At 72.3% G+C, this 42392-nt stretch carries 29 protein-coding genes and 12 pseudogenes (1 of these 41 only partly in view); 9 read left to right on the forward strand and 32 right to left on the reverse strand.

The features are described 5' to 3' along the window. On the reverse strand, window positions 1-280 hold the start of the coding sequence (locus tag UK82_RS23715) for a helix-turn-helix domain-containing protein (protein ID WP_044887202.1). The gene continues 821 nt to the left of window position 1, outside the view; the window shows 280 of its 1101 coding nt (coding positions 1-280); its start codon is at window positions 278-280; the stop codon falls past the left edge of the window. 148 nt (window positions 281-428) lie between these two features. Between UK82_RS23715 and UK82_RS23720 the strand changes: the two genes are divergently transcribed. After that, window positions 429-1406, forward strand: coding sequence for an alpha/beta hydrolase (locus tag UK82_RS23720; protein WP_044887203.1), 978 nt, complete (start codon window positions 429-431; stop codon window positions 1404-1406). An 81-nt stretch (window positions 1407-1487) separates the two neighbouring features. Here the strand turns inward: UK82_RS23720 and UK82_RS23725 are convergent, their stop codons facing one another. The 3 genes from UK82_RS23725 to UK82_RS23735 form a co-directional block, all read right to left on the reverse strand. After that, entirely contained in the window at window positions 1488-2225 is a 738-nt protein-coding gene (locus tag UK82_RS23725; RefSeq protein WP_052681352.1) for a glycosyltransferase family 2 protein, read from the reverse strand. Window positions 2226-2268: 43 nt separating this feature from the next. Further along, window positions 2269-2868, reverse strand: coding sequence for a class I SAM-dependent methyltransferase (locus UK82_RS23730; protein ID WP_055409419.1), 600 nt, complete (start codon window positions 2866-2868; stop codon window positions 2269-2271). A gap of 159 nt (window positions 2869-3027) precedes the next feature. Continuing rightward, on the reverse strand, window positions 3028-3999 hold the full coding sequence (locus tag UK82_RS23735; protein ID WP_044887227.1) for an acyl-CoA dehydrogenase family protein: 972 nt from the start codon (window positions 3997-3999) through the stop codon (window positions 3028-3030). A gap of 110 nt (window positions 4000-4109) precedes the next feature. On the opposite strand from UK82_RS23735, the gene UK82_RS23740 reads away from it, so the two are divergent. Together UK82_RS23740 and UK82_RS23745 are read left to right on the forward strand one after the other, a co-directional pair. Continuing rightward, window positions 4110-4928: an Fpg/Nei family DNA glycosylase gene (locus tag UK82_RS23740; RefSeq protein WP_044887205.1), complete on the forward strand. Its 819-nt coding sequence runs from the start codon at window positions 4110-4112 to the stop codon at window positions 4926-4928. A gap of 32 nt (window positions 4929-4960) precedes the next feature. Beyond that, window positions 4961-5779 carry a DUF1684 domain-containing protein gene (locus UK82_RS23745; RefSeq protein WP_044887206.1) on the forward strand — a complete coding sequence of 273 codons (819 nt, stop codon included), beginning with the start codon at window positions 4961-4963 and terminating at the stop codon, window positions 5777-5779. Between the two features lie 46 nt (window positions 5780-5825). On the opposite strand, the gene UK82_RS23750 is transcribed toward UK82_RS23745, so the two are convergent. After that, entirely contained in the window at window positions 5826-6275 is a 450-nt protein-coding gene (locus tag UK82_RS23750) for an Rrf2 family transcriptional regulator (RefSeq protein ID WP_044887207.1), read from the reverse strand. A gap of 139 nt (window positions 6276-6414) precedes the next feature. Between UK82_RS23750 and UK82_RS23755 the strand changes: the two genes are divergently transcribed. Further along, window positions 6415-7641 (forward strand): acyl-CoA dehydrogenase family protein, encoded by a 1227-nt coding sequence (locus UK82_RS23755; RefSeq protein WP_044887208.1) that lies wholly within the window; start codon window positions 6415-6417, stop codon window positions 7639-7641. A 46-nt stretch (window positions 7642-7687) separates the two neighbouring features. Here UK82_RS23755 and UK82_RS23760 read toward each other — a convergent pair whose 3' ends face one another. The 8 genes and pseudogenes from UK82_RS23760 to UK82_RS42095 form a co-directional block, all read right to left on the reverse strand. Continuing rightward, complete coding sequence (locus UK82_RS23760) at window positions 7688-9004, reverse strand: NtaA/DmoA family FMN-dependent monooxygenase (RefSeq protein ID WP_044887209.1); 1317 nt, start codon at window positions 9002-9004, stop codon at window positions 7688-7690. Then, window positions 9001-10770 carry a rhodanese-like domain-containing protein gene (locus UK82_RS23765; protein WP_161849162.1) on the reverse strand — a complete coding sequence of 590 codons (1770 nt, stop codon included), beginning with the start codon at window positions 10768-10770 and terminating at the stop codon, window positions 9001-9003. Before UK82_RS23765 ends, UK82_RS23760 begins: the two co-directional genes overlap by 4 nt. Further along, window positions 10767-11336, reverse strand: a pseudogene (locus UK82_RS39815) (LLM class flavin-dependent oxidoreductase); the annotation flags it as partial. The gene UK82_RS23765 and the pseudogene UK82_RS39815, both read right to left, overlap by 4 nt. Before the next feature lies 1 nt (window position 11337). Further along, window positions 11338-11849, reverse strand: a pseudogene (locus tag UK82_RS39820) (LLM class flavin-dependent oxidoreductase); the annotation flags it as partial. A gap of 559 nt (window positions 11850-12408) precedes the next feature. Continuing rightward, window positions 12409-12912, reverse strand: a pseudogene (locus tag UK82_RS43230) (ABC transporter substrate-binding protein); the annotation flags it as partial. A 195-nt stretch (window positions 12913-13107) separates the two neighbouring features. Next, a complete protein-coding gene (locus UK82_RS23780; protein ID WP_044887212.1) occupies window positions 13108-13854 on the reverse strand; it encodes an ABC transporter ATP-binding protein in 747 nt (248 codons plus the stop codon). 2 nt (window positions 13855-13856) lie between these two features. After that, window positions 13857-14005 (reverse strand): annotated as a pseudogene (locus UK82_RS39825) (ABC transporter permease); the annotation flags it as partial. Between the two features lie 39 nt (window positions 14006-14044). Next, a pseudogene (locus tag UK82_RS42095) lies at window positions 14045-14834 on the reverse strand (ABC transporter permease); the annotation flags it as partial. Window positions 14835-15123: 289 nt separating this feature from the next. Between UK82_RS42095 and UK82_RS23790 the strand changes: the two are divergent. Further along, window positions 15124-15783 (forward strand): peroxiredoxin, encoded by a 660-nt coding sequence (locus tag UK82_RS23790; RefSeq protein WP_044887214.1) that lies wholly within the window; start codon window positions 15124-15126, stop codon window positions 15781-15783. Window positions 15784-16110: 327 nt separating this feature from the next. Here UK82_RS23790 and UK82_RS23795 read toward each other — a convergent pair whose 3' ends face one another. Further along, on the reverse strand, window positions 16111-18087 hold the full coding sequence (locus tag UK82_RS23795; protein WP_044887215.1) for a BTAD domain-containing putative transcriptional regulator: 1977 nt from the start codon (window positions 18085-18087) through the stop codon (window positions 16111-16113). Window positions 18088-18493: 406 nt separating this feature from the next. On the opposite strand from UK82_RS23795, the gene UK82_RS23800 reads away from it, so the two are divergent. Next, window positions 18494-19297, forward strand: coding sequence for a methyltransferase domain-containing protein (locus tag UK82_RS23800; RefSeq protein ID WP_044887216.1), 804 nt, complete (start codon window positions 18494-18496; stop codon window positions 19295-19297). Beyond that, entirely contained in the window at window positions 19290-20636 is a 1347-nt protein-coding gene (locus UK82_RS23805) for an ATP-grasp domain-containing protein (RefSeq protein ID WP_055409428.1), read from the forward strand. Before UK82_RS23800 ends, UK82_RS23805 begins: the two co-directional genes overlap by 8 nt. Here UK82_RS23805 and UK82_RS39840 read toward each other — a convergent pair. From UK82_RS39840 to UK82_RS23825, 5 genes and pseudogenes are all read right to left on the reverse strand, one after another. Further along, on the reverse strand, window positions 20630-21515 hold an 886-nt coding region (locus UK82_RS39840; protein ID WP_255354345.1), incomplete at its 5' end, for a radical SAM protein. The genes UK82_RS23805 and UK82_RS39840 overlap by 7 nt on opposite strands. Before the next feature lies 1 nt (window position 21516). Next, window positions 21517-22174: pseudogene (locus tag UK82_RS39845) on the reverse strand (cobalamin-dependent protein); the annotation flags it as partial. After that, entirely contained in the window at window positions 22171-23007 is an 837-nt protein-coding gene (locus UK82_RS23815) for a phytanoyl-CoA dioxygenase family protein (protein WP_055409430.1), read from the reverse strand. The gene UK82_RS23815 and the pseudogene UK82_RS39845, both read right to left, overlap by 4 nt. Continuing rightward, window positions 23004-24161 carry an amidohydrolase family protein gene (locus tag UK82_RS23820; RefSeq protein ID WP_044887219.1) on the reverse strand — a complete coding sequence of 386 codons (1158 nt, stop codon included), beginning with the start codon at window positions 24159-24161 and terminating at the stop codon, window positions 23004-23006. The genes UK82_RS23815 and UK82_RS23820 overlap by 4 nt, the downstream gene beginning before the upstream one ends. Then, the gene (locus tag UK82_RS23825; RefSeq protein ID WP_055409450.1) at window positions 24158-25480 is read right to left on the reverse strand and encodes a radical SAM/SPASM domain-containing protein; all 1323 of its coding nucleotides are present in this window, start codon (window positions 25478-25480) and stop codon (window positions 24158-24160) included. Before UK82_RS23825 ends, UK82_RS23820 begins: the two co-directional genes overlap by 4 nt. Window positions 25481-26407: 927 nt before the next feature. On the opposite strand from UK82_RS23825, the gene thrS reads away from it, so the two are divergent. Further along, window positions 26408-28456 carry a threonine--tRNA ligase gene (thrS, locus tag UK82_RS23830; RefSeq protein ID WP_055409432.1) on the forward strand — a complete coding sequence of 683 codons (2049 nt, stop codon included), beginning with the start codon at window positions 26408-26410 and terminating at the stop codon, window positions 28454-28456. A 214-nt stretch (window positions 28457-28670) separates the two neighbouring features. Here thrS and UK82_RS43235 read toward each other — a convergent pair whose 3' ends face one another. The 8 genes and pseudogenes from UK82_RS43235 to UK82_RS39860 all read right to left on the reverse strand — a co-directional run. Beyond that, complete coding sequence (locus tag UK82_RS43235) at window positions 28671-29171, reverse strand: hypothetical protein (protein WP_396230629.1); 501 nt, start codon at window positions 29169-29171, stop codon at window positions 28671-28673. A gap of 353 nt (window positions 29172-29524) precedes the next feature. Continuing rightward, window positions 29525-30230 (reverse strand): annotated as a pseudogene (locus UK82_RS39850) (polynucleotide kinase-phosphatase); the annotation flags it as partial. 1 nt (window position 30231) lies between these two features. Next, window positions 30232-32170: pseudogene (locus tag UK82_RS23840) on the reverse strand (polynucleotide kinase-phosphatase); the annotation flags it as partial. Next, the coding region (locus tag UK82_RS23845; RefSeq protein WP_236706359.1) for a 3' terminal RNA ribose 2'-O-methyltransferase Hen1 at window positions 32167-33368 on the reverse strand (1202 nt) is incomplete at its 5' end. The gene UK82_RS23845 and the pseudogene UK82_RS23840, both read right to left, overlap by 4 nt. Before the next feature lies 1 nt (window position 33369). Next, a pseudogene (locus tag UK82_RS39855) lies at window positions 33370-33585 on the reverse strand (3' terminal RNA ribose 2'-O-methyltransferase Hen1); the annotation flags it as partial. An 88-nt stretch (window positions 33586-33673) separates the two neighbouring features. Next, the gene (locus tag UK82_RS23850) at window positions 33674-36145 is read right to left on the reverse strand and encodes a hypothetical protein (RefSeq protein ID WP_055409440.1); all 2472 of its coding nucleotides are present in this window, start codon (window positions 36143-36145) and stop codon (window positions 33674-33676) included. Between the two features lie 126 nt (window positions 36146-36271). Then, window positions 36272-36969: 5'/3'-nucleotidase SurE (gene surE, locus UK82_RS23855; RefSeq protein WP_236706360.1), on the reverse strand; the 698-nt coding region annotated here is incomplete at its 5' end. Between the two features lies 1 nt (window position 36970). Continuing rightward, window positions 36971-37249: pseudogene (locus UK82_RS39860) on the reverse strand (5'/3'-nucleotidase SurE); the annotation flags it as partial. Between the two features lie 132 nt (window positions 37250-37381). On the opposite strand from UK82_RS39860, the gene UK82_RS23860 reads away from it, so the two are divergent. Next, window positions 37382-37933, forward strand: coding sequence for a hypothetical protein (locus tag UK82_RS23860; RefSeq protein ID WP_044885297.1), 552 nt, complete (start codon window positions 37382-37384; stop codon window positions 37931-37933). Between the two features lie 153 nt (window positions 37934-38086). On the opposite strand, the gene UK82_RS31850 is transcribed toward UK82_RS23860, so the two are convergent. The 5 genes and pseudogenes from UK82_RS31850 to UK82_RS23875 all read right to left on the reverse strand — a co-directional run. Beyond that, complete coding sequence (locus UK82_RS31850) at window positions 38087-38266, reverse strand: keywimysin-related RiPP (RefSeq protein WP_082121885.1); 180 nt, start codon at window positions 38264-38266, stop codon at window positions 38087-38089. Window positions 38267-38484: 218 nt separating this feature from the next. Further along, window positions 38485-41082: an FtsX-like permease family protein gene (locus UK82_RS23865; protein ID WP_055409452.1), complete on the reverse strand. Its 2598-nt coding sequence runs from the start codon at window positions 41080-41082 to the stop codon at window positions 38485-38487. After that, the coding region (locus tag UK82_RS39865) for an ABC transporter ATP-binding protein (RefSeq protein WP_236706361.1) at window positions 41076-41519 on the reverse strand (444 nt) is incomplete at its 5' end. The genes UK82_RS23865 and UK82_RS39865, both read right to left, overlap by 7 nt. 1 nt (window position 41520) lies before the next feature. Further along, a pseudogene (locus UK82_RS41685) lies at window positions 41521-41819 on the reverse strand (ATP-binding cassette domain-containing protein); the annotation flags it as partial. 236 nt (window positions 41820-42055) lie between these two features. Continuing rightward, window positions 42056-42392 (reverse strand): annotated as a pseudogene (locus UK82_RS23875) (IS701 family transposase); the annotation flags it as partial.

Here is a 42392-nt window from a genome sequence, read left to right on the forward strand (position 1 = left end):
GCCGCGCGAGCCACACCCACCGGTCATCGCCAACCGGCGCCCGGGCCACACCGTCGGGCGGGTCGCCGGCGGACGGGACTCCCCCACCAGCCCGCACCGCCAACGGCGGCACCGAACCACCGGCGAGGCCGACCTCGCACCCGGCGAACTGGGCGGTGGCCGACAGCACGGCCTCCAGGCTGGCCCGGTGCTCGACGAAGCCGTCGAAGAAGGCGATGATCCGCACCGCGCCCAGCGCGCCCTCATCCAGGTCCGCCAGCCGCAGGATCAGCCCCTCCATGCCAGGAGACTACGACCGTGGGCAGGCGCGCGGGCGCCGGCAAGGCGCGCGGGCGAGCGATCGCCGCTGGACACGAAACAAGCCCGCGCTCAACGATGACCCGAGGCCCCAGCCCCCGGGTGCCAGCTCACGGACGGGAGGATCGCCGGTGCGCTACGCCATCGACCCGGAAATCGCGCCGTGGATTGCGCTTCTGGTCGACGTGCCGATCGCCGACGTCGCACAGGCCCGCGCGCTGATACGGGAGCTCACCGCGGCAGCGCCGCAGCCCGATTCCGGCGGTATGGTCTCGATCAGCGAGCGGACGATCCCGGGACCGGCGGGGGCGCCGGACGTCCGGGTGCGGATCTACCGTCCCGTCGCGGCGCCGGCCGACTGTCCGGCGGTGCTCTTCCTGCACGGCGGCGGTTTCATTCTCGGCGATCTCGACATGGCGCACTCCGAGGCACTCCGGTTCGCGGAGCTGGGTTGTGTGGTGGTCAGCGTCGACTACCGGCTCGCGCCCGAGCATCCCTACCCGGCCGCGGTCGACGACTGTTACGCCGCGCTCACCTGGCTGGCCCGCGAGGCCCGGCCGAGCCTGGGCGTGGATCCGGCGCGCATCGCCGTCGCCGGCGGCAGCGCGGGTGCGTGCCTCGCCGCCGCGCTGACCCTGCTCAGCCGCGATCGCGGGGGCCCCGCCCTCTGCTTCCAGTTTCTCACCGCTCCCAAACTCGACGACCGTCTCGACACCGTGTCGATGCGCACGCTCACGGACACCCCGATGTGGGACAGCGGAAAGGTCGCGCTCACCTGGCGCTACTACCTCGCCGACCGCGCCGGCGCCCCCGACGCGGTCGTGCCGCCCTACGCGGCGCCGGCGCGCGCGGCGGACCTGTCGGGCCTGCCGCCCGCGTTCGTCTCGGTCTGCGAGTTCGACCCGCTGCGCGACGAGGGCCTCGCCTACGCGCAACGGCTCGTCCAGGCCGGGGTGCCCACCGAGCTGCACCTCTACCCGGGCACCTTCCACGGCTCGCGGCTCATCCACAACGCCAAGATCACCCGGCAGATGATCGCCGACGAGGATCGCGCGATCGTCCACCGCCTCGGCCTCGAGCCTCGTCTCCTCCCGAGCCGAGAATCCTAGGACCGCTCCCGAGCTGGGAATCCTGGGACCGTAGTGCTGGGACCGCGAGTGCTGGGACCGCGAGTGCTAGGACCGCGAGTGCTAGGACCGCGGGCGGGCGGAAACCTGCCGGCGCGGGTCCCCCGGCTGCTCGAAGCCGCTCAGGACGTGGGCGAATCCGCCGTCGACACGGGAGTCGCGGCGCGCGCTGGTGGTGACCCGCACCGCGGTCGTATGCAGGACGCGCAGGTCGAGATGGCGGTGCAGGTTCGCGGCCAGGGCGTTGTCCTCGCCGACGGAAAGCGGGGGGATGCCGCCGACCCGGTTGTAGGCATCCAGGCGGATGCCCAGGTTGGCGCCGTGCGCATGCCGGTGCCGACTCGAGTCTGCAGGTTCCATCCCACGGTAATGCCGCAGGAAACGTCGCTGAGCGGGGGCGGGAAAGCCGTCCCAGTCGTCGATGTCGACCACGCCGAACACCGCATCCGCGCCGTCGCGCGCGAACTCCACCTGAGTCGTGATCCAGTCGGGGGAGACCTGGCTGTCCGCGTCGGTGGTCGCGAGCCACACCGCGCGTGGATGGATTGCCGGCATGCCCGCCGCCACCCGGGAGATCAGGTGCGCGAACCCGCGCGACCGGGCCCTGCCCACGTTCCGCTCGCGCACGGCGAGGGTCGGCACGGCGCGCGTCCGGCAGTGCCGGGCGGACTCGTCGCCGCAGTCGTCGAGCACGACCAGCACCGCGACGTCGACGCCACGCAGACCCGGATGGTGGACCGCCTCGCCCAACGCGTCCAGGCAGGCCCCGATCAGATCCTGCTCGTCATGGGCCGGGACCACGACGCCAACCCTGCTGATTCGGTTCACAGCAGGCTGACCCGCTTCACCGCAGGCCCGTCCGCGCGGCGACCGAGCGGGCGTCGCGCGCCCAGACGTCCGCCACCAGATCGTCTTCGAGATGGTGCACGAGGCGCGTCAGTCCCGCACCGGCGGCGGCCTCCCCGAGCAGCGCATGCACCTCGTCGCCCCCGCACGGGTAGTCCTCGACGGGATGCCGCCAGTGGACGGCGACGAGCGTGCCCGCCGAGGCGGTGGCACGGGCGGCAACGAGGCGGGCGTCGGCCCGGTCGAAGTAGTAACCCACCTCGGAGAGCACCACGAGCTCGAAGGTCCGCGTGGGCCAGTCCCCCGGCAGCCGCGCCACCTCGACGCGCACGTTCGGCAGGTCGGCGGTCTGGCGGGTGGCGGCCGACACCGCGGCGGGCGCCACATCGGTCGCCAGCAGCCGCCCGCAGCGGCCGGCGAGATCGCGGGTCAGCAGGCCGATTGAGCAGCCCGGCTCATAGCCGGTCGCATAGCGGTCGTCGGGGAGCAGGGCGACGGTGAGCGCCCGCTTCCGCCGCTCGTACCAGCGGTCGGCGAAGCCCCACGGGTCGCCGTCGCCCGCGTACATCTCGTCGAAGTACTGCGGCGGCAGCGTCATCGAACCCTCCGTGAACCCTCGCGGCCCGGCTTCCCGCTGTGTACCCGGGTTCCGGTCGGCAACGACAGCAAGGACGACAGCAGGGACGGCAGCGGGGACGGCAGCGGGGACGGCAGCGGGGACGGCAGCGGGGACGGCAGCGGGGACGCCGCTCGCGAGTCACAGCGACCAGCCGGGCTCGGCCGCGGCAACGACGGCGGCGCCGAGATCGGCCAGGTCCCGTTCGGCGTGCTCCTGAAGGAGGTAGACCTCCAGGTCGGCGACGCGAGCGGCATGCCGGCGGTCGCGGGCGCGCGGCCCCGGCCCGAGCGCCCGATCGACCCGGCGGATCACCTCGGCCGCCGCCCCCGCCACCGTCGCCCGTGCCCGCCGGGCGAGACGCGCGTGATCCGCGTCGGGACGGCCGTCGACCGCGACCGCCGCCGCCCGCAGCACATCGCGGGCGCCACCGAGCGCGACGTCGACGGCGCCGAGATGGGCCGCCGCGTGCGGGTCGTCCCCGCGGCCGCCGACCCGCTCCCGCAACGGCGCGGCCACGGCGGCAGCACCCCCGTACCAGCAGGCCGCGACGCCGATCCCGCCGATCCAGAACCCGGGACGGCGCAGGTATTCGTCCGGCCCGCCGACGGCGCGGGCGGGAACCCGGTCGAAGCGGACCCGCCGGGTGTCGGCCGCCTTCATGCCGGGGGCGGCCCAGTCGTCGGCGGCGACGGTGATCCCCGGGGCGTTCAGCGCGACCGCGAGGAGCTGGCGAGACTGTCCGTGGCGGGCAGTGACCAGGGCGTGGGTCAGCAGGGTCGCGCCCGAACACCAGACCTTGGCCCCGTCGAGCAGCCAGCCCGTCCCCTGCTCCTCGAGCGGGACGGCGGTCAGTACACCGGTGGGATCCTCCGCCGCCCAGACCCCCCAGCGGGACCCCGGCGGCAGCGGTTCTCCCGCGAGCTCGGCGACGATGGCCACCGCGTCGGCGTGCGCCTCGGCGAGCCGCGCGAGCACCAGATCGTCCGCCGCGAGCGCCGCCAGCGCCGTCCAGCGTTCGAGCGTCCGGCCGCCCCCCGGCAGCGGCAGGTCCCCCGCGGCCACGCACGCCTCGGCCAACGCGTCAGCCCGTACCCGACTAGGTGCTCGCATGGTCCCCTCGCAACCGGCATCCGGTTCACGGCGGGCGGCCACCCGAGGGTCCGCCGGGCCGCTCGTCGGAGTATGGGGTACCCCCTCCGCGGCAGTACGATCGCCCGACTATGCCCGAAGGTCACACTGTGCACAGGTTGGCCGCGGTTCACCAGCGGATGTTCGCCGGCCGGCCGGTGGCCGTGGCAAGCCCCCAGGGCCGTTTCGCCGAGGGAGCGCGCCGGCTGGACGGCCGGCTGCTCACCGACGCCGAGGCACACGGCAAGCATCTGCTCCTGCGGTTCGACCACGACCAGATCCTGCATGTGCACCTCGGCATCTACGGCACCTACGCCTTCGGCCCCCTGCCCGCTCCCGTGCCGACCGGTGCCGTCCGGCTGCGGCTCACCGCGGACGCCGGATACGCCGACCTGCGCGGTCCCAACGCCTGCGAGCTGCTGGAACCCGGCGGGGTGAAGACGCTGCGCGACCGGCTCGGCCCCGATCCGCTGCGCGGCGACGCCGACCCGGACCTGGCCTGGCGACGGATCGAACGCAGCCGCACCCCGATCGCCATCCTCCTGCTCGACCAGACGGTCGTGGCCGGCCCGGGCAACATCTACCGGGCCGAGGTGCTGTTCCGGGCCGGCCTCGACCCACTGCTGCCCGGACGGGACCTGGCCCGGCGGCAGTGGACGGCCATCTGGGCCGACCTGGTCACGCTGATGGCCGACGGGGTGCGGACGGGCCGGATCGACACCGTGCGCCCCGAGCACACCCCCGAGGCGATGGGCCGCCCCCCTCGGGTCGACGACCACGGCGGCGAGGTCTACGTCTACCGCCGCGCCGGCCAGCCCTGCCTGATCTGCGCCACCACGGTGCTGACCACCCGCCTGGCCGGCCGCAACCTGTTCTGGTGCCCCGGCTGCCAGCCACCTCACATAGGCTGAACTGTACCGATGCGACGAGGGCGAGACCGGTCATGGGATTCACCGAAGAGTGGGAACGCTGGCATGCCCGGCGAGTGGAGGCACTCACCGCCCCGTTTGGCCCGCTTTCCAGCCTGTGTCGCGGTCGGGCGTACCGTTCGGCCACCTCGTCCGATGTCGCCGGTCTTTCGTGGGTCAACCCGCTCGATGCGTGGGCCAACCCGCTCGGCGCGCTGACCGGGACCGGCAGCCGGTCGGCGCCGGGCGCGCTGCGTCGGGTGGTTCTCGACACCCCGCTGCGCGGCCTGGGTTCCTATGCCGGTCTCACCGACCAGCAGAAGACGCTGCTCGGCCAGGAGGGCACGTACGGCCTGGGCCTCAGCCAGGTCGAGGAGGGCGCGATCCGGGTCTCGCACGGTGCGATGGAGGTCTTCGAGCCGCATCCGGACTGGGTGGTTCCCGCCGTCTTCCAGCCCTGGCCCGATGGTTCCAGCGTCCCGGTCGAGGTGCCCAGCACCAAGTCCGGCACGATGACGCTCACCCTGGTCGGCCGGGTCGAGTTCAGCCTGCCGGACGGCGGCACGACGGGGCTCGCGGTGAGTCCGCTGCTGCAGGGCGAGCTACACGCCGTGTTCGTCGACCTGTCGCGACGGAACCGTTTCCCGTTCCGCTTTCTGCGGATTCCCGCGCCCGACGACGACAACACGACGGTGCTCGACTTCAACCGCGCCGTGCTGCCGCTGGCCGCGTTCAACGACCGCATCCCGGCTCCCGCCCCGCCGCCGGGAAACGTCCTGGAAGTCCACGTGACCGCCGGCGAAAGCCATCCGCAGCCCGACGTCTCCGACATTCTCGAATATCTCGACAGCTAGGCCCGGGGACGGCCTCGGCTTCGGCTTCGGCCTCGGCTTCGGGGCGCTACCGCCAGGCCGACCGGCTCGCGGCGGTGTCGATCACCTCGGCGGGAAGCTGGTCCCGGGCAACGTCAGCGACCGTCACCGACTCCAGCAGTCTGGTGAGGCCGGCGCGCATGGCGATCCAGACCTTCTGCAGGGGCACCGCCGTCCCCTCGTAGGCGAGATCCTGCGGAAGCTCGCCGCGCACGGTGGTCACCGGCCCGTCCGCCGCCTGGATGACATCGGCCAGGGTGATCTCATCCCCGGGCCGGCACAGCCAGAACCCGCCCCCGACCCCGCGCTGGCTCGCCACGAGGCCGGCTCGGCGCAGGTCGCCGAGCACGCTGTCGAGGAACTGGCGGGGGATCTGCTGTTGCTCGGCGATCTCCGGCGCCGAGCGACGTTGTGGGTGGGCGGCCGCGAGCTCGATGACCGCTCGCAGCGCGTAGTCGGTTCGCGCCGAAATCTTCATGCCGCCTGCATCGGGTCGGGATCATGCGACGCACCTGCGGCCCGTCGTCGACATTCTAGGAGTTCGACGCCACTTCGGCGATAATCGCTAAAACCGATCGGCATAGTAGGATTTACGCTGGGCAGACGGGAGACATGCGATGAGTCCTGGTCCAGCAGCACCGACCGCGGCGGCGCCGGCCGCCGGGGCGCCGCTTGCGGGTCTCGAGAACCTGCTGGCCGAGATTGCCACCGGGGCGGCCGAGCGGGAGACCCATGACCGGCCGCCCTTCGCGGAGATGGACCTGCTGCGCCGGTGGGGAGTTGGCACGCTGCGGGTGCCGGTCGCCGCCGGTGGGCGGGGGCTCGGCCTGGCCGCCTTCTTCGATGTCGTGCGCCGGCTCGGCACGGCCGACCCCAACCTGGCCCAGGCACTGCGTAACCACTTCGGCTTTGTGGAGTCACTCCTGCGCCAGCCGCCCGGTAAGACGCGCGACAGCTGGCTCGACCGGGTCGTCGCCGGTGAGCTGTTCGGGTCGGCGGCAAGCGAGTTGTCCACCCCTCGGGCGGGCGTCATCGGCACCTCGACGAAGCTGGTCCGGGACGGGGACGGCTACCTGCTCGCGGGAAGCAAGTACTACAGCACCGGCAACATCTACGCGGACCGGATCGTGGTGATCGCCGTAGCCGAGGACGACGCGCTGGTCAGCGCGATCGTTCCCGCCCACCGCGAGGGTGTCGTGCACCTCGACGACTGGGATGGCATGGGCCAGCGTTTCACCGGTTCGGGCACCACGGAGTTCCACGATGTCCGCGTCCACGCGACCGAGCTCCTCTCGTTCGGCGACGCGACCGACCCGGGACGGGCGTTGAGCCCGACCTTCTCCCAGCTCTACCTGACGACCATCATCGCCGGCATCGTCGAGAACGTGCGGCTCGACGTCCTCGAGCTCGTCTCGCGGCGCTCCCGCAACTTCCGCCACGGCCTGGTCGAGGAACCCCGGCACGAGCCGACGGTGCAGGAGACAGTCGGGGAGATCGCGGCGAACAGCTTCGCCGCGACATCGATCGTGGCCACCGCCGCCGTCGCACTCGCGGCCGCGCACGAGGCGCTCGGCCACGGCGACGGTCACGCCGACGACGCCCGGACACGGGCGATGTTCGCCGCGGCGAAGGCGAAGACGATCGTCGACCGGATCGGCACCGACACCGCGTCGCTGCTGTTCGACGCCGGCAGCGCCACCAGCGTGCGCCGCGGACCGCAGCTCGACCGGCACTGGCGCAACATCCGCACCCTCGCCTCGCACAATCCTCGTTCCTACAAACTGCGCCTGATCGGCGACCATGAACTGAACGGAACACTGCCGCCCCCGGGCGCCTTCTTCTAGACCGGGCCTTCCGCCAGGCCGGCCTTCCACTAAGCCGGGCCTTCCACTAAGCCGGGCCCGGCGCGCCGACACCGAGGATGTCGCGCAGGGTCCGGCCGGGATACTCGTGGCGGAAGATCCCGCGCCGACGCAGGATCGGCACAACGTGGTCGACGAACAGTTCCAGGCCCTCGGGCGCGGTGTCGACGAAGATGTTGAAGCCGTCGGCGCCCCGTTCGACGAACCACGTCTGAAGGTGGTCGGCGATCTGCTCCGGGCTGCCCACGATCGACAGGTGGCCGCCGGGGTTGTCCGCGATCAGTTCCCGCACCGTCAGGTTCCGCACGCGGGCGTGCGCGAGGACCTGGTCGCGAAACGGCCTGGCCCGCGACGGCGGGGTGAACGACTCGACCTGCTCGTACGGCAGCGGGGCATCCGGCTTCAGCAGGTCCGGCGGGACGAACAACCGCTCGGCGAGCTTTTCCACCAGGTGCTCCATGCCGTACAACTCGTTGAGCCCGTCCCGGCGGGCACGGGCCTCCTGTTCGGTGGAGCCCACAGTGACCTCGAGCCCGGGCAGCACCAGCACGTCCTCGGGACGCCGGCCGTGGCCGGCGGCGAGCGCCTTCACGTCGGCGTAGAAGCTGCGCGCGCCGACGAGCGTGCGCTGGACCGTGAACAGCCCGTCCGCCCAGCGCGCGGCGTACTGCCGGTGCCGCGGGGACGCGCCGGCCTGGAACAGCACGGGCCTGCCCTGGGGCGTGCGGGGCGAGCCGAGGGTGGCCCGCACGGGGAAGTACCGGCCGCGGACGTCGACCTCGTGGACCTTCGCCTCGTCGAGGAACCGTCCGGTCGCCAGGTCGGCGACCACCGCGTCCGGCTCGAGGCTCTCCCACAGGCGCAGGACCGCCTCGACGAACTCGCCCGCCCACCGGTAGCGCTCCTCCTCGGCGGGCTCCGCGCCCACCCCGAAGGCCGTGGCGGTCTCGGGCGCCCAGCTCGTGACGATGTTCCAGCCCGCCCGGCCGGCGGTGATGTGGTCGAGGGAGGCGAACTGGCGGGCGACCTCGAACGGCGTGCCGAAGATCGCCGAACGGGTACCGATCAGCCCGATGCGCTCGGTGCGCTGGCTGATCGCGGCGAGCAGCGAGACCGGTTCGAGCGCGTGCCAGTTGCGCCGGCCGTGCTCGCTGTGGATGGCGCCGTGGTTGTCGCCGCGGAACAGCGCGTCGAACGTGCCGCGCTCGGCGATCCGCGCCAGCTCGACGAAGTGGTCGATGTCGGTGAACGAGTCGGGGCTGTTGTTGTACCGCCAGCCGGCGACATGCGCGCCGTCCGCGAGCAGCACGAGATTGAGGTGAAGCTGGCGCGGTGCGTCGGTCATCGCGCCACCTCCTTTCCGAGAGCGCGGGCCCCGGCGTCGACCGCCGCGACGCCGACCGGGAACGACACGATGCCGTCGCGACGCAGTTGCTCCTCCAGGGCGGCGCACCAGACGATGTAGTCCTCGTGCAGGCGGGCGCGCTGCTGGCGGGTGGGGGGCGGCGGGAGCACGAGCGGCTTGCCTGGATCAGCGGGCTGCTGGGCCGAGTCGGTGGCGGTCGGCAGGCCCGCCTCGCGCCACGCCCGGGTGCCGCCGTCGAGCGCCGCGGCGCTCCCTCGGCCCGCGGCGCGCAGATCGGCGGTCGCCCAGCGGGCCAGCGTGCCGTCGCCGGAGGTGACCACGAGGAATGGTTCGCCCGCGGGGAGGCCAGGCCACGCCGCCAGCGCCGAGCGCGTCGTCACCCACGATCCCGGGATGTAGGGCCGCGCGAGCAGCCACCCGGCCGCCGACGGCGGCTCGACGTCGACGACGACCGCGGCGCCGCCGTCGAGCAGCTCCCGCAACGCCGGGGCGCTCACCGTCGGGACCTCGGGCAGGGGGACGGTCTCGGGACCGCACACGAGTACGTCGGATCCGACGACATCCTGGCGCAGAAGGTCGAAGTACCGGACATCGGGACGCGGCAGGTCGGGACGCCGGACGTCGGGACGCGGCAGGTCCGGGGACCGGCGATCGAGGTCGAGGAGATGCACCGCAACGTCGGGCAGGCCCATCCTGGCCAGCCACACGCCGGTCGTGAATCCCCGCGTGCCGTAGCCGTCATCGACGAGGACCACTCGGGCACCGCGGCTGGCCACGTACTCGTCCGTCGCCTGGATGAGCTGGCCGCCCGGCGCCCACCGGCTTCCCCGCAGGTGACCGGCGACGAACTCGGCCTGCGTACGGACGTCAAGCAGATACAGCGTCCGATCGGCCGCCGCCGCGACGAACCCGCTCAGCTCGGCGGCGGAGATCTCCAACACCCCGGTGCGGGCGGCGAGCGCCCGCGCCGACTCCCCCGCCCGGGCCTCCTGCGCCGGCTCGGGCACGGGCAGCGGGGCGGTCGAGCCGGCCACCGACGGGTAGCCGGCGAGGCTCCACGCGGCCAGGCCGCCGTCCAGGACGGCGACCGGGTTGGGGAACCCGGCGTCGATCAGGGTCTGCGCGCCGATGATCCCACGGGTCCGGCCGGCGCAGGTCACCACGACCCGGGTGTGTGGCGACCGGACCGCCGCGTACGCCCGGCGTACCAGCTCGACCCCCGGCGTGTTGCGGGCGGTCGGGATGGCCGTGTACTCGAACTCCTCGGCCGTGCGGGTGTCGAGAAGGACCACGTCCTCCCCCGCGCTGTCCTCCCCCGCGTCGAGGCCGGCGCGCAGTTCGGTCGCGGAGACCCTCGGCGTGCCGAGCCGGCGCAACGCGACCTCGCCCAGGGCCCGGCTGACCGTGTTGTATCCGGTGAACAGCTCGCCGCCCGCCGCCCGCCAGCCGGCGAGGCCGCCGTCGAGCACGCTGACATCGGTGTATCCCAGCGCGGCCATCCGGGGTACGGCCCGCATGACCGTCTCCTCGCGCGTTCCGACGACCACCACGGGCACCGTCGGCCGGGGCGCCAGCAGGGGCAGCCGAGGTTCGAGGTGGTCGAGGGGAACGTGCGTGGCGACCGAGAGATGACCCGCGGCGAACTCGTCGCGGGTACCCACGTCCACCACCACGAGGTCCTGGCGGGCCCGCAGCCGGGCATGGAGCTCGCGCGGGGCGACGACCCCGGCCGACGAGCCCGTCACCGGGCCACGGCGGCGGGGCGGTGGGGTCGCCAACCCAGCGCGGGCGCCACCTGCGTCGCGATCAGCCGCAGCGCCTCCAGGGCGGCGTCCAGCGACGGCCGGCCGGGTTCGAACTGCACCAGCAGATCCGTCGCCACGCCCAGCACCGGCTCGGCCGCCAGCCCTTCGATCACCTCGTCCGGATGCCCGCAGAAGATGTGCAGGGTCGACAGGACGTTGTCGATCGTGTCCTCGCCGACGTCCGGGAACGCGCCGGAGGCCTTGATGTTGGCGAAGGCCGGGAACAGCCCGTCCGACAGGTGCGCCAGCGCGGTGGCCCGGTCCGCGGCGGGGAAGACCGCCCGGCACACGGCCACCCGCCGCCCGACACCCGCAGACCCGACACCCGCGGACCCGACACCCGCGGACCCGACACCCGCGGGCAGGGCGGCGCGGTACCGGTCCGCCCAGCCCCGGTGCACCGTGCCGGGACGGTCCGGGAAACCGATGGCGGTCTGGTCGAGCAGGAGGTTCAGGCCCTCCCGGCCCACCTGCTCGGCGGTCTCGCCACTGTGCGCCCCCTGCCANATCCGGGCCTCGGCCACCTCGGGCGCGCACGGCGTCAGCACCGCGCCGTCCTCGGTCAACGGCCGGCCGCTCAACGCCCGGCGCAGGAGCTCGCGATGCTGCGCGTGGATCTCCCGCTTGCGGCCGAAGTCGCGCCCGAGGGCCCGGTAGGCACGCTGGTCCGAGCCGCTGCCCAGGCCGAGCTCGACCCGCCCGCCGGACAGGATGTCCACGACGGCGACGTCCTCGGCCAGTCGCACCGGGTCCTCCAGCGGCAGCACGTTGACCGCCGTCCCGAGCCGGATGTGCCGGGTCGAGGCCGCCACGTTCGCGAGGAACGTCCACGGCGAGGGCAGCCCGCCGAGGGGATGGGTCGACGTCGGCAGGTGGTGCTGCGCGACCCAGCCCGAGTCGAAACCCAGCTCGTCGGCGGCGACGAACAGTTCGTGGGCATCCGCGTAGGCCTGGCGCGCGTCGGAGCGGATCGCCGCCCGGGTGAAGAAGCCCAGCCTGAAGGCGCTCGTGTCGGTCATCGGCCCTTCTCGTTCGTCATCCGGGACACGGGAATGCACCCGGGGATGGGTTCCAGGCGGTCGGCCGGGGGTGGTCGCGGCGGGCGCCGCGCGGTCAGGGACGGGCCGCCGCGACGGCCGCGTCGACCTTCGCCGTGACGTCCAGTTCCTTGAGCTTCTGCGCGACCGTGTCGTTGAAGCCGGTGTAGTAGTGGTCGCGGATGTTGACCGCCCGCTTGATCAGGCCGCCGGAGTAGGCGACGTCGGCGGTGTTGTGCTGGATGCGGTCGAGCAGCGCGGCGTCGAGGACGTGCGGAACCTGCCGGTTGGCGATGGCGGTGGACCTGGCCTTGGCCGGGGTGAGCTTCGCCGCGTCGACCCAGACCTGCGCCGACTGGTCCGGCTGGGTGATGTTCCACAGCTCGTAGGCCACGGAGCGGCCCACGAAGTCCCGGATCGCCGCGTTCTTCCGCTGGTCCTTCAGCGCGCCCCGCGACGCGACGAGCACGCCCAGCCCGAGGGCGCCGGTCTGCTTGGTGGTGGTCAGGACCTGCGCGCCCGCGTCCAGCGCGGCGCCGGNGCGGGCCGGCGACCCGGCCCACGCGTCGACGTCACCCTGGGCCAGCGCGGTGGCGCCCACCGTCGAGTCGAGCTGGACGGGCTTGACGTCCGCGGGCGTGAGCCCGGCCTGCTTCAGGGTCAGCAGGTACTGCAGCTCGGAGGTCGCGCCCGGGGAGTAGGCGAACTTCTTCCCGCGGAGGTCGGCGAGGCGCTCGATTCCCGAGTTCTTGCCGCGCAGGGTCACGATCGGCGGGTAGTTGGTGTCGTCGGCGGGCTGGGTCGCCAGGACCCCCTGGATCGGGGGGTCGTTCGCCGGCCACGCGGGCTGGGCGTTGGCCTGGGCCAGGATGAGGGCGAAGTCGCTGAGCTGACCGATGTCGACCTTCCCGGTCGTCAGCGCGGTCGTGACCGTCGCGGCGTTGAACTGCGCGAACTGGACCTTGTACGGGGCGCCCTGGAGCACGCCGGACTTCGCGAAAGCCGCCTTCACGTACGGCGACTGGGTCGCGAAGGTCAGGGTCACGCCGCTGAGGTCGTTCTGCGCTGCCGCTTTGCTGCCGCTGCTGCTACCGCTGCCGCTGCTGCCGCCGTCCGATCCGCAGGCGGCGGCGNCCACGNCCAGCGCGAGCAGCGGGGCGGCCAGGCGGAGCCGACCGAATCTTCCGATCTTCATGGATGCGTTCCCGAGGTGTTGGTGGGGTGGCCGAGCCGGTGGGCTTCAGGCCGGGGATGACGGGCGTGCGACGCCCAGCTCGGCAAGTAGCTGTGAGCGCAGGTCACCGAAGCGCGACCCGGTGCCCTCGCGCGGTCGAGGCAGGTCGACGCGCAGGTCCAGACCGACCTTGCCGTCGGTGAGGACGACGACGCGGTCGGCCAGCCGCAACGCCTCGTCGACGTCGTGGGTGACCAGCAGGACGGCCGGCCGGTGCCGGTGCCACAGCTCGTGCACCAGGGCCTGCGTGCGCAGGCGGGTCAGCGCGTCGAGCGCGGCGAACGGCTCGTCGAGCAGGAGCAGGTCCGGACGGTGCACCAGGGCGCGCGCCAGGGCGACCCGCTGCGCCTCGCCCCCCGACAGCGTGTGCGGCCAGGCCCTGGCATGGTCGGCGAGGTTCACCTCGGCGAGGGCCTCCTGCGCCCTGGCGAGGGTCGATTCCCGGCGGGGAAGCCCGAGCAGCACGTTGCGCCAGACCCGCTCCGACGGGATCAGCCGGGGCTCCTGGAAGACCACCGAGCGGTTGCGGGGCGCCAGGACCGTTCCCTCGTCGACGGTGTCGAGCTCGGCGAGGATCCGCAGCAGGGTCGTCTTACCACTGCCGGAGCGGCCGAGCAGCGCGACGAACTCGCCCCTGGCGATCGTGAGGGCGAAGTCGTCCAGGATCCGCCGGGCCGCGAACGCCTTGCCGACGTCGCGCATGACGACGGCCGGCTGCGCCGGTGCGGGGGTCGTGCCGGCGGGGGTCGTCATGGTCAGGACTTCACGATCGTCGGTCGCCAGGGCAGGAGCAGCCGCTCGAGGAGCCGGACGACGAGGTCGACGAGCAGACCGAGCAGCGCGTACACGACGACCCCGACGATCACGATGTCCGTCCGGATCTGGTTGGACGCGTTCATCACCANTGCGCCCAGCCCGGAGGAGGCGTTGATCTGCTCCGCCNCCACCAGCGCGAGCAGCGAGATCCCCATGGCGTACCTGATGCCGACCAGCACCGACGGGAGCGCGTTCGGTAGGACGAGGCGGGTGATCATCCTCGTTCTGCTCAGCCCGAAGACCCGGCCGACCTCGATCAGCCGGCGGTCCACCCCGCGCACTCCGGCGAAGGTGTTGAGGTAGACGGGGAAGACGCAGGCAACCGCGATCAGCACGATCTTCGGGGTGTCGCCGATGCCGAACCAGACGACGAACAGCGGAATCAGCGCGATGAACGGGACCGTCCGCAGCATCTGCAGCGTCGAGTCCACGAGCTCCTCGCCCAGCTTCCACAGCCCGGCGACGAGGCCCGCCGCGACCCCGATGCCGGCGCCGATGACCAGCCCGGCCAGGGCCCGCCCGGTCGACACCCGCAGGGCCGTCTGCAGCTCACCGTCGGCGATGAGGTCGCGGGCGGCCTCGAACACGCTCTTCGGGCTCGCCAGCGTCGTCGGCGGGACGAGCCCGGCGGAGGTGCTCCACTGCCAGGCGATCAGGAGGGCGGCCGGCACCAGGCCGCGCAACAGCCAACGAACCCGGCGCAGTCCGGCGCGCCGTCCGGGGGCGTTGCGCCGACGACTCAGATCGGTGAGCTCGAACGGCGTGGCGAGAGCCGCCCGGTCCGCGACCGCCGGGTCACCACTCACCGCCAGGTTCTCGTTCGCCGCCGGGTCACGCCCGAGCTCGCCCGGCGCGCACCGGGAGTCCTGAACCGTCACGATGCGCGGGTCCCCACGGCCTCGGCTGAGACTCGACACGTGCCAGTGCGCTGCATGACGAACTCCTGGTTCGGGACGGGCGGGCGTAGCCCGGTGGGACCGGGTGGCAGCATATATGGGCAAAGCCGATCGGTTTAGTAGTATTTACCGCTCGAGTGATGCGGATCGCACGATCGCCCGGGCCGCACTCGCTCGCGCCACCGGCGGCGGGCCCCGGTGGACGCCTGCGTGGCAAGGGAACGTCCAGGGAACGCCGTGTCCGTAGAGTCCTTCACGACGCACTACCTCGGCATCCCTCGCCGAGCTTCCTCTGTGAACGGAGTGAGTAATGTCCCTGACGATCGGTGACACCGCACCCGACTTCGTGGCGGCGACCACGGAGGGCCCGATCAAGTTCCACGAGTGGATCGGCGACTCGTGGGCGGTGCTGTTCTCGCACCCGAAGAACTTCACCCCGATCTGCACCACCGAGCTTGGCTATGTCGCGTCGATCAAGCCCGAGTTCGACCGCCGCAACGTCAAGATCATCGGCCTCTCGGTGGACCCGATCGAGCTGCACGACGCCTGGGCCAAGGACATCGAGGAGACCCAGGGCACCGCGCCCAACTACCCGCTGATCGGCGACGCCGACTTCGCGATCTCCAAGGCGTACGGCATGCTCGGCGCCGACGTCAGCGGTGACCCGTCGGACCGCACGGCCGCGGACAACCAGACCGTGCGCAACGTCTTCGTCATCGGCCCGGACAAGAAGATCAAGCTGATCCTGGTCTACCCGATGACGACCGGGCGCAACTTCGACGAGGTCCTGCGGGTCATCGACTCCCTGCAGCTCACCGCGAAGCACAAGGTCGCCACCCCGGTGAACTGGAAGCAGGGCGACGACGTCGTCATCGCCGGCTCGGTCTCCAACGACCAGGCCAAGGAGATCTTCGGCACCTGGAACGAGCCGAAGCCCTACATCCGCATCGTCCCGCAGCCGACCGCCTGAGTCACAGCAGCGGCCTGGAGCTGACGACCCGACTGTCCGAGGAGCTCGGCGACGCCGGGCCTGGTCGAGGCCGGGCCCGAGTTCTACCCGGTGGCCGGGGCGTTCGCGACGCGCGCCGCGCTGGACCGGTTCGACGGCGGGCGGGTCGTCGTCGGGGTCACCTCGACCCCGTTCAGGTGCCCGCCCGCCACGATCCCTCCGCGCTGTACGCGGCGGACAGGTCCGAGTTCGGTTCGACCCGGATCCGCCGCTGGTTCGGCCGCGGGTGGACAGGCCACTGAGCCGGTCACCGCGGACCAGGTTCGCCGGCCGTCTCCGGGGCGGTCCTCAGACGGCGGCGGCCTGGCGGCGTGAGCGGGCGGCCCAGAACGGCTGCCCGGCCTTCTCGTACAGCGCGGCGGCCGTCTCGAACCCCGCGCGGGCCTCGACCGGGTCGCCCGCGGCCGCCGCGGCACTACCGGCCGCCGACTCGGCCATGGCCGTCCAGGCCATGCTGTCGTGGAACGACGCCGCCCGCCGGGCCGCCTCGGCGAAGGCCCGCGCTCCCGCGGCGTCGCCGGCCCGCGCCAGCGTCTCCGCGCCGACCGGGTTGAGCAACAGGCCGCAGCTGGCGCAGTCGCCGTAGCGGGCCGCGGTGCGCGACGCCGCCCGCACCGACTCGACGGCGCCGTCAAGATCGTCCCGCTCGAGCGCCGCCAGCGCCGCCGTGGCGTGCAACCGCCCCCAGGCGTGCCGGGCCAGCGGGGTGACCGCCGCGATGGCGGACGCCCGCTTGAGGTAGGGCACGACCTCGTCGAGGGCACCCGTACAGATCGCGAGTTCGGCCCGGCGCAGCCAGGGCAGCGCGACGGACCGGCTGCCCATCGGCGCGTACAGCTCGCAGCTTCGGTCCAGGCAGGCGGCCGCGGCGTCCCAGTGGCCGCGCAACAGCAGCGACTCGCCGAGCAGACACCAGGCGAACGCCTGCACCGCCACCGCGTCCGCCCGCTCGGCCAGCGCCAGCGTCTCGCGCGCGTACTGCTCGACATCGTCGGCGAGGGCGTCCTCGTAGAGCTGGTACTGCCCGATGCAGTGGTTGATCTCGAAGAACCGGCTGACCCGGCCGCCCAGGTCCACGGCCGCGAGCCGCGGCATCTGGACCTGCAGCGCCGTGCGCCAGGTGCCCTGGATGTGCGCCAGGATCGCCTGTTCCTCGAGCGCCTCGGCGACGGCGTCGGCGTCGCCGTGCGCCACGGCCACCTGGTGCGCCCGGTCGGCCAGCCGGCGGGCGGCGGCGAAGTCGCCGCGTTCCCGCATCACACCCGCCCGCACGCCGGCCAGCCGGCCCTGGTCGACGGCGTCCGGCCCGAGCCGGTCGGCCGCGTCCAGGTGCGTCTCGGCCGCGTCGAGCTGCTGCTGCATCACCAGCGCGGCCGCACCCTTGCGGTGCAGGCGGATGGCCGTCGCCGCGTCGGGTCCGGCCCGCAGCGCCCGCTCGTACGCCGTGATCGTCGCCGCGGCGTCGCCCGACTGGGCACGCAGGTCCCCGACCCGCTCCCAGACCTCGATCGCCTGCTCCGGCTCGGCCGCGAGGTTGCTGCGGATCTCCTCGTACAACCGCTGCGTCGACGGGCTCGGTTCGATCCCCAGCTCGGCGTCGAGCACGTCGCACAGCCGCTGGTACTGCCGCCGGGCCTCGCCACGGCGCCCGGCGGCGGAATACAGCCGCATCAGCCAGGCGTGGTTGTCCTCACTCAACGGATCCGCGGCGACGAGGCGCTGCACGGTCCGGGCGGCGTCGTTGAGGTCCCCGCGCGTCTCGAGCAGCTCGGCGAACTCCGCCATCAGCGCCAGCCAGTCGTCGCGCAGGGCATCGCGCGGCGCGACCGCCCAGTCCTCGTAGACGTCCTCCGGCAGCAGCCCGTCCCGGTAGAGCTCGATCGCGCCGGCGTGAGCGTCGACGGCCCGGGTGCGCCGCGCGGTCGCGGCGGCCGACCGGTACTCGTCCACATCGACCGACAGGCGGTCCGACGGCAGGCACAAAAGGTCACCGACCGACGCGATGAGGTCCGCACCCTGTTCGCCGTCGAGCGCGCGGCGGGCCGCATGCAGAGCCTTGCGCAGGTTGCGGCCGGCTGCGGCCGGGTCCAGCTCCGGCCACAGGACGTCCATCACCTGATCCCGGCGCAGGCGATGCCCGGGTGCCAGCGCGAGCAGCTTGACGAGCGCCGCCGGCCTGCGCTGCGACCAGGCCCCATCCGGGACCGCCCGATCACCCACCGTGACTCGAAAATGGCCGAACAGCTCGATCCGCAGAGTCTCCACCCGTCCCCCTCAGATCGCCCTACGGACGAACCCCGCCATCCACCCCGATGGTGCCACGCGGCTGTCGACCCAGGGCCGGAGCGGCGGTGCCCGCGACCCATCCACCGGGGCCCGCTCCGCGCCGCAGTTCGCAGTTCGCAGTTCATGCGATAACAGGATTATCACCGCGCATCGACAAAATACAGTCAAAGGTTCATCTTGCCTATCAGCGCCGACGGTCGAGCTTGACGGCGCGCAGCGGCCCGGAAATCGTGGTCGAGAGGACGGCGTCGACGAGGTGCTCGCTCAGCGCGGGGCCGACGCGCTGTCCACGACGTCGGTCACGTTGGTCACGTTGGTCACGTCGCCGATTCTCTCTTGCCACGACCCGTTCGCTCAGTGCCCTTCGGACCCCGGGAGCGCAGTAGTGACAGTCTCGATCGAACGCAACGTCGACCCGTTCGACACCATCGACTCGGGGTCAGATCCAGCTTTCGAGGAGAGCATTCTTCTCGAACGGATCGCCGGGAATTATTATCCCGCCGTTCTCGACTGGTTCTTCGATCTGCTGCCGCGGGAGGCGAAAACGGTCCTCGAGGTCGGCTGCGGTACCGGGCAGGTTCTCGACCGGCTTGTCGGCCACCTGGGCGCTGACCGCGTCGAGCGGGCCGTCGGCATCGACCGCAGTGCCTATCTCGCCAAGCGGGCGGCCGAACGTTTCGACCAATTCGAGATATTCGCCGCCGACGGAACGCAGGTACCGCTGCCCGACGAGCAGTTCGATCTCGCGACGACCGCGACCGTGCTGGTGCATGCCGCCGACCCCGCCGGCATCCTCCGGGAGATGCACCGGCTCACCCGTCGCGGCGGGACGGCGGCGGTGCTCGACCAGGATTTCGGCAGCGCCGTGATCCACCCGGGCGACCGGGACCTCAGCCGCCGGATCCTCGACGCGGCGACCGACTTCTGGCAGGACGGCTGGATCGGCCGAAAGCTGCCCTCGCTGCTGCGGGACGCCGGTTTCACCGTCACCGGCTTCCACTCGACGGTCCGTATTGATCGGACCTTCGACCGGGCATTTTTCACCCGGATCCGGGACTGGGTCGTCACCGCCGGTTTCGCCGCTGCGGAGGCCGACCGGTGGCTCGCCGAACTGGCCGCGGGGGCCGAGCGCGACGAGTTCGTCTTCACCCGCAACTTCTATGCCTGCACCGCGCGCCGGGATGACTGAGGGCTCGCTCCTCGTCTACAGCCCCCTCAACGAGCCGCGCCGGCCGGCGCTTACCCGTCTCGCCGAACTCCACCCGCGCGTCGTCCTGCTCGCCGAGGACGACACCGATGTCCCATCCTGGGCCGACGAACTCCTGGCCGACGTGGTGCGGATCGACCGGCTCGACGCGCCGGCCGCGATCCGCACCACGCGGGACCTGCTCGCCCGCCGCGGGGGTGCCGCGGACGGCATCGTCTCGCTGTCGGAGACGGGTCTGGCGTTCTGCTCGGCCGTGGCCGCGGAGCTGGGCCTGCCGTTCACGCCGTTGGACGTGTTGGAGAGGGCCCGGGACAAGTCCCGGATGCGGGCGGCCTTCGCCGAGCACGGTCTGCCGACGGTACGGTTCAGGACCGCCGAGCGGCTCGACGAGGCGCTGGCGATCGCCGCGGACATCGGCTATCCGGTGGTGCTCAAGCCGCTGCTCGCCGGCGGCAGCCTGTTCGTCTGGACGGTGCACGACCCGGCCGAGCTGGCCGCCGCGTTCGACGACGTGCTCCGCGGCGGCGCCCGGGTCGTCGCCGGCGACCCGCTGGTGCACGCCACCTTCCGCGGCGGCGCGGCGCCTCGCCTGCTCGTCGAGCAGCTCATCCGCGGGCGGCGGCGGTTCGCCAGCTCCCTCGACCTGCCGGTCGGCGAGGTGAGCGTCGAGGGCAGCGTCGTCGGTGGTGAGGTGCGGGTGCTGGCCCGCCACGACAAGCCGCTGCCGGCGGACGGCCCCTTCTTCGAGGAGGTGCTGTGGTCGTCGCCCTCCCGGCTTCCGGCGGACCTGCTGGCCCGGGTGGACGACGTGGCGGCGGGCGCCGTGCGCGCGCTCGGCCTGCGGGACTGCGTGTTCCACGCCGAGATGCGCACGACGGACACCGGACCGGTGCTGCTCGAGGTCGCGGCGCGGATGGGCGGCGGCCCGATCTTCCGGTCGGCCCGGCTCGCCCACGGCGTCGACCTCGTCGAGACGATGGTCCGGATCGCCACCGGCGCGCCGGCGCCAAGCGGGCGCCCGGCGCCGGACCCGGACCCGGACCCGCGGGACCCGGACCGGCCGCGCCATGCGGTGATGACGTTCGGCCTGTTCGCCGACGAAGGGATGTTGCGGGCGATCGAGGGGCTCGACGAGGTGCGGTCGCACCCGGACGTCGTGGAGGTCTGCGTCTACGAGCACCCGGGCACCTACATCCGCCGCGCGCCGCGCTCGGACCACTGCACGGTCCACGTCATGGTCGCGGCGGCCGACTTCGCCACCGCCGAGGACCTCGGCCGCTGGGCGCAGAAACGCATCCGGTTCGTCACGGGCGCTCAGTAGCCGGACAGCACGCCGGCGGGCAGGAGGTCGTGGAGGAGTTCGGCGGTTTCGCCGCGCGGCAGCGCATCGAGCGAGTCGACGTCGAGGAACTGCCTGAGCACGAACGAGTAGTCGACGCTGTGAAAGGTGTGCTTCTCCTGCGGGGTCATGTTCCGCGCGGTATCGGTGAGGACCTTCCGCACCCGTGCCGGCGTCAGGTAGAAGCGGCTGTACGCCTCCCGGCGCAACTCCTCCAGGCGGTCCCAGGGGACCTCCGCCGTCGGCGAACTCTCGGGCGCGCTGAAATAGCCCTGGCCGGCACCACCGCGGGGCGGCTCATAGCCCTGGTCGATCGCCATGTCCCAGACCTCGGTGCCCTCGTGCGGGGACAGCACGAAGAAGTTCGCCTTGCTCAGCCCTGTGGTCGACGCGTTGAACTCGATCGTCCGCTCGATGTCCGCCTCGGTCTCGGACGGGAAGCCGAAGATGTTGAACGAGCCGAGAATCACGCCCGCGTTGCCCATGTACTCGATCATCCGGCGGGTGCGGTCGAGGTTCAGCCGCTTCTTGATCACCTGTTGCACCCGCTGGTCACCTGATTCCACCGCGACCATCGCGTAGAACGTGCCGCCCTCGAGCAGCAGGTCGACGATGTCCTCGGTCAACAGGTCCGCGCGCAGGCCGTTGGGGAAGGCGAACCGCAGCCCGGGCCGCCTGGCGAACTCGGCGAAGATCTCCCGCACCCGACCGCGGTGGATGTTGAAGATGTCGTCGTAGACGAGAAACGTGTCGACGCCGGCGGCCTCATGCCAGTAGTCGACCTCCGCCACCACCGCCGCCGCCGACCGGTACCGCACGGACTTCCCCATGATGTCGTGGCAGTACACGCACTGGTACGGGNAGCCCCGCGTGGTGACGATCGGCATGTACCGCACCTTGAGGTTGAGCAGCGAGGTGTAACCGGCGAAGGGGGTCGGGTCCAGCTGCGCGAGCGTCGGGGTCGCGAGCGCGTCGAGGTCCGGCACCACACCGCGCGGATTCGCCCGGACGGTCCCGTCCGGCTCGCGGTAGACGAGGCCACCGATGTCCGTGCGCGGCGCGCCACCGTCCCTACCGCGGATCAGGTCCCCGCCGCGGATCAGGTCGAGCAGGTCACCGAACCCGGCTTCGCCCTCCCCCACCAGGGCGTAGTCGATGTTGCCGTCGTCGAGCACGCCCCGGCCGATCGCCGTCGCGTGCGGGCCGCCGACAACCACGACACTGCCGAGCTCCGCCTTGGCCCAGCCGGCCACGAAGGCCAGCTCCGGCGCATAGTAGGTCAACGCGCTGAGCGCCACGACGTCGGGCGCGAACCGGCCGAGCGCCGAACGCCAGTCCTCGCCCCGGCTGAGCAGATGCAGCAGGTTCACCTGGAGCGTGCGGTCTTCCGGCCGCCACGCGACGTTGGCCTCCAGGTAGAGGGTGCCCAGCTCGATGCTGCACTTGTTCTCGTAGAACGTCAGCTCCCGGCCAAGGATCGCGTCCTGCTTGGCGTTGACGTTCACGAAGGCGACTCTCATGTCGGTCTCCCTGGCGCGGGTGGCGCGGGCGGCACGGGCGTGGCGGCCCACGGTCCGGCCGTCGCGTCCACCGTGTCGTTGCGGCCGGTGCGATCCACGCCGCGGACCCGGTAGAGCACCCGCCCGGAGATGTCCGGGACGCCGAGCTCGCGGTGCTGGCGGCGGGCCAGGTCGCGGTCGTAGTACGAGGTCGTAGGCATGTACCGGAAGGTGATCCCGGCGCGGCGCGCTCCGGACACGTTGGCGGACGATCCGTGCACGAGATGGACGTCGTGCAGCGAGAAGTGACCCGGTTCCAGCTCGGCGACGCGCACGGCGGCACGCTGCGGCTCGTCGAGCTCCAGCCGCTGGTTCAGGGTGGCGTCCCGCCCGTCGGAGCGCTGGTGCCCGAGCAGCGCCCGCGCCCGGTGCGAACCGGCGACGTAGCGCAGTCCGCCGTTGTGCGGGCCGGACCGGTCCAGCGCCAGCCACACCGTGCACGTGGCCAGCGGCCGGATGGGCCAGTAGTGACCGTCCTGGTGCCACGGCGTCGGCTTGCCGATCCGCGCCGGCTTGCCGAACATCCCGCAGGCCCAGAGCAGGACGTCGTCGCCGAGCACGGCCGACACCGCGTCCAGCAGCACCGGATGGCTGCCGTAACGCAGGCCGAACCCGCTCGCCATCAGATCAGGCACGAAGTCGGGGACGTCGCTCGGGTCATCGCACAGATAGTCGCCGAGGTCCGACCGCACCTGGTCGAGGACGTCGGCCGGCATCGGCTCGGGGGCGATGACGAGCCCCTCGGCACGGTAGCGCTCGACGTCGAGCCCGGCCGTGGCGATCCGGTCGCTCATGGGCGCGCCGCCTCGAGCGGGGCGGGCGGGGCAGGCGGGGCGGACGGGGCGGGCGCCGGCAGGCGCAGCCCGAACAGCCGGGACACCGTGTCGTGCGTGAGCATCGTCGTGGTGTCGGGCCCGACCGCCGCGCGCAGCTCGGCGACCTTGCCCACCGAGTGCGGCCAGGTGGAGTCCGCGTGCGGGTAGTCCGAGGCCCACATCAGCCGCTCCGCCGACCAGTTCGGCAGGATCCGGGGGACCTCGTCGGTCTCATGCTGGAACGTGACCCAGACGCCGTCGGTCACCTGGTCGAGGGCCGGCCGGGACAGGTCGACGCCGAAGGAGCGTCCGAACCGGTGGTCGGCGTGCTCCAGCCGCTGCAGGAAATGCGGGATCCACAGCAGGTCGAACTCGCAGAGGATCAGTCGCAGCCCCGGATACCGCTCCCAGACACCGCCGAAGACGAGCGCGGTGAGCGCGCGCTGGGCCTGGGCCGGGATCATGACGTAATCGAGCAGCGCGCCGTGGACGTCGATCGTGATGTCCCGCCGGACGGCGCCCCGGTGAATCACCACCGGGAGGTCGAGGCCGACGGCGGTCTCCCACACCGGGTCGAAGGAGGCGTCTGCGTAGGACCGATCCGGGTCCGCGCGTAACACGACGCCGCGCAGGCCCAGACCCGCCGCCCGGGTGACCTCCTCCGCCGCGAGCCCGGGGTCGGCGTCGTCCACCAGGGCGGTGCCGACGAGTCGGTTCGGGTCGACGGCGCAGTACTCGGCGACGAAGTCGTTGTAGGCGTGCAGGCAGGCGCGGCGGAACTCGGCGTCCTGGCAGCCGAAGAGCAGGTCCGCGAAGGTCGGGAACAGGACCTCTGCGGCGACGCCGTCGACGTCCTGCTCGGCGAGCCGCGCCCGCGGATCCCACACCGACGGTGGTGCGGCGGCGAAGCCCAGGGCCGCCCGGCGGGGGAGCTCCTCGGACGGCACGCCGGCGGCGCTGGCCGCGTACACGCTGCGCGGTTGGATGTCCTCGCAGACGAAGTACTCTCCCGGCCGCCCGTCGAGGTTCACCACCCGGGGCGCCCGCTCCTGGTACCGCCGCGGTAGCCGGGATGTCCACAGCTCGGGCGGCTCGCAGAGGTGCGAGTCGGCGGAGATCAGCGGCCGGCTCACGGCGCCACCTCGCCGGCCGTGCTCGTCTCGACCAGATCGGGCCTCCGCAGCCGTGCGATCTCCTCCGTGGTCAGCGAGCGGTCGAGGACGTCCTGCGCGAGCGTGCCGTCGTCGAGCACCCGTTGCACCCGCCAACAGGACGGATCGGACGCGGTCCAGCGTTCGTACTCGCCGCGCCCCGAGTTCGCCATCGCCTGATAGGCGGTGCCCCGGCAGCCGCCGTAACACTGCCGGGTGGCGAGCAGGTCGCAGTCCCGGCAGTCCCCCTGGATATGGTCGTCGAGGTTGCGGATGACGGCGAGCGCGGGACTGCCGAGCACCTCGGCCAGCGGCTGCCGGTTGAGGTCCCCGATCGTCGTCTCGATCCCCGGGCACGGCCTGACCGCACCGTCCGCATGCAGGTCGAGGCGGTACAGGTTCTCGTAGCAGGCGCCTGCCAGGCAGGGCGGCTTGGCCTGGTACGGCTCGTAGCCCATCGCCTCGTCCTGGCGGCGGACGGTCTCGAACAGCTCGGAGATCTCGGCCCGGCGGATCACCAGGTGGGGGTTGGTCCGGGCGAAGCCCTGCAGCTTGCTGAGCTCGATGTGCGAGTAGATGTTCCGCTCGCGCAACTGGGCCACCAGCTCCGGGAGGAACTCCAGGTTGTCGCGGGCGATGACCGACTCGACGCCGAGCCTGGTCCGGCCGGGCTCGTCCGTCGTCGTCAGGCCGGCGGCCACGAGACACTCGATCAGCGCGACCTGCTCGGCGTAGACGGTCTCGGCGTCCCGCGGCAGACCGGACAGGTACTTCTGCACCTCGGCGAGTCGCGCGCGGCGGGGATCGTCGGGCGCCACCACCGGCACGTTCAGCTTCGTCAGCAGGTTGACGCCGCTGGCGACGATCCAGTCGATCGACTCCGGCGTCAGCAGCCCCCCGTTGGTGACGAGCGTGACCGCGATGCCCCGCCGTTGCAGAAAGGAGATCGTGTCCTGCCAGGACGGCGCGGCAAGCGGTTCGAACGTGCCGTTCACCGTCACCGCCTGCAGGCCGAGCGCGATCGCCTGCTCGAGCCAGCCCTCCATCCGCCCTTCCCAGGTCGGGTCGCGGTGCAGGGGCACTGCCCCCGACTCGCTCGCCGTCATGACCGTGGGTTGACGGGGGCGTCCGTGCAGTTCCGGATCACCCGCATAACAATAGGGGCATTTCCAGTTGCAGGTCGGCGGGGTGTTCATCTTCAGGCCCACTCGTAGGACCTTTCCGTCCGCGAAGGCGGAGTACCGGCCGTCGAGCGTGGTGAATGGGCCGGCAAAGAGAGGAAACGGGCGGAGTTCAGCCATGAGCCCTCCAAGCATAGGCTGTGCAAAAGCAGCCGCCCAACGAGGGTAAATCACGGAGTCGCCCCGGACAAGGGCTTCTGACCTGAACGTGTAGTCTTCGCATCTGGCCGGATGTTCCGCCGGATCATCGCCGCCTCGGACGGCAACCCGGCGCATCTACGACGCCCGGCAAAGGTTTACGCAGCGCAGCGACACAGCCATGCCGGCAACTAAAGGAAAGCGTTGACCTGCGCCGCGACAAAGATTAGAGGTCGCCATCCGTAGCACTTCGTGACCGCGGACCAATGCGAACACATTCGCTGCCGAGGCGCCCGGCGCGTCGGCGGGTGGGCGACGGCAGGCGGATGCCATGGTCAGCGGCCGCCCGTCGCCCGACCCCGGCGCGGACTGGTATCGGCGCCTGGACGGGTACGGCCCGCCGAGCCCCCGCGCCGATCCAGGGGCCGTGCCGAGCCAGGGGCCGTGCCGAGCCAGGGGCCGTGCGACCTCGTCGGCGTTTCACGGCGGTGGGCCGCCAGCCTCGGAGGCCTGCCTGCACCAGGTCCCGGTGCGCCCCGCGCGGCGAAGGCGCCCCGGCGAGCCGCATTCCCGGGCCGGCGTCACGGCCGGGTGGACGATGCGTGCGGGATTGCGACGGCTTAGATCTTCAGTCCACGGCTGATTCCGCGATCAATATCCGGGTTCTCCCGAGAGGATTTCCGGCGACTCCGCCCCGAAGCGGGAATATCAGTTTTCGGAATCACGCTCTGCCACCCGGGAGCGCGCTACCGGGTTCGGACCGCAGGGCGGGCAATTCGGTGAAGAGCGCCCCGGATGAGGCCCCCCGAAGGAACGTCCGGCGCCCGGGCGGGTGCGTCGGCGCGTCTGGCGCGGGCGACTACGATCAATCGGAGGAAGGCAGAGCATTGAGGATCTTGAGAGGCGGCCATGTCGGCACGTATGCCCGCGGTGCCCGAGGAGCGAGTGTCCGCTCCAGCCGGTAGCAGCTTTGCGGAGGCGGTGAAGGCCGCCGGCCTGACGATGTCAGGCCCGAACGCGATCGTGGTCGTCCGCGACGCTGGCGGCACGCTGCGCGACCTCACCGCGGTGCCGGAGGTGGACACCGAGGTGACGGCGGTGCCGATGTCGAGCCCGGACGGTCTCGCGGTGCTGCGGCACTCGACGGCGCACGTGATGGCCCAGGCGGTGCAGGACCTCTTCGACGAGGCCCGGCTCGGCATCGGGCCGCCGATCGAGAACGGCTTCTACTACGACTTCGACGTGCCCAAGCCGTTCCAGGCCGAGGACCTCGAACGCATCCAGGCCCGGATGAAGGAGATCGTCAAGCAGGGCCAGCGGTTCCGCCGCCGCGTGCTGACCTCGCGGGAGGCGGCGCGCGACGAGCTGTCCGCCGAGCCCTTCAAGCTGGAGCTCGTCGACATCAAGGGGGAGGCGTCGGGCGCGGCGGCCACCGAGGTCGGCAGCGGCGAGCTGACGATGTACGACAACGTCGACCCGCGCAGCGGGGAGGTCGTCTGGACCGATCTGTGCCGCGGCCCGCACCTGCCATCCACCCATCTGATCCCCGCGTTCGCACTGCTGCGCAACTCGGCCGCCTACTGGCGCGGTGACGAGAAGAACCCCCAGCTCCAGCGGATCTACGGGACCGCGTGGCCGACCCGGCCGGCGCTCAAGGAGTACCTGGCCGCGCTGGCGGAGGCCGCCAAGCGGGACCACCGCAGGATCGGCGAGGATCTCGACCTGTTCGCGTTCAGCCCGGAGATCGGCAAGGGGCTGCCCCTGTGGCTGCCCAATGGGACGATCATCCGCGACGAGCTGGAGGGCTGGGCCCGCCAGACCGAGCGGCGCCTCGGCTACCGCCGGGTCGTCACGCCGCACATCACCCAGGAGGACCTCTACTTCCTGTCCGGGCATCTGCCGTACTACAGCGAGGACCTCTACGCCCCGATCCAGATCGAGGGCGAGAACTACTACCTCAAGCCGATGAACTGCCCGCACCACCACATGGTGTACAAGGCCCGACCGAAGAGCTACCGCGAGCTCCCCTACAAGATCGCCGAGTACGGGACGGTGTACCGGTTCGAGCGCAGCGGCCAGTTGCACGGCCTGATGCGGGCCCGCGGCTTCACCCAGAACGACGCCCACATCTACTGCACCCGCGACCAGGCCAAGGAGCAGTTCCTCGAGGTCATGCGGATGCATGACGAGTACTACCGGGCGCTCGGGATCACCGACTTCTACATGGTCCTCGCGCTGCGGGACCCGGCGAACACGACGAAGTACCACGACGACGCGCAGATGTGGGAGGACGCCGAGCGGATCACCCGTGAGGCGATGGACGAGTCCGGCATCCCGTACGTCGAGGAACTCGGCGGCGCGGCGCACTACGGCCCGAAGGTCGACTTCATCATCCGCTCGGTGACCGGCAAGGAGTTCGCCGCCTCGACGAACCAGGTCGACCTCTACACGCCGCAGCGCTTCGACCTGAAGTACCACGACGCCGACGGGACCGACAAGCAGGTCGTCGTCATCCACCGGGCGCCGCTGGGCTCGCACGAGCGATTCGTCGCGTTCCTCACCGAACACTTCGGCGGCGCCTTCCCGGTCTGGCTGGCCCCGGAGCAGGTCCGAGTGATCCCGATCATGCCGGAGCTCGACGAGTATGCCGAGACGGTGAGTCAGGCGCTGCTCGACGCGGACGTGCGCGTCGACGTCGATGCCAGCGACGGCCGGCTCCCGGCCCGGGTGCGCACCGCGGTCACCCGCAAGATCCCGCTGATCGTCGTCGTCGGTCGGCGCGAGGTCGAGGAGGGCAGCGTCTCGGTGCGGGACCGGTCCGGCCAGGAGACGTCCATGCCGCTGGCCGACTTCGTCCGCCGGGTCCGCGACCTGATCGACACCAGAAGCCTCGACGGCGCCGGCCATCTCCGCGCAGGATCAGACGCGACACCCACCGAGGTCGACGCGACCGACTGACCCAGTCGACGCGACCGATCACCGCCACCTGGCTCCGGCTGGTTCCCGGTCCCCCCGCGAACATTCGCCTTCTGGCTGGGGGCCCGGGTCGGTGCCGGTTCCGCGGAACATCAAGATCGTCTTTTGGGTTGCCCGGGTGGCTTCCACGCGCGGTTTCCGGGTCTGCTGCCGGCCGGTTCAGGTTCCGCCGCATTCCATGAGTGGAGGAGGTGATCTACCGGTGGGCGGGGCGGATCGCGGCGGCGACGTGTGCCTGGCTGCTGGCGGTGGCGGCGTTCGATCGGCGGGAGGGCTGGTCGGGGATGGGGATGGCCTCGTGCGCGCACTGGCTGTCGTGGCGGTGCGGGATCGGCCTGCGGACCGCGCGGGAGCATGTGGCGACCGGGCATGCGTTGGAGCGTCTGCCCGCGATCCGCGCCGCGTTCGCCGCGGGCACCCTGTCGTATGCGAAGGTCCGGGCGGTGACGCGTATCGCGGAGGAGGAATCCGAGCGGGTGTGGTTGACCCATGCCCGGTACTGCACCGCCGGGCAGATCGAGCGGCTGGTCCGGTGTGCCCGGCAGGCCCGCGGGCAGGAGCGGACCCGCCGGTCGGCGCCGCGGCTGGCGTGGCAGTACGACGACGACGGGACGCTGCGCGTGAGCGCGGTTCTTTCTCCGGACGACGGTGCTCGGCTGATCGCGGCGTTGGACGCGGCCCGGGCGAGCCTGGACACCACCAGCCCCCTCGACACCACCGGTGCTGCCCAGGCCGGTGATGCCGGCGCCGAGGCCGGTGAGGTGCCCGGGGACGGGGAGAGCGTGGTCCGGGCGCGGGATCGTCAGCGGGACGCCGAGGCGCTGGTCGCGTTGGCCGACGGGTTCCTCGACCGGCAGGCCCCCGGGCTGATGGCCCCCGAACACACCCTGACCGTCCCACCTGACCACGACCCTGCCCGGACACCCCCACCGCCATCCACACCCCCGGCAGCGGCCGACTCAGCCTCATCGACTCGATCCACGCCCTCCTCAATCCCGAGCCCCACCGCGGCAGCCGACCCGAAGACCAATGCTGATCAGCAGGCTGGGCTCACAGCCGCGGGTCGACCGGCTCGGATTCCAGGGCGAGCACGGCGAAGACGCATTCGTGCACCCGCCAGAGCGGTTCGCCGAGCGCGAGACGGTCGAGCGCCTCCAGCCCGAGGGCGTATTCACGCTGCGCCAGCGAGCGCTTGTGCCCAAGGCCGCGTTCCCGCAGGCGTTCCAGGTTGGCGGGCTCGGTGTAGTCCGGGCCGTAGATGATCCGCAGGTACTCCCGGCCGCGCACCTTCAGCCCCGGCTGGACGATGCCGCGGCGGCCGACGGTCAGGTTGGCCGCGGGCTTGACGACCATCCCCTCCCCGCCCGCCGCGGTCAGCTCGGTCCACCACGCGGTCGCCGCCGCGACCGACTCCGGCTCGGTGGTGTCGACGAAGATCCGCCGGGTCGGCGCGACCAGGTCGGGATCGGCGGCCACCAGCCGGTCGGCGAGGTCGAGGTGCCAGGCGTGCGGCCGCCCGTGGTGGGCCGCGCCCTCGCTCGCCAGCACCTGGAAGGGGGCGATCCGAACCCCGCGCAGGCCGTCGGTGGGCCACTGGTAGCGCCGGTAGGCGGCGCCGAAGGCGGCCGCGTTCGCCGCCCGGGATCGGGTTCGGATCAGCAGGTCGCCCACCTCCCGACCGCCCCGAGCCGCCTGCTCGAGCAGGTCCACCGCGACCGGCAGGGACGCCCGCGCCGCCGCGCCGACCGCGGCGTACNGCTCGCGCAGGAGCTGCCCGGCCTTGGCGCTCCAGGGCAGCAGTTCGGCGTCGAGCAGCAGCCAGGAGGTGTCGAGCTCGTCGAACAGCCCGGCCGCCTCGGCGGCGGCGCGCAGCCGGTCGACGAGCTCCGCGGTGAGCTCGCCGGGGAAGAACGGCCGCCCGGTGCGGGTCCACACCGCGCCGGCCCGGTCGTCGGGCGCGCCGAAGCGGCCCCGCGCCGCGTCGAGCGACCGGCACACCAGCGCGACCGCCCGCGAGCCCATGTGCTTCTCCTCGCAGACCACCGCGGCGACGCCGGCGTCGCGGTAGGCCTCGAAGGCCTGGTCGGGGTGTTCGAGCAGGTCCGCGACGGTGGAGGTGGCCACCGGGCTCATCGTCGGCGGCAGGTGGAGCAGCCACCGCGGGTCGATCGCGAACCGGCTCATCACCTCCAGGGCGGCGGCCGCGTTCCCCTCCCGCACGCTGATCCGCTTCTGGTGGCGCGTCTCGACGACCCGGGTGCCCAGCACGTCGGTGAGGTCCAGGACCTCGGGATCCCGGCGGCCCACCGCGACGGATCCCGCCGCGGGCCACTCGGCGGCGTCCGCGGCCTCGGGGTTGGCCGGGAACGGCCGCGCCGGTGCCCAGTAGACCTCGGCCGCCGGCACCGCGACGAGCTCACGTTCCGGATAGCGCAGGGCCGACAGGCTCCCGCCGAAGACGCACCCGGTGTCGACGCAGAGGGTGTTGTTCACCCACTCCGGGGTCGGCACGGGCGTGTGGCCGTAGAGCACCGTCGCCTTTCCCCGATACTCCTGCGCCCACGGGTGGCGCACCGGCAGGCCGTACTCGTCGCTCTCCCCGGTCGTCTCCCCGTACAGGCAGAGCTCGCGGACCCGCCCGGAGGCGCGGCCGTGGTAGCGCTCGGGCAGGCCGGCGTGCGCGACGACCAGCCCGCCGCCGTCGAGCACGTAGTGGGAGATCAGCCCGTCGAGGAAGCGTTCGACCTGCGCCCGGAACGGCGCCGGCTCCGTCGCGAGCTGCGCGAGCGACTCGGCCAGGCCGTGGCCGATGCGCACGTCCCGACCGCGCAGCGCTCGCAGCAGCTTGTTCTCGTGGTTGCCCGGCACGCAGAACGCCGCGCCGGCGGCGACCATCCCCATCACCAGCCGCAGCACCCCCGGGGTGTCCGGGCCGCGGTCGACGAGATCACCCACGAAGATCACTCGACGGCCGTCGCGGTGCGCGGCGCCGACCGCTCGGCCCGCCTCGTCCCGACCCAGCGTGTAGCCGAGTCGGTCCAGCAGCGCCTCCAGCTCCGCGCGGCAGCCGTGGATGTCACCGATGACGTCGAACGGGCCGGTCTCGTGCCGCAGGTCGTTGAACAGCGGTGTCCGGGTGATGCCGACGTCCGCGATCTCGCCTTCGCCGCGCAGCAGGTGGACGGTGCGGAACCCCTCGCGCGACAGCCCCCGCAGCCCGCGCCGGAGCTGGTCGCGCTGGCGGCGCAGGACGTGCGGCCCGAAGTCGCGATCCGCGCGGCTGGCGTTGCGTGCCGCGCACACCCCCTCGGGCACGTCGAGGACGATCGCGACCGGCAGCACGTCGTGCTCGCGGGCAAGGGTGACCAGCGGGCGGCGCGCGTCCGGCTGGACGTTGGTGGCGTCGATCACCGTCAGCCGACCGGCCGCCAGGCGCTTGCCGGCGATGTAGCGCAGCAGCTCGAACGCCTCCGGCGTCGCGGACTGGTCGTTCTCATCATCGGCGACCAGTCCGCGGCAGAAGTCGGACGAGATCACCTCGGTGGCCCGGAAGTGCGTCCGCGCGAACGTGGACTTCCCTGAGCCGCTCGCCCCGACCAGCACGACCAGGCTGAGCGCGGGAACGGCGAGCTGACGCGGCGACGGCAACGGCAACGGCAACGGCGACGGCGACGGCTCGGTGCGGTCGGGCGTCATGCGGCCACCGCCCGGCTGAAGACGGCCAACTGCGTCGGCGGCCCGACCTCCGGGTCGTCCGGTCCGACCGGCAGGTGACGGACGGTGTAGCCGTGCTCGGCGGCCACCCGCCCGGCCCAGGCGCGCAACTGCGCCCGGGACCACTCGAAGCGGTGGTCCCGGTGGCGCATCGCCCCCGCGGGCAGCGTGGCGAAGCGGACGTTGTGCTCCACGTTCGGGGTGGTGACGAGCACCAGGGCAGGAGCGGCGTACCCGAAGACGGTCGCCTCCAGGGCGCCGAGCCGCGACGGGTCGACGTGCTCCACGACCTCCATCAGCACCGCCGCGTCCAGTCCGGTCAACCGCTCGTCCCGGTAGGTCAGCGAGGACTGGATCAGGGTGAGGCGGGCCCGCTGGGAGTCGCTCATCCGTTCCACCCCCAGCCGACTCCCCGCGATGCGCAGCGCCCGCGCGGACACGTCCGCGGCGACGACGTGCTCGATGGTCCCCTCCCCGAGCAGGTCCCGGGCCAGCAGACCCTCGCCGCAGCCGAGGTCGCCGACCCGGCGGGCGGCATGCGACCGCAGCACGGCCAGCACCGCGCCGCGGCGCTGCTCGGCCAGGGAGAGCGGACGGTCCGGCGGGTCCAGGTCGACGGCGCCGGCGAGGGCGTCGTCGAGCTGCTCGGGCTCGGTGTCGTCCACCTCGGCGAGGCGGGCCAGTGCCGAACGGGTCAGCTCGCGGCGATGGGACAGATAACGGCGGGCAATGAGCTCGGACTCCGGATGGCTCGGCAGCCAGTCGGCACCGGCCCGTAGCAGCTTGTCGACCTCGTCACCGCCGACCCGGTAGTGCTTCGCGTCGTCCAGGACCGGCAACAGGACGTACAGGTGGTTGAGCGCCTCGGCGAGCCGGACCGTCCCGCGCAGCCGGACGTCGAGGTAGGGCGACTCGCCCCACTCGGGAACGTCGGGATCGAGCGGGCCGGTCGCCACCGCCACCTGCCAGCCGAGCGGCTCGAACAGGCGACGCGGCAGGTCCGAGCCCGCTCGGGAGGCGACCGCCGGCACGTGGATCTCCAGCGGGATGGCCGTGGCGGCGAGCTCCGGTCGCGCGTCGCACCGGCCGGTCATGGCCGTGCGGAAGACGTCCTTGAGCGCCATTGCGAGCATGCTCGACGCGGCGTACGGCCGGTCGTTGACGTACTGGGTGAGCGCGANCCCCTCCCCCGCCGGCCCGGCGCGTCCGCGCACGAGTCTGACCGGATCCACCTCGAGCAGGAGGGCGACGGTACACCTGTCGCCGGTCGTCTCCGGGTAGAACACATGCGCCGTGCCCATCGGCTCGGTGAACGAGTGCACCCGGTCCGGATGCTTGTGCAGCAGAAACCCGAGGTCGCGGGCCGGCGGGTGCGTCGTGGCGATGGTCAGCAGCACGACTGAACAGTCTTGCTCAGACAATCCCCCCGCGTCGCATCAGTTTTCGGCCTGCCTTGAGGGCAAGGAAGCTCCCGAACGGTCCGGATCATGCCCGGCCGGCGAGCACCGCGGCTGCCGCCGACGGCGTGCGCAGGGCGACGGGGGTGACGGCCTCGTCGAGGAGCCACATCGGCCGGTCGCCTTCGGCCAGCTCGCTGCCGAACCAGGACGGCGGACTGGCCTCCCGATCCAGGAACGCCTCCGCCTCGCGGGGTAGCCGGACGTATTCGAGGGTGCCGTCCTCACCGCGGCGGTGGTCGGTGACCGACGTGACGAGCACGCGCGCGGCGTTGGCAGCGGCGAGGAAACCCAGCAGGGCGATCCAGACCGCGTCCGGGTCCGGCAGGGCGAGGACGACGGGCTCCACCGCCGACAGATACAGGTTGCCCTCCCTGGCTACGAGCTGCCAGAGCAGGAACGTCACGAGCCCCATCGTCCGCGTCAGCACCTCGTCCCGGGTGGCCGGATCGGCGGGATCGGCGCCGGTCACGTCGAACTCGACTCGTTCCCGCCCGCGGGGCACCCAGGTGATCTCGTTGGTGGTGATGACGGCTCCCCCGGTGGGGGTGAGGTCGTCGCGGGTGATGCCCAGCAGCTCGAGGGGGACGTGGTGGACCCGTCCCGTGCGGTGCGGGGCGAGGTGGCGCAGCCCCTGGTGGGAGGCTCCGACGTAGGGCCGCGCCATCATCCCGAGTCCGCCGACAATCTCCCGCTGCAGAGGGAAGTAGTTGAGCCTGGCACATTCCATCCACAGGCGCAGCGCCGGATGGCGGGCGGATCCGACGATCAGGTCGTTGCTGATGCCGATGTCGATCGACAGGATGTTCAGGGTGAAGCCACAGGTGGAGGCGGCGACGGCCGCGAGCAGCTCGGGGACCGAGCCGGGGTGCCCGCCTTCCGGTGATCCGGCGTCGAACCGGATGTCGCCGTCGATGTAGAGACCCCCGAAGGTGTGGACGAGTTCCACCCGCAGATGATCGGTCGCGCTCGTGTAGCCGCGGGGACGCTGCTTCGCCATTTCCAGGACGTACTGCGGACGCAGGTACAGCGGATGGTCGGCGTGGAAGACCTCGTCGACGTTGACCAGCGCCACGTCGTTGTCACGGGCCCAGGTCGCCAGGGTGCGGACGTACCGGAGCGGGTCGTCCGCGCCGACCGGGGGGGCGGGCTCGGCCAGGACGGCCGCACACTGCGCACGCGGGATATCCGTCCACAGCACCACGGTGACCTGGCCCGCGTACCGGCGGGCCGCCGCGCCGTAGTTGTCGCGGAAGGCCGTCCGCGCGGGCATCGGCTGGCCCAACCAGATTCCGTGCACCACATGCGGTATTCCGACCACCTCCGGCAGCAGCGGCACCCCGGTGTCGGCCGCCTGCCCCCAGCGCCGCTCGTCCGCCGAGCGCCGCGCCCAGCTGACAGCGCCGCGGTCGGCCTCGAGGGATTCCTCCGACAACTCCTCGGCGCTCGGAACGGGGCGGGTCATGCTGATGCGGCGCAGGAACGGCGCGACATGCTCGGGCCGCAGGTTCCCGATGTCGACGCCGGCGAGGAAGGCCGGCTCCGGGGGTGGTCTGCGCAGGTCGAACAGGTCCGCGCCCAGCCTTGCGGCCAGCACCCGTTCCGCGTCGGGGGTGTGCAGCGGCGCGCAGATCAGACGGCGCAGCCAGGACAGCGTCTCGCCGCGGGGAGCCTCGAGCGGCCAGGCCGGCGGGCGGCGGTTCGCCGCCCGGCCCATCCGACCGGCCAGGTCGACGCCGCCACGCACGCTCGCCTGCCGGCGGCGCTCTGCCTGCTGGTCGGTCAGCCGGGCCTTCGCGGTACGCACCATCGCGGCGATCCGCGCGTGGCCGCTGGCCTCGCCGATGCGAGCGAGCCGCGCCGCGAGCACCGGCCAGTGGACGAGCTCCGACTCCGACAGCAGGCGTGCGGCGAGGCGGGACGGGTCCGTCTCGGGACCGCCCGGTCCCGACGGCGTCAGCACGCTGTCGAGTCGCCGGCGAATGGCCGTGAATTCCCGCTCCACGGACGGTCCGGCAGCCAGCGCGGCCGACCAGCGCCTCGCCGCCACCCGGGCGGCCCGGTCGGTGAGCGAGTCGGCCAGCCGCGACATCCGACCGACGGCCGCGGCCGCGGCGACGACCTGTTCCACGGTCAGGTCCCCGACGAGCCGGCCTGGCGCGTCGCGCGCCGTCGGGTCGAACCCGAGCGTGTGACAGGCCGCACGCACCCGGTCCGCGGCGGACTGCTCGGCGGCGGACGCTGCGCCGGTGGCGAGGGTGCGGCGCACCACCTCCGACTCTGCGAGCAGTCGCGCCGCGCGCGGCGTGTCCAGCGCCAGCGTGAGGGCGGCTCGACCCGTCAGCCGCCGGTCGAGGTCCGCCGCCGCCTGGTAGCCCGCCTCCTTCAGGTCAGCAAGGCCTCGGGCGTAGGCCACCGCCTCCGCGACCAGTGCGGTAGCCCGGGCCGCGCCCTCGGCCGAAGGCCCCTCGAGACCCATCCGGGTCAGAGTGGTCACCATGTGACAAGGAGCGCTCGGATCATCGCGCATCTCCCCTCTGCCCAGGACCGGCCCCGAATGTCGTCGCACATCTGGCACGTTCGCCGGGCACGAGGGAGTTCACGAAGCCCGAGAGAATGTCGACCGTCAGAGCATGCGGTGGAGCCAGCTCTCGGTGGAGCCGTCCACGTCCCGGTCCGCCTCCAGTGGGGTGAGGCTGACGTATCCGTCCTGGACGGCACGGGTGTCGGTACCCGCGGGAGCCGCCTGGTCGTTCGGGGTGAGCCCGATCGTGTAGGTACCCGGCTGTCCCGCCTGCCCGCTGGTCGGCGTGTAGCCAAGGTCGAGGGCCACGCCGGTATCCAGCGTGGTGGGCCGGACCCCTCTGGGGGGCAGCACCGAACCGGGTTTGCCGGTGGCGGGGTCGACGGGGCCGGCCAGGAGCGGGTAGTTGACGTTGAGACCGACTCCCGGGGGCATCAGCGCGCCGTGCTGCGACCGGCCTTCCAGCCGCGCGACGAGATCCGCCACGTAGGCGGCCGAGCTCTTCGCGGCGACGACCGTTCCCTCCCGCCAGGTGCTCGAGGTCTGCAGGCTGACCGCGATCGCGGGCACTCCGAACTCGAGCGCGGTCGCGGCCGCGTTGACGGTGCCCGAGTGGTTGACCGCCTGACCGAGGTTGTTGCCGGGGTTGATCCCGGAGACGACCAGGTCGGGCTTGGCGTTCGTGAAGACCTGGTCGAAGGCGAAGAACACGCTGTCCGAGGGTGATCCCGGGGTGACCGTCCACACCGATGGCTCGGGCTTGGCGACCGTAAGCTGCAGCGGGGGTGCGGAGATACGACNGCCCTGGCCGCTCTGGTCGGTGCCGGGTGCCACGACGACGACGTCATGACCGGCGGCCCTGAGGGCGTCGCGCAGAGCGACGATCAGTGGGGTGTCGGAGCCTCCGGTGCCCCGCCATCCATCGTCGTTGGTGAGCAGAATGTGCAACGGACGCACGGGGGTGACTCCGTGCACGGGGGCGGTCGCACCGGGACCCGCCGCCGACGCGCTCGGCGCTATGCCGACCAGGGAACAGAGGAGGGCCGCGCCGAGGACGGCCGAGATTCTGCGCTTCTTCATGCCGTGAACCTAGAGCCGGCGGGACGGCGCGTTTTCCGACTTGGAAGAACTTTCCGCAAAGAACAGCGTAACTTTTGGTTTGGAAGTACCCTGGCAGCCGCCGTTTTCTCGCCTGAGCACGATGGAGCTTGCATGCCCCGGCAGACCGGTCGTCACTGTGCACTCGTTCTTCTTGTCCTGGCCTGCATCGTCGGCTGCTCGGGTTCCGGACCCTCGGCTTCCCCCTCGCCGGCGGGTGGCAGCACCACCGCACCTGCCGGGCCGAGTCGTGTCAAGAGCTACCACAACATCGCCGAGCTGAAAGCCGACTCCGACGCGATCGTCCGAGTTCAGGCGACCGACAGGACCCAGACCACGGTCATCTCCGGCATACCATTCACGATCACCGACGTACATGTCACGGAAGTTATCCGCGGCACGTTGCCCAGCACCATCCGAATACGGCAGACCGATACCGGCGGCGTCGGCGGGGACGACATCCTGAAGCCGGGATCCTCCTATCTCCTGTTCCTGGAAAGGTTCGCACGCGACGGCGAGGACGTCACCAACCAGTACGCAGTCGTCGGCGTGGCGGCCGGGCTCTATCTCGAGGACTCGGGCCAGGCCAGCCATCAGGACACGGAATCACCGCAGCTACCCCAGGTACTCCCCGTCAGGGATCTCAAAGCACAGATCAACGGTTGACGGCGGGCCCGGTATCGCTTCCACGTCGACCAGGGCGCCGCCGGACCCAGCGACCGGAAACGGCGAGTGGCGACGGCCGCTCGCCGGCTCGTCGCCACTCGGTTCCTGCTGGTTGATGATGTCGGACTGGTGAGCTGGTGGGCTGGTGGGCTATCAGCCCCAACCACCCCAACCACCCCAACCGCCGTGGCCCCGGTGGCCCCAGCGGCCCCAGTGATGCCGGTGGCCGCCCCAACCACCCCAGCCCCAGCCTCCGAAGAAGCCGATGAAGCCGGTGGCCTTCCGGAACGATCCCTGATCCTGGAGGGCCGGCGCCTCATATGTCGCCTTCATACCTTTCCCATCCGAGTGTCGAGCCAGTCACCCTTGGGGTGCTCGGCCAGCTCTGGTGGCTGCCGTCGCTGTCCGGCCTCCGGCGTCGGCTCCCCACTCATTGACCGTGCAACTTGTGAACCTGCAACTACAAGCCTGCATCTCCGGGGTCCAGCTACGGTTCACTCACGGTTCAGTACCGGCCGGAGGCTGCGGGCGTCATCGGGCGTCATCGGGCGTCATTCGCGGACCCCGGCCAACTCCGCGGGCGGGCGGCGCAGCAGCAGCGCGGCGGGAACCAGGCTGGCCAGCACGGCGGTCGCCAGGCAGGCAAGGATGATGGCGCCCAGCGGCAGCCACGGCACGGCGACCGGCACGGAGGGCGCCAGGTCGGCGAGACCGTGGCGGGCTCCCGCAGCGGTGACGGCGGTGACGACAGCGGCGAGCAGAACGCCGACACAGGTGACCAGGACCGCCTCGATGCCGACCAGGCCGAGTACCTGGCGGCGGGTGGCACCGGCCAGGCGTACGGTCGCGAACTCCCGCGCCCGGTCTCTGGTCGCCATGACCAGTGTGTTGGCGATCGCGATGCCGGTGTAGACCAGCGCCATGCCGAGCATCGCGATCGCCCCCTGCCGGTTGGTACGGGCCTCCTGCTCGCCGGCGGCCGACAGGTAGTCGTCGGTTTCGACCACCGTGGCGCCGCCAGCCGAGGCGATCGCCGCCGCCCCGGCGCGGGCGGCCCCTACGGTGGCGCCCCCCGCGGTGACAACGCTGTCGGCCGCGAACCGCAGGTAGACGGTGTCGGCGACCTGGCTTGCGTGACCGCGCCGCAGGTCCCACGGGAGCAGGACGGTCTCGTCGAGATCGAGCTGGCGGTCGAACACCGCGACCACGCGCAGCCGCACCGGGGTCGCATCGCCCAGCCAGATCTCGGCGGTGTCACCCAGCTTCCAGCGTCCGGCCGGAACGGCGATCGTCGCCGTGCCGGTGAGATCGGCCAGGTTCCCGTCGACGACGGGAAGGTCGAGCACGGTGGCGAGATCCGCCCCGGTTGCGTAGCGACCGGTCCACTCCTCGGGTTCGCCTCCTGCGCTGACGTAGACGGGGTCCTCGGTGACCGGGATGGCGGCCGCGACGCCGGGGACGGCCCGAAGGCGGGCAACCGTCGGGTCGGCGAGCCCGGCGCCGCCGCCGGGAACGGCCACGGCGTCGGCCGTGATCCGATCATGGGCGGCGCTCTGCGTGGCGGCCTGGAGGGTGCCGAAACCGGTGAGCGTCGCGCTGGCGATGCCCACGGTCACGAGGACGGGCGCCGCCGTGGCCGCGGTTCGCCGGACGGCGGTGACGGCGCTGTGGCGGGCGAGCAGGACCACCCCACCCGACGACGCGGCCAGCGGCGCGGTGAGCAGCCGCACCACCGGCGGGACGACCAGCGGAGCGAACATGGCGCAGGCCACGACCAGCAGCATCGCGGACAGCAGGACCAGGGCGATCGCGTCTGACGAATGGACGGCTGACATCGCCACGAGCATCGGCACGCAGCCGCCGAGGGCGGCGAGACCGACGACGACGCGCGCAAGGGTCATCGGCCGGGGGTCCACGGCCGCTTCCCGCAGCGCGGCGATCGGTGCCACCCGCCCGGCGCGGCGCGCCGCCAGCCAGGCGCCGAGCAACGCGACGACCAGCCCGACCCCGAATGCCGCAGCGACCGGCCAGAAGACGAACCGGGCGGTGAAGTCGCTCGGGGTGAACCCCGTCCCGGCCAGCCATCGCGCGAACCGGGGGGCGAGCATCGCGCCGAGTGCGCCGCCGACGGCCGCGGCGAGCACCCCGACGACAAGCGCCTCACCGAGCACCAGCCGGAAGACCTGGCGCGGCGTCGTGCCGGCGGCGCGCAGCAACCCGAACTCCCGACGCCGAGCGTCCACCGCGTAGGTGAACGTCCCGGACACCACGAAGATCGAGACGAAGGCCGCCAGGCCGGTGGTCGCGGACAGCAGGGCGATCGCGGTCTCCCGCCGGTCGGCGTCCGGGTCAGGCTCGGCGCGGGCTCGGCTGTTGCCGCGCAGCACCTGTACCGCGTCGCCGTCGCCGACGCCGACGGCTGCGCGAGCCTGGTCGGCCAGCGTCGGCACCGACTCGCCCGGGCCCGCGGTCAGCGCGACCGCCTCGATCCGTCCGCCGGCAAGGTCCGTGACGACCCGGTCGACCATGTACAGCGCGGCCGGTGCGGAGGTTCGCAACACCCCGCTGACGGTGAACGTCTCGGCGCCCCGAGCCGTCAGAACGGTGACCTGATCACCGGGACGGTGCGCGGTAGGCCCGCTGAGCACGACCTCCCCCTCGGTGCGCGGCGCCGCGCCCGCGACCCAGGTGTAGTTGTGCAGCCCGGCGGCGGACCAGGGGTGGACGGTGTCGCCCGGGGCACCGGCCACCACCGCGTACGCCGCGGCATCCGCAACCATGCGGACCGGGCTCGCCGCCGTCGCCGTCGCCGTAGTCGCCGCCGTTGCCGTAGTCGCCGCCGTTGCCGAGGAGAACATCGCGGACAGCCGGTCGACGAGATCGGCGGGCAACCCGCGCGAGCGCTGCGTTCGCACCGTCTCGGTCTCCCGGTCGTCGCCGGAGCCGGTGGTGACACTCACCGTCGTGGCGCCCGCCACGACCACATCCGGGGTGACGTACCACCTCGGGCCGGTGCCGGGCCCGCCGAGCGTGCTGACGAGGGTCAGCGCCATCGCGGCGAGCAGGGCGACACCAAGCCCCAGCGCGACGAACGTACCAACCAGGCTGCTGAATCGGGCGCGAACCGTGTGCCACGCGAGGCTCAGCATGGCGCGCACGCGGTGGCCTCGAGCCCGTTCACCCGGGCGGAGACCGTCTGCGGGGTGGGATCGTTCAGCTCGCCGGCGACCCGGCCGTCGGCGAGGAAGACCACCCGGTCAGCCCAGGAGGCGGCGATCGGGTCGTGGGTCACCATGATGATCGTCTGGCCGTCCCGGTCGACCATCCCGCGCAGCAACGCCAGGACCTCCCGGCCGGTCGCCGAGTCCAGCGCGCCGGTCGGTTCGTCGGCGAACAGCACCGAGGGCCGGGTGACCAGGGCACGCGCCAAGGCCACCCGCTGCTGCTGGCCGCCGGACAGCTCGGCCGGGCGGTGATGTGCGTGACCGCCCAGGCCGACGGCGGCCAGCACGTCGCGGACCTCACTGCGGCGCGGCCGACGGCCGGCCAGCCGCAGCGGCAAACCGACGTTGAGCTCGGCGCTCAGNGACGGCACGAGGTTGAACGCCTGGAACACGAAGCCGATCCGGTCGCGACGCAGCAGGGTCAACGCGGTCTCGTCCAGGCCGCCGATCGGCTCGCCGTCGATGAGGACCTCGCCCGTGGTCGGCCGGTCCAGCCCGGCGGCGCACTGCAGCAGGGTGGACTTGCCCGAGCCGGAGGGCCCCATCACCGCGGTGAAGGTCCCGCGGCCGAAGTCGAGGGTCACCCCGTCGAGTCCCGCCACCGTCGCCGACCTGCGGCCGTACACCTTCCGGACGTCGCGGAGCGCGACTGCCTGCGTCATGGGACCAGCGAACCAGCCCGGCGAACTCGTGGCATTGGTGCCGACAGGCATCCCGAGGGTATGGCTGGCCCCAGGGAGTCCTTGGGGTAAACCGCCGCAGGCCCGGCCGCCGGCCACCGGAACAACACGGTCAGGGCGGCGCCACGGCATTCCTCGACAAACCGTTCACCGCCGCCACCGGCACAGCTTGGAGGGCCTGGACCACAGCCGCCCTAGTACTACAGCACCAGTGATCTTTATGTGGCTGCTGCCTGCCGGGCGATGCTTTGGGCAGCGTAGATCCGGGTCTGGTAGTGGTAGTAGCGGGCGCGGGCCTGGTGGCCGCGGCGCCAGTCCGACCACCAGGTGATCATGGCGGGTGGGAGAACGGCTTCGGTGAACAGGGCGAAGACATGGCGGATCTCGTTGAGGGTGAACGGTGTCATCATGCGCCTGTCCGGTTCCGGCTGTTCGGCGACCGGCAGGCCACCGGGGAGACGCTTGTATCCCACGGCGGTCATCGTCGGCGGGACGGCCGGCGGGTTCTGGTCGCGGTGTTTCCTCGCGGTGACGGCGAGCCAGGCGTGGGTGAGC

The sequence above is a fragment of the Frankia sp. ACN1ag genome, from assembly GCF_001414035.1.
Classification (GTDB): domain Bacteria; phylum Actinomycetota; class Actinomycetes; order Frankiales; family Frankiaceae; genus Frankia; species Frankia torreyi.

Coding starts and splice junctions, on each gene's coding strand:
- UK82_RS23730 (WP_055409419.1), bottom strand. CDS start 2,868: ATGACGCTGCCGCCGCAGTACTTCGACGAGATGTACGCGGGCGACGGC.
- UK82_RS23735 (WP_044887227.1), bottom strand. CDS start 3,999: ATGCGAGCACCTAGTCGGGTACGGGCTGACGCGTTGGCCGAGGCGTGC.
- UK82_RS23740 (WP_044887205.1), top strand. CDS start 4,110: ATGCCCGAAGGTCACACTGTGCACAGGTTGGCCGCGGTTCACCAGCGG.
- UK82_RS23745 (WP_044887206.1), top strand. CDS start 4,961: ATGGGATTCACCGAAGAGTGGGAACGCTGGCATGCCCGGCGAGTGGAG.
- UK82_RS23750 (WP_044887207.1), bottom strand. CDS start 6,275: ATGAAGATTTCGGCGCGAACCGACTACGCGCTGCGAGCGGTCATCGAG.
- UK82_RS23755 (WP_044887208.1), top strand. CDS start 6,415: ATGAGTCCTGGTCCAGCAGCACCGACCGCGGCGGCGCCGGCCGCCGGG.
- UK82_RS23760 (WP_044887209.1), bottom strand. CDS start 9,004: ATGACCGACGCACCGCGCCAGCTTCACCTCAATCTCGTGCTGCTCGCG.
- UK82_RS23780 (WP_044887212.1), bottom strand. CDS start 13,854: ATGACGACCCCCGCCGGCACGACCCCCGCACCGGCGCAGCCGGCCGTC.
- UK82_RS23790 (WP_044887214.1), top strand. CDS start 15,124: ATGTCCCTGACGATCGGTGACACCGCACCCGACTTCGTGGCGGCGACC.
- UK82_RS23805 (WP_055409428.1), top strand. CDS start 19,290: ATGACTGAGGGCTCGCTCCTCGTCTACAGCCCCCTCAACGAGCCGCGC.
- UK82_RS23815 (WP_055409430.1), bottom strand. CDS start 23,007: ATGAGCGACCGGATCGCCACGGCCGGGCTCGACGTCGAGCGCTACCGT.
- UK82_RS23825 (WP_055409450.1), bottom strand. CDS start 25,480: ATGGCTGAACTCCGCCCGTTTCCTCTCTTTGCCGGCCCATTCACCACG.
- thrS (WP_055409432.1), top strand. CDS start 26,408: ATGTCGGCACGTATGCCCGCGGTGCCCGAGGAGCGAGTGTCCGCTCCA.
- UK82_RS23850 (WP_055409440.1), bottom strand. CDS start 36,145: ATGGTGACCACTCTGACCCGGATGGGTCTCGAGGGGCCTTCGGCCGAG.
- UK82_RS23860 (WP_044885297.1), top strand. CDS start 37,382: ATGCCCCGGCAGACCGGTCGTCACTGTGCACTCGTTCTTCTTGTCCTG.
- UK82_RS31850 (WP_082121885.1), bottom strand. CDS start 38,266: ATGAAGGCGACATATGAGGCGCCGGCCCTCCAGGATCAGGGATCGTTC.
- UK82_RS23865 (WP_055409452.1), bottom strand. CDS start 41,082: ATGCTGAGCCTCGCGTGGCACACGGTTCGCGCCCGATTCAGCAGCCTG.